Source organism: Spirosoma pollinicola, from assembly GCF_002831565.1.
Lineage (GTDB): Bacteria > Bacteroidota > Bacteroidia > Cytophagales > Spirosomataceae > Spirosoma > Spirosoma pollinicola.
Genome location: NZ_CP025096.1, coordinates 6,256,649 through 6,314,319 on the forward strand (window position 1 = coordinate 6,256,649; position 57,671 = coordinate 6,314,319).

Below are 57,671 nucleotides of genomic sequence, written 5' to 3' on the forward strand. Positions count from 1 at the left end.
TTATCAGTCGAAATCGGCCCCCGGCCAGTCCGTCGGTGTTGTCATTTGGGCGATTCATTGCCGATGGCGTCACAAATGTCATTCCAAACGAAGTGACAATCCAGGGCACATTCCGGTGTATGAACGAAGAATGGCGTGAAGAGGGCAAAAAACGAATGGTCAAACTAGCCGAAGGCATTGCCGAAGCGATGGGTGGCTCGTGCGAGTTCACGATTGTGCATGGTTACCCCTTCCTGAAAAACCACCCCGAACTTACCCGGCGCGTGCGGTCGCAGGCGGTCGAGTACATGGGTGCTGAGAATGTGGTCGACCTCGATTTGTGGATGGCAGGGGAGGATTTTGCCTTTTATTCGCAGGTTGTAGATTCCTGTTTTTACCGCCTAGGCACCCGCAACGAAGTGCGGGGCATCGTTTCGGGCGTTCATACGCCAACGTTCGATATTGACGAAGCATCTTTAGAGACCGGTGCGGGGTTGATGAGCTGGCTGGCAGTGCAGGAGTTACGGGTTGTCTAACTAATGACCATGCCACTACCATCGCTTCTCACATCCGTTTATGCCGAAAGTCCAGCGGCTTGGCGACAGTGGCTGGCCAATAATTACGCGGTTGAAACGAGCGTATGGCTGGCTATTTATAAAAAAGCAAGCGGAAGACCCAGCGTTACATATGACGAAGCCGTTGACGAAGCTTTATGTTTTGGCTGGATTGATAGCTCGGCCAGAAAGGGCGATGCCAACCGTTACTTCCAGTTTTTCGCCCGGCGTAATCCTAAAAGCAACTGGAGCGGAGTCAACAAAGCAAAAGTTGAAAAATTGACGCTGGCCGGGAAAATGACCGATGCGGGAATGGCAATGGTTAACCTTGCAAAACAAACCGGTACCTGGACGGCGCTGGATGAAGTTGAACGCCTGACCTGCCCACCGGATCTGGCAGAGAAATTCGATGAAAATCCGACAGCGAAGGGGTACTTTGAGGCTTTTCCTAAATCAGCGAAACGAGGAATCCTGGAATGGCTGCTCAACGCAAAAACGTCTGAAACGCGGGCCAAACGGATTATGGAGATTGTAGCCCTGGCAGCCCGGAACGAACGTGCCAATCAGTATGTGCCAAGGCCGAAATAAGTAAATCAGTCGATAAATCGAGCCTATAAAAACATAGTAAATGGAAGGGGGATTTAGCCCGGCAGGATATCGACGATATACGTTGCCGATCTCTTCGCGTTTGCAACTGTATCGTAACATTCTAAATTACGACATCCGCCAAAAGTGTGTCCTCAAATTGCACAATCCATTCCTTGATTGTTATACATTTGTACTTCCTTATATCGTTCTATTTGAAAGTCTAATTTCGCTCTACGCACATGAACAGAAGAGACGCCCTCATGCGGGTAGCCGCGCTGGCTGGCTCAGCCATAGCGTTACCCGCGCTGGCCGATACACTCGAAGCTTCGGCGGCCCGACGCGCCCTGACGGGCAAACCGCTTTTCTTCACGGCCGATCAGGATGCGACCGTTGCTGAACTGGCCGATACGATTATCCCCACAACGAAAACCCCCGGTGCCAAGGCAGCGAAGGTGAACGAAGTGATTGACATTATTCTGAAAGACTGTTACAAACCCGACGATCAGCAACGCTTTGTAGATGGTCTGACACTGACCAACAAACTGAGTCAGGATGCTTACGGAAAAGCGTTTGTTCAGCTTGACCCAACGCAACGCATTGAGATTGTTAAGAAACTGCAGGCTGATGCCAAGCAGCAACTGGCACAGATGAACTCGGCAAAAGCGGCTTCTAAAGTGGAAAACGCGCAGGCCGACTTGCAAATGCCTTCTGCCAAGAAGCAATACACGCCGTTCTTTATGATCCTGAAAGACCTGACGTTAACGGGTTATTTCACCTCCGAAATCGGCTGTACGCAAGCTCTTGAATATGTGGCGGTTCCGGGTCGTTACGACGGTTGTGTTACCCTCAAACCCGGCCAGAAGGCGTGGGCCATTTAATGTATAATGAGTAGTGTACAATGAATAATTGATATGGGCCTGGTGCTGGTGATAAGCATTGTCCATTACCCATTATTCATTATCCATTCAAAAAATCATGAACCTTAACATAGACGCAAAAAAAGATATGACCTACGACGCTATTGTCGTTGGGTCGGGCATTTCTGGCGGCTGGGCTGCTAAAGAACTTACCCAGAAAGGCCTGAAAGTATTAATGATTGAGCGCGGTCGCGATATCAAACACGTAGAAGGCTACGTAACCGCTACCAATAATCCGTGGGAGTTTCCGCACCGTGGGCGCATTACGACTATGGCTGCCGAAGAGTACTGGGCCAATATGCGTACCGGCTATACCGCCAATGAAGAATGGCGGCACCATTTCGAGAACGACAAAGAAAATCCATACCTCGAAAAGGAAAACCGCAAAGTAGACTGGATTCGGGGCTACCACGTAGGCGGTCGTTCACTCATGTGGGGGCGTCAGAGCTACCGCTGGAACAAAGAAGACTTTATGGCGAATGGCAAAGAAGGCATTGGTGTCGACTGGCCAATCCGGTACGAAGATCTGGCTCCCTGGTACACCTACGTAGAAACCTTCGCCGGTATTTCGGGTAGCAAAGACGGTCTGGACGTTTTGCCGGATGGCAACTTCCTGCCCGCTATGCAGATGAACTGCCTGGAAAAAGAAGCGAAAAAACGCATTGAAAAGGCGTTTCCGGCCCGTCACGTGACGATGGGTCGTACAGCTCACCTCACCGCCCCCAAGCAAATTCACTATGACCTCGGACGGGCCGCCTGCCAGTTCCGGAACCAGTGTATGCGGGGGTGCCCATACGGTGCTTACTTCAGTACGCAGGCGGCAACATTGCCAGCCGCTATGAAAACGGGTAAACTGACACTTCTGCCTGATTCGATTGTGTCGGAAGTGCTGTATGATGAGAAAAAAGGGAAGGCAACCGGCGTCCGTACTATTGATCAGAACACCAAAGAAGTTCGTGAACATTACGCCCGGATTATTTTCCTGAATGCATCGGCTTTTGCGAGTACATCTATCCTGATGAACTCCAAATCGCACCGTTTCCCGAACGGAATGGGCAACGAGTCAGATCAGCTTGGTCGGAACATCATGGACCACCATCTGGCGGTTGGTGCGGCCGGTGAATATGACGGCATGGAAGATCAGTATTACTATGGTCGTCGTGCTAATGGTGTTTACGTACCTCGTTACCGGAACTGGGCTGGCGACAAACGCGATTACGTGCGTGGCTTTGGCTACCAGGGTGGTGCTGGCCGGGGCGGCTGGAACCGGGGTAATGGTACGGATGGCTTTGGGGCAGACTTCAAAGACAGCCTGACTACCCCTGGCCCCTGGACAATGAGCCTTGGTGGTTTTGGCGAAATGATTGCCGATCCAAATAACCGGATGACGCTCTCGCCCGATCAAAAAGATAAGTGGGGCCTGCCTTTGATCGTATTCGATGCAGCCTACGGCGAGAACGAAAAGAAAATGCGGATCGATATGATGAACGATGCTGCCGAGATGCTCGAAGCCGCAGGTCTGAAAAACGTGACCGCCTACAACGACGAGTCGAAACACCCCGGTATTGGTATTCACGAAATGGGAACTGCCCGCATGGGTCGCGATCCAAAAACGTCGGTGCTGAACGCGCATAACCAAATACACTCGGTTAAGAACGTATTCAATACGGATGGTGCCTGTATGACATCGGCATCGTGTGTAAACCCTTCGCTTACGTACATGGCACTGACCGCCCGTGCGGCTGATTTTGCTGTGAAAGAAATGAAAAAGGGGACTTTATAAGCACAACAGATATAGTGTAAACGGGGTAATGAGTGGTAAATCTGCTTGTTACCCCGTTTATTTTTGAAAAAAATAAACGAAAAAATAAACACTTGTTCCTTTAGTTGAGTTATACCATAGACTAAACAGTAAACTAGTCGAAAGACTGAACTCAACGATGAAAAAAATAATGATAATGGGTTGGATGCTAGTAGCTGGCATGGCCCTGAACGCAGCAGCACAAACGACTAATTCGGGTACCACCAATTCTGGTACAACGGGTACCACAACCGGTACGACAGGTACAGGCACGATGGGTACAACGGGTACAGGCACGATGGGTACAACCGGAACGAATGCCAATGGTACGAACACGGGTACTAACTCAGGTACATACCAAACGCAGCCAACAACCAATTCGAGTCAGCCAACAACAAACGGCACAACAGGAATGGGTTCAACGGTAAATACGGGTACTGGTACAACCTTACCGCCTACTACGGGTACCACAACAGGTACAGGCACGAACGGTAGCACAACTACATACGGTACGGGCACAGGAACGATGAACTCGGGTACGACCAATTCTGGTACTATGAACTCGGGAACAGTACCGCCAACAACAACAACAACAGATCGGACCAATTCAGGTACGACTGGCAATGGTAGCCGACGCACAAGAAGCAGTTCGTCAACTACGACAACAACGCCTACGACTACCCCAACAACAACGACCATTCCTCCTAGAAATTAGGTGCGTGAGCGTTGAATAAGTTTTGAGGGCCATACCTTTGTAAAGGTATGGCCCTCATTTTTTTATGTCTCAACCAACTCCCTTAATCACCCTTGATTCGTTGACCGTCCGGAGAGGTGGTAAGCCGGTACTAAGCAATCTTTCTTTCCAACTGAAGTCGGGCGAGTGTTGGTGTATAACCGGGCCAACGGGTAGTGGAAAAACTACATTTTTACAGGCTCTGGCAGGTCAGTTTCCGGCCCCGCCGGGCACATTGACTCGTCGGGTATTCACAGAATTTGTTTCGTTCAAAGAAGAGTCCAGTCGATTCTCTTATAGTGGATACTTCTATCAACAGCGTTACCAGGCCACCATGAGTGACCATGCTGATGGAAATGATCCCGGTTATACGGCACTACCGTCATTGCGCGATTTTTTGCAGGTATCCAACTCGCCCGAGTCAACAGCCTTGCTTGAGCGACTGGGCTTGACATCGTTATTGGATCGTTCATTTATTAAGCTCTCTAACGGGCAAACCCGCAAGGCTCGTATTGGCAAAGCACTTTTGCGCCATCCTGCCGTTTTGCTTTTAGATAACCCATTTGTGGGTTTAGATGTCAACTTCCGGTCAGATCTAACAGCCTGGCTTGGCGAATTGACCAATCACGGCCTCTCGCTCGTCTTTGTCGCCGATGCGGACGATATACCGGTATTTGCTACGCACATAGCCGAAATCGGGCAGGGGAGGCTATTATGGGCAGGCCCCAAAGAAGACTATAGAGCAAATTATCAGCTCGAAACAGACTTTGGCGTGCCGCCCGTTCTGCAAACAATACCGCAGCAGACTGATTTTGCCGAAGCATTTCGACTACAGGATATTACCGTTCGCTACGGCGATACGGTTATTCTGAACGATCTTAACTGGGTTGTTCGGACTAACGAACGCTGGGCCTTATTCGGTCCTAATGGGGCTGGTAAGTCGGTGTTGCTCAGTTTGCTATATGGCGACCATCCTCAGGCATATGCGAATCAGGTAAGCGTGTTTGGCAACCGGCGAGGTAAATCGGGCGAAACTATCTGGGATGTAAAACGTCGGATCGGGTTTGTCTCGCCTGAGTTGCATCTGTACTTTCCGCAGCATCTATCGGCCCGGCAGGTAGCACTTACCGGCCTAACCGACACGTTAACACCACCCAATCGAGTATCGCCCGAAACGGAAACGGATTTGGCCAATTTATTCGCCTATTTTGATTTGACCCATGCAGAAAGCCGCCCCTTCGGGACTTTATCGGCGGGCGAACAACGATTGGTGCTTCTTGTACGGGCTTTTCTGAAAAATGCACCTGTATTGTTACTTGACGAACCCTTTCAAGCCATAGATAGTCGGCACATTGAGCGAGCAAGACGATTGATTGACAGCTTCTTAAATAAAACCGTTTTGTTCGTAACACATAACAGAAAAGAACTTCCTGAGAGTATTGACGAATTGTTTGCACTAGCCAGTACAAATACGGTCGAAGGCTAGACCAGTTTTTATATAAGCCCGATTTTGAATAAAAAATTTTAATGTTGGCATGGTTTGTGATAACTCAGGAACAAATTTTTGATTGTGATATAGAAGAGACGTTTATTAAATAAACACAGGTCGTTATGTTACATATAATCTAATTATCAACGTTGGAATAAGTCTATTTTCTTAAAAATCAGGCTTGGCATGATATTCGTCTTAACATGGAATAATTGATATTTCTACATGAAAAGACAGTTACTATATAAATTTATTGGTAATTTAAAGTGTGTATTATTTGGCATATTAGTAACTTTACGATTTGCCAATTTAACATATGCACAAGCCGATACCTGCCAAAATCCGGCCCCGCCTGTGATCACAGGTTCGGCGAAGTTTATATGCCGCAATGAATCTGTCAAGCTTACAGCCTCAGGTTGTTCCGGTACGGTTGTCTGGTCAAATGGCGAGTCGGGGACATCTATAGTTGTAAAGCCACAACAAACAGCAAAATACATGGCTATTTGCCGCGCCCGGCCCGGTTGTATAAGCTGTTTTGCCGACGTTTGGAAAATAACGGTCAATACACCCAACGCGCCCGTTGTTGCCAGTTTGACTAAAATTAGCTGTGCAGATGATGCTGTTACTTTAATCGCAACGAACTGTAGTGATATTGTCCACTGGTCTGACCAAACCACGGGGACTAGCTGGACGGGTAAACTACAGCAGACAACTACATTCCAGGCTACCTGCGAACAAAATAACTGCTTGAGCAACCCGTCTGTGCCGATTTCGGTCCAGATTGCGACTCCAGCCAAACCCGTGCTTTCGGTCAGCAAAAGTGATATCTGCGCCGGTCAATCCATCCAGCTTATTGCATCTGGTTGTTTGGGGACTGTTCGCTGGACGGATGGCAACGAAGAGCTGGTAAGAACGGTAACGCCTTACAAAACGATGACCTATCGTGCAGTCTGCCAGATCGGTTCCTGCCGAAGCGACAGCTCCGAGTCAGTATCGGTACAGGTTCGAACGGCCGGGCAAAAAGTAAATCTGGCAACGACACTCAGCAATGGGTGCCCGTTTCAAACCGCTGACTTGTCGAAAGCGATTACCGGAAAAAACCCTGTCCTGAGCGACGTTTACCAATTTAGAATGGGACCATCGCTTGAGGCTGCTATTGTTCAGTCGCCGGGAGCGGTACAGGCGGGTACCTATTATGTCTTCGGCCGAAATACCGATGGCTGTTATACAGACCCCGTAGCCGTTACGGTGCAGATTATACCCTGTCAAAACCCTATTCCTGTTTGCCTGAGTAACCCGGCAACTGTTGCCGTTCGACTCGACTCGATTGATTGGGCAAAAGGTATGGTTCGATTGACAGCACAGCTAGGTGGTTCGGCCAGTTCAGCTAGTTGGCAAAGTGATGGTGGCGGCCTGTTTACCGATACTGGTCTATCGGCTCGTTATCTGTTGTCAGAAACGGACCGGCAACTTGGTAAAATAATGTTCACTGCCACAACGCCCGATCCTGATGGCAGTGGCCCCTGCGTGAGCATGTCTATAAAGCAGGCAGTCATGGCTCCATCCCGTGAGCTAATCGGGCTGAGCAAAAAAGTAAGCGAACCTGTTTGGCTTATGGAAGGTGGTGCTAGTCTGGTTGAATTGACCTACCAGTTGACAGTTGCCAATCTGGGTACAAATTCACTGAAAAATGTGCAAATCACCGATGATCTGGATGCTGTTTTTTCAGCTTCGGGGGCGCTGATTCGTTCGGTAAACGCTCGGGCCGACAGTGGGTTCGTGGTCAATCCATCCTATACAGGCCGTGGGGCCGACACAACGTTGCTAAGCAGCGGAAACATGATGGCTGGTAAGCAGGGCCATGTCTGGCTGACGGTTCGGTTAGATGTGAGCCGCGCAAATACTCTGACGTTCAGCAATAAAGCAACCGCGTCGGGGGTTGATGTGAATGGAGGACTTTGTCGGGATCGTTCCACTAATGGGACCGAATCTGACCCTGATTTAAATGGTAACCCCGGCGATAATGAGGAACCAACGCTGGTAACACTTCACTCGTTAGAGTCCGAAGAGGCCAAAACGGTGTTTATTCCAGAAGGCTTCTCGCCCAATGGGGATGGTATCAACGATAAATTCGTAATTCAGCGGTTACCAGTTGACCTAACTGCACAAATTGAAGTCTACAATAGGTGGGGACATCTTGTTTACCGCAACCCTAATTATAAAAATGACTGGGATGGCACCATCAATCAGGGAGTTAGTGTAAACGTTGCGAAAGAAGGGTTACCTGATGGGACTTATTACTATCAGATTCGACTCAGCGATGGACGCGAATATGTGCGGTTTCTGACGCTGGCCCGATGACGTTTAACAATGATTTTAGGGCAAATTCATTTGCCGGATGAGTGTGAGTAAAGAGGCCGTGAGGCATGGCATGAAGTTACTAATGAACAGGAACTGGATTGTATGGATTTTGGGAGGATTGCTGTGGCTGAGCTCGTTAGGGGTTTGGGCGCAAACAGACTCTTTGTTGCAGCAGGCAAACCGGTTGCTCAACTATAAGGCCTACGGCCGTGCTATAGAAGCGTATACGGAGCTTTTAAACGATTACGAACCTAAACTGACCAGCAAACAGAAAGCCACGGTACAAAGTCGTTTGGCATTTGCATATCAACAAGTGGGCGATAACCAGAAAGCGGAGCGTTATTACCGTGAAGTTGTGGATAGTAACACCGACGAAAATCTGCAACAAATTTTACAATTTGCCCAGACACTGGCTAGTAATGGTAAGTTCAAGGAAGCTCAGAAACAGTATGAGCGCTATCTTCTATTGAAAGAAAAGCAACCCGAACGGGCTGTTGCTACCGGGCCTTCGCTAGGTGTGAGAAAAGACGCTGTGCGCTATCGGTTAGAATATCTGGCCTTAAACTCACAGGGCGAAGAGTTTAGCCCGGCCTTTTACCAGGATGGTCTGGTATATGTAGCGGGTAAAAAAGGGGGGTCAGCTATTGAGACGACAGGTAGCGGAGGTGGTTCGGGCTATCTCGACTTGTTTTACGTACCAAACCGGAATAACCTGAAGATCGGCAGTATTATTAATGCTGATGGAAGCACGAGTAAAGCACCTTCCACCCATGCAAAATCGCCATATACAGTTGGTCAGGACAGTTACTCCCGACCAACAGCCAACGATTCGCGCACCGTGCCAAATTTTTATGAAGGGATTAACATCTCGGAAGGTCTGGGGTATGTCGAACAGCCTATAGATCCGTCGAAACGATTCAGCAAAACCCTCAATACGAAATATCACGAAGGGCCGGCAACGTTTTCGCGTGACGGTTTGCGCATAATTTTTACCCGCAACAATTACAATAACGGCCGTGCCAGCAAGAGTTCGGCGGGGGTCAATAAACTTAAGCTGTACACGGCTGTGCAGCAGAATGGTTCCTGGATGAACATCGAAGAATTGCCCTTCAACAGTGATGAGTATTCGGTTGGCCATCCCACCCTTAGCCGTGATGAACAGTTTCTGTATTTTGCTTCTGATATGCCGGGAGGTTTTGGTGGAACAGATCTGTATGTTAGCCAGTATCAGAATGGTCGATGGAGCAGGCCGGTCAATTTGGGGGGAGTAATTAACACAAAAGGCAACGAGCTTTTCCCATTTGTCGACGATGCCGGAAATCTGTACTTCTCGTCGGACGGTCGTAAAGGCCTTGGTGCGTTGGATATATTTTTTTCGACTCTATCGAATAACGTGACCGTAAAAACCGTCGAGCATCTTGATGCGCCCATTAACTCCGACCAGGATGATTTCGGCTTTATTGCCGATGGTAACCGGCGGGGCGGCTATTTCAGCAGTAACCGGCGAAGTGGCAATGACGACATTTACCGCTTTGTTCGGGAGAGTTCATTGTTCGGGTGCCGCGACCTGACCATACGTCTATATAATACAAACACCGAGCAACCTTTAGATAGCGTAACGGTATTGATTAAGTCAAAAGGCGAAGGGCATCCCGACCGTACACTTGTGAGTGATGCGAACGGCTTTATGCGAATTTGTCTGGAAGGCGATAATGCGTTTACATTTCAGGCCAGCCGGGATGGTTATATTAATAGCACAGTAGGTTTTACAACGGCCGCCCTTACCGATGATCAGCCAAGCCGACTTGAAATTGGCTTAATAATGCCAACCGTTGTGATAGATACAATCAGGGCTGAAAGCACAATTTCCAGAGGTCCGCTAACCCAGTCACGGGTGCAGGGCGTCATTATGGGCGGGCGAGAACGCAAGCCAATAGAAGGCGTAACCGTGCGACTTCGCAATGAGTGTGACCGTACAATACGCGAATATGTAACCCGTGCAGATGGGAGATATACATTTAATGTAGTTGAGGGGTGCGACTATACGCTGGTCGCTTCCAAGCCTGCATTTGGTACAAATACCAACCGGATCAAGCGGCTGCCTAAAAAGACAAAACCCAAAGAAGTATCCGCCGACCTTCGCATGCTTAGTGTAGGGGATGTAGTTACTATTGACAACATTTACTATGACCTTGACCGCTCCAGCCTTCGAGCCGACGCTGCTCGCGAACTGGATAAAGTGGTAGCTACGATGCGCAAATATCCGTCATTGATTATTGAAATCCGGTCGCACACCGACAGCCGGGGTGATGCCGAACGCAATAAGACCCTGTCGTTACAACGCGCCAACGCCGTTGCTACCTATTTAGTCTCGAAAGGCATTAACCGCCGACGTATGTCGACATTAGGTATGGGCGAGTCGCAATTGGTAAACAACTGCACTGATGGCGTTATCTGCACCGATGCTGAACATCAACGCAACCGCCGAACGGAATTTAGAGTGGTGGAGATAAAGTAAAGGAATAATGACCGGGCCGACGCTTCGGTGATGAATGATATTTTTGTCGGGCGCGTTTAGTAGTAAAACGCCCACCTGGTGCAACACCAGTTAGCTATCATTCATCATTTATCACCGAAGCGTCGGCCCGGTTATCATTCTTGTTAACGTTTCCTGCCAGTAAAATAAACCTTGGGCTGCGTATTACCAATAAGCGTCCTGATGGGTTTCATAATCTTCAATCGTGTTTTTACCCGGTTGCGTGGGGTGATATTCTGGAAGTAATACCCGCTGCCGAGTTTACGTTTACCAGTAGTGGACTGTCTATTCCCGGTAATCCTGCCCAAAACCTTTGTGTAAAAGCCTATGATTTACTGAAAGCCGATTTCGATTTGCCGCCAGTAAAAATGCATCTACACAAAATTGTGCCTATTGGAGCGGGTTTAGGTGGCGGCTCTGCCGATGCTGCGTTCACGCTGAAGTTGCTGAACGACCAGTTTTCAATAGGGTTGACGAATGCCCGTTTAGAAGAGTATGCCCGTTTGCTGGGTAGCGATTGTGCATTTTTTATCCAGAACCGGCCATTATACTGTACCGAAAAAGGTGATGTCTTTTCAGAAATAGCCGTTGATCTCCGTGGTTATCACATTCTATTGGTCTACCCCAATCTCGCTATTTCAACGGCCGAAGCCTACGGCGGGATACGACCTCGACAACCAACCATTCCCTTATGCGATCAGTTAGTAGCACCCATCGACAAATGGCGTACAACAATTCACAATGATTTTGAAGACAGCCTGTTTCCAAAATACCCTATTCTGAATCAGCTTAAAGAGCAACTCTACGATAGTGGAGCGGTTTATGCCAGCATGAGCGGCTCTGGATCAACGGTCTATGGTATTTTTAATGCCCCGGTTATTATTCCAAACCAATTTTCAGCACACCGCGTTTGGGAAGGGAAACTATAACTCTGTTGCCGTACCAAACCCGTAAACAGACTACCATAAACAGATTAAATGAGCAATATGCTAACGAAACGGCGCGAGCCGTTCCGCTTTATGGTGTGGCTGGGAATAGCCAGTAGTATTATGATATTCACAATGCTGCTGGTAGCCTATGTGGTTCGTCAAACCGGACCGGGCTGGACCACAGCGAAGCTGCCCAATGTCTTCCTGATCAGCACGGGCGTTATTCTATTAAGCAGCTTTACACTTAGAAATGCCATCCAGGCATTTCGACATGAGCGTTTTAATAGTTACCGAACCAATATGGCGACCACCTTTGGGTTGGGTATTCTGTTTGTTACACTTCAGGCCTGGGGATGGCGCCAGATGATTCGGGCTGGCATCGAATTGGAAGGTAATCCCGCCGGCGGATTCATTTATATTATATCGGGGGTTCATCTGCTTCACATCCTGGTTGGTCTTGTTCTCCTGGCAATTCTCCTGGCCGAAGCCATGCGCCGTCGGCTCTATGTCGACTCGTTTGTCTATAGCGTGAATCCACCCAACTCACTAAAAATTAAGCTTATTACCTTGTATTGGCACTTTGTCGATATACTCTGGCTGGGCCTGTTTGCGTTTTTAGCGATTCATCATGGTCTCGATTTAAATCTAACGCTGTAATCCTGTCTAAAAAAGACCTCGTCGATAAACGGTGGTTATCTGATTTCGCGTCTTTCTACCGTTATTTGTTTACTGTAAAGTCTGTATTATTTATACTTCATGAAAAAAATCGCTCTCTGGGCAGGATTATGGGCATTGTGCCTGACATCCTTTGCCCAAACTGCTCCTTCGTCAACATCGGCGCCGGGGTCAAAATATGACCCGCTGGCTCTTTTTCACCCCTTGTTTAACATGCAGCCCGGTAACGACTATCGTACCGGCAGTGGTGCTCCCGGCCCACGATACTGGCAGAATCGCTCTGATTATCAGATTAACGTAGCGCTTGACGATCAGCAAAATACGATTACCGGCGAAGTGACCATTACGTATAAAAACAATTCGCCCGAAACGCTTTCCTATCTGTGGCTTCAATTGGATCAAAACGCCTTTAGTGATACCTCACGAGCGTCTAAAACGACGCCTGTGTCGGGTGGGCGTTTCGGAAATCTGGGTTTTGCGGGAGGATTGACCATTACGAGTGTAACCGTTGAACATGACAAAGGAAAGTTTTCGGCTATGCCTTACACCATTACCGATACCCGGATGCAGATTCGTCTGGCAGAACCCGTAAAAGCCAGTGGCGATGTGGTGAAGGTAAAAGTTGCTTACTCGTTCAAAATTCCGGAATATGGCTCCGACCGGATGGGCCAGTTGAAACGGAAAGATGGAATCATTTACGAAATAGCCCAATGGTATCCGCGTATGTGTGTTTATGACGATATCGAAGGCTGGAACGTACTGCCCTATTTAGGTGCAGGCGAGTTTTACCTCGATTATGGCGATTATGAATACACCATTACCGCCCCCTGGGATCATATCGTTGTAGGGTCGGGCGAGTTACTGAACCCAACCGACGTGCTGACTGCCGAGCAGATGAAACGGCTGGAGCAGGCTCGCAAAAGCGATCAGACCGTTATTATTCGGGGTAAGGATGAAGTGACCAACCCAAACAGCCGTCCGAAAAAATCGGGTACGCTTATCTGGAAATTCCGTTGCCTGAATACGCGTGATGTGGCCTGGGCATCGTCGCGTGCGTTTGTCTGGGATGCGGCTAAAATGAATCTGCCAAGTGGCAAACCTGCCCTTGCACAGTCTGTTTACCCAGCCGAAAGTGCCACAAATGATTCGTGGGGCCGTTCGACAGAGTATGTGAAGGGCTGCCTTGAATTCTATTCAAAATACCTCTATGAGTTCAGTTATCCGGTAGCGACCAATGTGGCCGGCATCGTGGGTGGTATGGAGTATCCCGGCATTGTGTTCTGCGACCACAAAGACAAGAAAGATGCACTTTGGGGTGTAACAGACCATGAGTTTGGCCACAACTGGTTCCCAATGATCGTGGGAAATAACGAGCGTAAGTTTCCGTGGATGGACGAAGGGTTCAATACCTTTATAAACACGCTTTCAACGGCTAACTTCAATAAAGGTGAGTACAACCGGGAACGGGGAACGATGCATGACATTGCGCCTGCCTTGTTCTACCCCACCGAACCAATCATGACTATTCCTGATGTACAGCAGCCTCGTGCATTAGGCATCTTAGCTTATTACAAACCGGGCATGGGCTTGAAGTTACTCCGTGAGGTCGTTCTTGGTGCGGATCGTTTTGACTTTGCTTTCAAAAATTACGTTAGCCGCTGGGCATTCAAACACCCAACCCCCTACGATTTCTTCCGGAGTATTGAAGACGGTGCCGGTGAAGATTTGGGCTGGTTCTGGCGTGGGTACTTCTACGAAACCTGGAAATTAGATCAGGGTGTGCGTGATGTGAAATATGTGGATGGTGCCGCCGATAGAGGCTCATTGATCTCTATCGAAAATCTGGAGAAATTAGCCATGCCGGTAACCATTGAAGTAACCGAAAGCAACGGCAAAAAAGGCCGTGTAAACCTGCCCATCGAAGTATGGCAGCGTGGTGGCACCTGGACATTCAGATACAATTCGACTTCGGCACTAAAAACTGTGGTTCTTGACCCCGATGAAAAACTGCCGGACGTCAACAGCAAGAACAACACTTGGCGCGCTGAAGCGCAATAGGATTTAGTGTAATAAGTGTATTAAGTGAAATAAGTCAGTAAGTGGCTGGCGCGAAAGCAGTACTCGCGCCAGCCACTTACTGACTTATTTCACTTAATACACTTATTACACTAAACTTCCACCAGCATTGCTCCGTACGAGTAGCCTCCGCCGAAGACGGTGATAACAATATGCTGGCCTTTTTGGAACGTATCCCACTGCTCCGAAAGGGCAATGGCACAACCGGCGCAGCCTGTATTGCCGTAGTGTTGGATGTTTGAAATCAATTTCTCTTCCGGCAGATTAAGCGTCTTCATGACGTTGCGTGAGATGCGCAAGTTCGCCTGGTGAGGCAAAATATAATCGACATCAGCTAAAGTCAGCCCGCATTTTTCAAGTACCTGTAAACTGGCCTTGGGCATATACTGGCAGGCGTTAATGAAAACATCCCGGCCATGTGGCATAGTAACGCCCCCGTCGGCAGGCCGCATCATCACCCCGGTAGTTGCTTTGGGCGTATGGGCCGCTCCGCCGGTTATCAGGGCTTTTATGTCGAAATCGTCTTCACTCTGCCGTTCTTTGGTAATCAATAAGGCAGCCGCCCCATCACCCCATAAATGCCCTGAAATCGTATCTGTTTCGTTGTAATAAAGCGTATTGTGCTCCGATACAATGACGAGTGCACGACTGGCTTTATTCAGCGCGAAATAACCTTCTACCAGCTCTATGGCGTTCAACAGTGATGAACAGGCCGTCGAGATAGAAATAACCGGAATATCGGCAATGCCAAGATAATGCTGGGCTTCATGCGCAATAGAAACGATGGTATCGTAAGGCGTGTAAGTACCTCCCACAATCAGATCAACAGTAGTCAAATCAGCCTTATCCAGTAGCCGTTGGACAACCTCAACCGTCATCGTATTCGTATTCTCACCGGGAGCGGCTTTTCGTCGCTCCACGATCCCTGTGCGCTCGATAATCCATTCGCTGGATAGACCGTTGAGCTGCGTAAAATGTTCATTGCCGACTATCTGCGAGGGCAGATAATGGCTTACTGCATGTATGTACATCAGGCAAAATAAGTAGGGATAATCCGGGTATAACCCGAATTAATACCTAAAGTTAAATCCTTCCGGGAAAACGTGGTATTGGGCATTAGAACAATACCAAAATGTATTGAATTTATTACAATTATTGTATCCTTTCCAGCTAATTTAGTTGCTATGCAGGATGAGTTCGTAAAAATTCAACAGTTTGTGCGCTTCACTGGTCCAGTTATAAGAATGCTCAACGGCTTTCTGGCCACGTTGGCCCATTGCCTGCGCTTCATTAGGGTGTTCGATTAAATACGATAACGCGTTTGCCACCTGTACCGGGTCATAAGGTGATACGCAAAAGCCGCACTCATGTTCATCAATGATGTCACGATAAAGAGGAAAATCGGACGTGATGACGGGAAGGCCAAGGGCCATATATTCAAACAATTTTGTTGTGTAGGATTCAGGATAATCACCGACGGGTTTTAGTAGGGCCAACCCAGCCGTTGCCCCGGCAGCATATGACAGGGCAATTCGTTGGTCTGTATAGTCGTAGAAGCGGAGATTGTCACGTACTTGGGCAAAATGAACGAGCTTTTCCAAATTATCATTCGTAAAGGTACGCTTACCAAACAGATGCACAATAAATTGGGGATAGGTTATTTTTAAGTTAGCCAAACTGGCAACCAGCGTATCGACGGCTCGTTCGAAGCTGAGCAAACCAATATAAAAGAAAGCTGGCTCCTCCTTATTAGGGGAATAGGAGGTTTGAAAGGGGGCCAGAAAGGCGAGTAAAGGATAATTATAAATCACCACATGGGCCTTGGCAAGTTGCGTATACGTGCTTAAATAGCCGTGCTCAGTGAAGACAAAATAGAAATGCCGCCGGGCAGCCTGATCAAACCATCGAAATGACTTTTCTAGTATATAGCCTTTGTTGACTGTTTTTAAGTGAATTTTCTTGTGCAGATTTTCCTGTACCTCATAAATCACGCTGGCTCCGAAAAACCGGAATACATAAGCAAACGGAATAAATTCCGGTACATAAACATGAACGAGCCGGGGACGCAACCATAGGCACCGAATCAGAACAAGGGGGCAGGTAATAAGCACACGCCAGATAACCCGACGAAAATAAGGTAGCCAGATGAAGTGAATGTCAGGCGCAATAGCTGCGTTGGCATGGGGCAGAGCACAGAAAACATCGTACGGTTCGGCAAGCGTTTGGCATTGTTTGAACACTATACGCGGGTCCTGGGCTGGGTGGGCCGTGCTAACATGCAAAACGCGGATTTTTTTCATTTAATGACCCCCAAACTACGCAACTCAGCGTCAATCTTTTGATTCCAGCGTTCCTGAGCAACCTGATTGATACTATGGTTCGTCTCTTCGTCGTATTGAGTTTGTAATTTGTTCATTTCCCGGTAAGACTCAAGAAACTGGTATTGGGTAATGCTGTTGTAGTCTTCCAGTGTCAGGCTGTCGGGGTGGATTTTTCGCTTGAATCGCTCCACAATGATTTTTGTAATGTCGAAATGTCGCTGTTCGTGATTTAATGCGTAAGCGTTTTTGGCATCGGGCCGTCCCCACGAAGAAGGCTTCAGCATGTAGGCTTTCGCGTTTAGGTTCAGAATAATGACGCCATCTTTTACCGTGCTCTTGCCTTCATACGAAAAACTGGTAAACACTTCGGCGGCATAATGACTGCCTTTGCGTGGCTCCGACTGAAAATCGGCCCAAGTCAGTTTGCGGGCGGGGTTGTAATGAACCGTATCGTCGTCGGTAATTCGCGTGTCGTCGATGAAGTTGATTTTCAAGCTTCTGGCCAATTTCTCGTTTCGGCCGCTCTCTCGCTTCATATACTCATTCAGACTGCGTATCGAAGCCACTACTGCCTGCCGAATGGTAGGCTCAACAACATCCAGATGGCCTAATGGACGGGTATAGGTGGCGCTTCCCTGATAGTCGGTCAGGCGGGTGCTTGTTGTGGCACCGGCATCGTTTTTGTCCAACAACTCAAACGTAACCGCAAACGTAAACTGCCCCGATACGCGGTTACCAGAAGCCGTTTCGGTTATGCGGCATTGCCGAACGCGCATCGCAATGGGCCGTAATGCTTTGTTCTGCTTTAACCCCTGATCAATAAACTGCTGGAAGCTGGCAGCTACGCCTTTTTCCAGATCGACAGGTTGTGGCGACTGGTTAAGAACTAACGCTAGTCGGGCAACCGGCCCCCGGTCAGGACGCTGGTCAGTAACGGCGGCAATGTAAAATTCTTTCGGGCTAAACGGGAATGACTCAGAACGGAGCCGTATGGGGTCGGTGGCTGACGGGAAGGCGAAAGTTCCGACTAAAAACAGAGCAAAAAAAAGGTTATTCATCCTGTCTTAATAACGACTTGTGAGCGTAAATAGTACAGCCATAACCATACCAAAACGCCCTCCGAATAGACAATCCGGAGGGCGTTTTATCAAAAAACAATAGTATCAGTCAATCAGCATTGCCTTACCACTTTCAACGTCATTTTCAACAGTTTTGAATTTGACATCGCGTTTAACAGAGCCATCTACATACTGAACGTTGACGCGGGCGTTACGATCTAATTTAGCGACGCGTACGGGTGCCTGACGCGGTGGCATTGGCGGAGCACCGGCGCCCATGGCGTTGTTTTCGGCCATACGACGGGCATACTCTTCGGGGCCGGTAGCCAGGTGATCGTCGTCAAAGTCTTCCATGTTTGTATGGAGCTGTGGCTGAGGCTGTGGACGCTGTTGCGCCGGGGCCTGACGAATTTCCTGCTGAATATCTTCCTGTTCCTGCGCCGGAATGTCGGCTTTGGTCAGGAAGCTGATCGTATCGAAGTTGACCTTATTTAGGAAACGCTTGAATAACTCAACCGACTCAAACTTATAGACCAGTAAGGGGTCTTTTTGCTCAAAAACAGCGTTTTGTACCGACTGTTTCAGATCGTCCATTTCGCGAAGGTGTTCTTTCCATTCCTGGTCAATCACCGACAGCGTTACGGCTTTTTCCATTTCGGTCACGATGTCGCGAGCGCCTGATTCAACAGCTTTACGCAAATCAGAAACAACCGTCAACTCATGAAGACCATCCGAGAACGGAACAACGATATTTTTAATCTGGTGTCCCTGATCTGTCAGAACCTGTGTCAGTACAGGCAGCGCTTTCTCAGCGATGGCATGGTTCTTGGCCTGGTAATTCGCTTCGGCTTCATCATATAACCGACGAATCTGATCCGGCTTTTTCAAGCGGTTAAACTCTTCAGGCGTAAGAGCGGGCGAAAGGCCAAGCGTCGTTAACAACTGGAGCTTGATCTCTTCGTAATTACCTTCGGCATTGTTAACCGTTTCTTCTACTACGTCGTAGGTAGTGTTGGCAATATCGAGCGGCAACCGGTCTCCGAACAGCGCGTTCCGACGGCGTTTGTAAATGGCTTCGCGCTGGTAGTTCATGACATCGTCATATTCCAGCAGGCGTTTCCGAATGCCAAAGTTGTTTTCCTCTACTTTCTTCTGAGCGCGTTCAATCGACTTTGTGATCATCGAGTGCTGAATCACTTCGCCTTCTTCCAGACCCATTCGGTCCATCACTTTGGCAATCCGTTCCGACCCGAACAGGCGCATCAGGCTATCTTCCAGCGAAACGAAAAACTGCGACGTACCCGGATCACCCTGACGACCCGCCCGACCACGTAACTGCCGGTCGACCCGGCGCGATTCATGACGCTCGGTACCAATGATGGCCAATCCGCCTGCTGCCTTCGATTCGGGTGTTAGTTTAATATCGGTACCACGACCAGCCATGTTGGTAGCAATTGTAACGGTACCGGAGAAACCTGCAGAAGCCACAATTTCGGCCTCGCGCTGGTGGTATTTAGCATTTAAGACCTGGTGCTGAATCTTGCGCAACGTTAACAGGCGACTTAGTAACTCGGAGTTTTCGACCGAAGTTGTACCGACCAATACAGGGCGACCTTTTTCGACGAGGCTTGTAATCTCATCGACAACGGCATTATATTTTTCGCGAACCGACCGATACACTTTATCTTCTTCATCTGCCCGGCTAATGGCCCGGTTCGTTGGAATAACGACGACGTCCATTTTATAAATCTGCCAGAATTCTGACGCTTCCGTTTCGGCCGTACCGGTCATACCCGCACGCTTGTGGTACATCCGAAAATAGTTCTGAAGCGTAACGGTGGCGTATGTTTGCGTAGCATCTTCAACTTTCACGTTTTCCTTTGCCTCAACCGCCTGGTGCAGACCATCCGACCACCGGCGACCTTCCATGATCCGGCCCGTTTGTTCATCAACGATCTTCACCTTGCCGTCCATAATAACGTACTCGGTGTCTTTCTCAAATAAACAGTACGCTTTCAATAACTGATTGACGGTGTTAATACGCTGCGTTTTAACCGCATAGTCACGAACAACAGATTCCTTGTGCAGAATTTTTTCCTGCTCCGAGAAGTCGCTGTCTTTATCAATGGCGTTCAGATCGATTGACAGGTCGGGCAGAATGAAGAAGTGAGGATCTTCGCCTGAGCCGGTGATGTAGTCAATTCCTTTCTCGGTCAGGTCGATACCGTTATGCCGTTCATCGATGGTGAAATACAGGGGCGCATCGGCTTCCGGCATCAACTTCTGGTTTTCGGCCAGATAGATCGACTCCGTTTTTTGCAAGAGTGCCTTGTTTCCTGTTTCGGTCAAAAACTTGATCAGAGGCTTGTGCTTCGGCAAGCCACGATAGGCGCGGAATAAGGACAAACCGCCTTCTTTTTCATCGCCAGCCGCAATTTTCTTTTTTGCATCGTTCAGGTAGTCGTAAACTAATTTACGCTGCGCTTCAACCAGACGAGATACGCGAGGCTTCAGTTCAATATAATCCTGTTCATCGCCACGGGGCACCGGTCCACTAATAATGAGCGGTGTTCGGGCATCATCGATCAGAACGGAGTCAACTTCATCCACCATCGCATAATGGTGTTTGCGCTGAACTAACTCACCCGTTTCGCGAGCCATATTGTCGCGCAGATAATCGAAGCCGAATTCGTTGTTAGTTCCGTAAGTGATATCGGCTAGGTAGGCATTTTTGCGTTGTTCCGAGTTCGGCTGGTGTTTGTCGATGCAGTCTACCCGCATGGCGTGGAACTCAAACAAAGGAGCCATCCATTCGGAGTCACGCTTAGCCAGGTAATCGTTGACCGTCACGATGTGCACTCCCCGACCGGCTAAAGCGTTCAGGAAAGCGGGGAAGGTCGCCACAAGGGTTTTACCTTCACCGGTGGCCATTTCGGCAATTTTGCCCTGGTGGAGTACAACGCCCCCAATAATCTGAACGTTGTAGTGCACCATGTCCCACTTGATAGGCGAACCGGCAGCATCCCAGGTGTTTGCCCAATGGGCCTGATCGCCGTCAATAACCACGTTTTTCTTCCGGGACGCAATCTCCCGGTCGAAATCAGTAGTCGTTACGGTCAACTGTTCATTTTCGGTAAACCGACGGGCTGTTTCTTTGACAACGGCGAATGCGCGAGGCAGAATGTCGAGTAAAACGCGCTCCAGTTCAGTATTTCGATCTGCTTCGAGCTTATCAATTTGGTTGAAAACCCGCTCTTTCTCATTAACATCTACATCAGGATTGCTGACATGGTCGTTAAATTCGGTGAGTTGCGTATCAATATCCGCCAACTCCTGAGCAATATGGGCTTTCAATTCGGCCGAAACCCGACGTAGTTCGTCGTTGGAGAGGTCTTTTAGTAGCGCAAATTCGGCATTCACCTTTTCAACGTAGGGTAACAATTCCTTGATATCCCGTTGCGATTTGGTTCCGAAAAATTTAGCTATTAGATTAATCATATTGTCGTTAATAAGTAGTCGTCAATGGTCTGTCGCAGTGGTCAATAGTGGTTAAGGTTTGCCTGTCTACACGAATCTATTGACTGACCAATCGACTTTTTTTATGCAAATTTAGTGCATTACCACCGGACTACAATCTAAGAGCTTTAGCGTGTAGACACTCAATGATTAAATGGGACCGGTGTTTTCAAAGGAATGCATTACTTTTGCAGTTCAAATTTTGGCCCAATCGCCATTGTTTATGTTTATTAAGGACAAATTGTCACGTTTTAGTTATCACATTCGCCCTTACCAAGTTATTTTCCTGTTGTTTTTGCTGACAGGCTCATATCAGGCTATTGCTCAACGACCTCGTTCTCGGGTTGACCAGTTGAGTGATGAAGATGTACAAAACTTCTATCGGAAGGCTCAGGCAAGTGGGTTAAGTGAGGTTCAAATCGAGCAGGCTGCCATGTCGCAGGGATATACGCTTGATGATATCGCCAAGATGCGTAAACGTATCGCCCAGATTCGTACATTAACCTCATTGCCGCAGAATAACCTTCCGCCCGAAAGCTTTAAAGGCAGATCACTCCCATCTGACCTGTCGATGCGCGCCGATTCAGTTGCGCCCGACTCGATGCGCAGAGATACAAGCCGTAAGCTTAAGGTTTTCGGCGCATCATTGTTCGAAAATGCCAAATTGTCATTTGAGCCAAACCTGCGTATTGCTACACCCCGTAATTATGTGGTTGGGCCGGACGACGAAATAAGTGTTGATGTCTCTGGTGCGTCGACAGGTGCCTTTCAATTAAAAGTAAGTCCGGATGGAACTGTAAAAGTGCCTGACTTAGCACCGATCTTCGTTAGCGGCCTAACCATTGAGCAAGCGGAGCAACGGATTATTGCCCGATTACGGCAGGGGGGCTATCAGGGGTTAGGCAAGCCGGGAAGCGGAACCAGTGCTAACGTAAGCTTGACTAATATTCGCAGTATCCGGGTCATTCTGGTTGGCGAAGTTGTCAGACCGGGAACCTACACAATTACATCATTGGGAACCGTGTTGAACGCGCTCTATCTGGCAGGCGGTCCTAATCCTGAAACAGGTTCATTTCGGAAAATTCAGATTATCCGGGGGAATCGCGTAGTTCGAACACTCGACTTATACGATTTTATTTTACGCGCCGACCAACGTAATAATATCCGTTTACAGGATCAGGACGTTATTCGTGTTGCCGATTATGAGACGCACGTTGAACTAACCGGACAAGTGCGCCGACCAGCTATTTTTGAAGTATTGCCCGGCGAGACATTAAAGACTTTGCTGAGCTTTGCCGGTGGCTTTGCTGATGATGCGTATCGGGCGTCTATTACGCTTCGGCGAAATACGGCCCGCGAACGCCGGATCGTTACAATTACCGAAGAGCAAATTGCTGGTTTCGTGCCACAGCGAGGGGATAAATACAATGTTGGAAAGATTCTGGAGCGTTATGAAAACCGAATCCAGATTGCAGGTGCCGTTATGCGCCCCGGTGATTACTCCCTTGAACCAGGATTGGAAACTGTTAAGCAATTAATTAGTCGTGCCGAAGGACTCCGAAAAGATGCCTTCACCAATCGGGCAACAATTGTTCGGGAGCGCGCCGATATGGATAGGGAAAATCTATCCTTTGACCTAGGTAAACTTCTTCGGGGTGAAATAACCGATATTCCCCTGCAAAGCCAGGACAGCCTGACCGTATTATCTATTCGGGATCTCCGCGAAGACTTTTACGTTACTATTGAAGGGGCTGTTAATCGACCCGATACCGTCAAATTTGCTGCCAACATGAGCGTTGCCGATCTCATTGCTCAAGCTGGGGGCTTCGAAGAAGGGGCTAAGCCAAACCTCATCGAGGTAGCCCGACGAATTCGACAGGATTCTGTAGGAATTCGTACAACAATGCTTGAAATTCATCGATTTGCTGTTGATCGGAACTTGCAAATCTCACCAATGGAAATTGGCTCGGGTACTTCGCCGGAATTTCGGCTTCAGCCGTTTGATATTGTATATGTCAGGACATCCGTCAATTATGAGCCACAGCGTCAGGTTATGGTATATGGCGAAATTATGCAACCCGGCAATTATGCCATTGCAAACCGACAGGAGCGTATTGGCGATGTAATAAAGCGAGCAGGTGGCCTTAAACCTGAAGCCTATTTGGCAGGTGCCCAATTCCGGCGAAATGGACAATTGATCGGCAATGACCTTCGCAACCTTATTGCTGATCCAGGAGTCGAAGAAAACTTATTGCTTCAGAGTGGCGATACGTTATATATTCCCCGGCGCTCCGAAATCATTACGATACAGGGAGCTGTTTTGAACCCGGCATCAATAAGTTACAAATCGAGCTATTCCTTTGATGACTATATTAGTGAAGCGGGTGGTTTTACGGATAATGCCCGGAAAAGCAAAGCGTATGTTAACTATCCAAACGGGCGCAAGGATCGGACACGTAGCTTCCTATTCTTTTCCTCAAGACCCCATGTCGAGCCAGGGTCAATAATTACTGTGCCCTTTAAGCCGATTGATTCGAATCGGTTGAGTGCTGCCGAACGGATTGGCATTTTATCCTTGCTGACAACTGTGTCTATCGCGCTTATCAATATTATTCTTCGTTAAAGAGCACTTTCTAGTTCAATATGTCAGTTACGGAAGCAGCAGGTAGGAAAGAGATAGAGAATGACGAAATTGAAATTCGGCTGAGCGACATTGTTCAGTTTTTAAAGGAAAGCCGTCGCCGAATACTAATAGCTGCTATAGCTGGGCTTGTTGTCGGGGCTTTATATGCCTTTGCAAAGCCAAATATGTATACTGCACAAGTAACAGTTATGCCCGAAATCCAATCTAAAGCTGCTGGCTTGGGTGGCCTGGGCTCACTGGCCGGACTGGCAGGTATTGATATTAGTGGTGCCGCTGGTGGAGGTGTAGATGCTATTCGTCCGGATATATATCCAGATGTTCTGAAAAGCATACCATTTGTACTCCATCTTTTAAATCAGCCCGTGTATTCCGAAAAGTTGAAGGCAACTATGACATTTAAGGAATACAGGGAACGCATAGGCAAAGAAGGGTTTATGAGCTGGATAACAGGTGGATCGTCGGATAGTAAAAAGGATCCTGAAAATGGGAAACTTGATCCAAAGAACTTTAGTCAGGCCATTCAGCTGACAAAAGAGCAGGAAGAGTTAGTTAAAGTAATCCAGGCGAATGTTACCGCCACTTATGATAAAAAAACGGGTATCCTCACACTTACGGCTACTGAACAAGATCCAGTTGTAGCGGCTACAGTGGTCCGACTGTCGCTCGAATATTTAACCAACTATATCACAACTTATAGGACGGAGAAAGCTCACAAACAGGTTGATTTTTTGACGCAACGAGTAAGCGAAGCAAAGGGTCGATACCAGTCAGCCGAATATGCCGTATCTGCGTATCGTGATCGTAACAGAAATTTATTTTTGCAAACGGCCAAAATAGATGAACAACGGTTACAGGCTGATTATTTGCTTGAACAATCTGTTTTTAATGAGTTATCCAAGCAATTAGAGCAGGCCAAAATTAAAGTACAGGAAGAAACGCCGGTCTTTAAAATATTAGAACCAGCAACTGTTCCTTTGAGAAAAAGTGGTCCTAAACGAACCTTTATTATGATAGGATTTGCTGTTGCAGGTGCATTTATCTCACTGCTAATCCTTGTTTTTCGACGCTTTTTACGTAGTTACTCTACACATGCTGCATGAAAATAGCCTTGATTTGTGGAGTTTCTGGTCAGGATGGAGCCTATCTGGCCAAGTTATTACTCGATAAAGGATACCAAGTGTATGGTGGGTCGCGCGATGCCCAGATGGCTTCGTTTAACAACTTAAGTAGACTTGGTATCCGGCAGGATGTAAAGCTGGTATCAATTAGCATCAACGATTTTCGGAGCGTACTACAGACGATTCTGAAAGTCAAGCCAGACGAAATTTATAATTTGGCTGGACAAAGTTCGGTTGGTTTGTCATTTGAGCAACCCGTTGAAACGCTTGAAAGTATAAGTATTGGTACACTGAACCTGTTGGAAGCCATTCGTTTTAGCAACCTGCCAATTAAATTTTATAATGCAGGTTCCAGCGAATGTTTTGGTGATACAGGCAAACTGGCCGCCGACGAATTAACGCCTTTCAGACCTCGTAGTCCGTATGGAGTCGCTAAAGCAGCTGCCTTCTGGCAGGTAGCCAATTACCGAGAGGCTTACCAAATCCAGGCAAGTACTGGTATTTTATTTAACCACGAGTCGCCCTTACGGCCCGAACGGTTCGTTACGCAGAAAATCGTTATGGCTGCCAGCCGAATTGCGGCTGGCAGCAAAGAAACTTTGATATTGGGAAATATCGACATCGCGCGTGATTGGGGATGGGCACCCGATTATGTAGAAGCAATGTGGCTGATGCTGCAGAAAGAAAAGGCAGATGACTATGTGATTGCTACGGGTGAGACGAACAAACTGAGAGACTTTATTCGTGTTGTGTTTGAAACCCTTGATCTGAACTGGCAGGAGCACGTTCGCACAGACCCGGCTTTCTTTCGGCCAACCGATATTGCCGAAGGTCATGCAAACCCTACGAAAGCTAATCATCAACTAGGATGGAACGCCCGGTACACCATGGATGATATCGGGCGATTAATGGTTGAAGCTCGAAGAGTTAAATAGTTGTAAGCTTGATAATAAATGACAAGAACTATAATAAAGTTAATAATAGGGGTCTATTAATCAATCAGTTGTCTTATAGGTCGGTCTCAAAACCTCTCTATATCTAAATTTTATTAATTATCAGGTAGTGTACAATGCGGAAAATCTTAGCAAATATTGGCTGGATATTTTTTGACAAAATCTTCCGCATGGCGATTGGGATGTTAGTTAGTTTATGGATCGCTCGTTATCTGGGGCCAGCAGAATTTGGGGTATTAAATTATGCAACCCTTTTTCCAACGATACTAGCTGCTTTTGCTGGCTTTGGCCTGACAAATACATTGATGGTCGAGTTTGTGTCAAACAATGGTAATCCTTTGGAGCAACGAAGATTACTTCAAACGGGATTGTTTATAAAGCTTTTGGCTGGCTGTTTAATGTATGGCCTAAGTTGTTGTCTTAACTACATTCTCAATCGGGATAATCCACAACTATTTTTTTTAATTAATGTAACTGGACTAATTCTCATCCTGCAAAGTTCGGATATAATTGATACCTATTTCCAATCTCAAACAAAAGCAAAATTATCTGTTGTTGTAAAATTGATCTCCTTTGGGCTAGCCTCTATTATTCGTGTTTATGCCTTGCTAACCAAGCAAGGTATACTGTTTTTGGCACTCATTAACATAGCCGAAATGGTTATTGTATATGGATTAATTGTTGGCATTTACCAAAACCGGATAGCTAAAATTGCTTCCAATTTTCGACAGGCAATTAGCTATGAACTGATAGGGCAGTTGCTACGCATATCTTGGCCTATTATGATTACAGAATTTTTTGTATTTGTTTATATGAAGGTGGATCAATTTATGATTGAATCTTTATCTACAGACAAAGAATTGGGCCTGTATGGTGCCGCGTTGCGATTATCTGAGACATGGTATTTTATTGCAATCGCTATCAACACATCTTTTTATCCAAAAATTGCTGAATCCTGGTCAGTCAATAAAGAAAAATTCTACAAACAATATCAGGAATTGATCAATGTACTAACATACATAAGTATTGCTCTGGCCATATTTGTAAGTCTTTTTTCACATCAGCTAATCGATTTACTTTATGGAGCGGATTATGAACATGCTGCTATTATTTTAAGTGTGCATATTTGGGCCGGTGTATTTGTTTTTACCGGTGTAGGAACAAATAATTTGATGATTATTAAGAATCTACAAAAATTTGTTTTAATCAAAACAATCGCTGGAGCTTTTATAAATGTTTACTTGAATTATCTGCTAATTCCAGAGTTTGGCGCACTGGGTGCTTCTATAGCTACACTTATCGCTTATGGGTTACAGGCGTATGTGCTGAATTTGTTTTTTAAGCCAGCCAGAACTGTATTTAATTTGCAATCAAAATCATTCATCAACTTCCTTACATTACAACGGCCTATGACAGTCAAAATTAGTTGACCAAGTGCGCTACCTGTTTATTAAAATGAAGACACTAAACTGCTTGTTCAAACAATTTTCAATTAGTTATGCCATTCGTTTTGGCTTACTGGAATATGTTCGTAGGTTTTTTAATAAAAACGCATACCTGGCTTATTCTCAAACTGGCGAAGATATTATTATAAAAAATATTCTTGAGTCAATCACAAATGGGTTTTACGTTGAAGTTGGTAGTAACGAGCCAATTCAGCATTCTAATACCTTCGGTTTATACCAACAGGGCTGGAAAGGGATAACTGTTGATGCTAACCTTAAAATGGTTAACATGCACAAAACGATTCGCCCAAATGATATTGCTATTTGTGCCGCTGTTTCGGATGAGGAAAAAGAAGTAACTTTTTATGAATTCGATATGGATGAAATCAGTACGATCGACACTGACTTCTACGATCGACATAAAGATACACAGCGTGTTAATCGTCAAACTACGCTAAAAACGAGAACTCTAAATTCAATAATTGAAGAGAACTTACCCCCTTCCACATCAATCGACCTATTGTCGATTGATGTGGAAGGGCATGATTATAATGTGTTGAATTCGATTGATTTAAAGAAATTCAGGCCAAAACTCATTGTTATTGAAATGCATTCTTTTGATCTGGTGAACCCTTTACTCAATCCGATATACAGTAAAATGGCACAAAGTAACTATCGCCTGGTGGGGTATGCCACCTGGAATGGGTATTTTATGGCTAATGAATTTGGTGTAAATGCATAATGAGACTAATCTAAACAGCGATCGGGGATTCAATACACCTGTTTTGCTTATATTATTCAACCGGCCAAAGCATGCTCGGCAAGTGTTGGAGCATATTAGGGTAGTTAAGCCTGCACAGCTTTTTGTCGCTATTGATGGACCACGTACAGGGGTTGATAAAGACATAGAGGGCGTTCAGCAGTGCCTGGATTTATTGGATGAAATAGATTGGCCCTGCAAAGTAGTCAAACTCATACGGGAGCATAATTTGGGTTGTAAAGTTGCTGTAAGCCAAGCTATAGATTGGTTCTTTAACCAGGTAGAGCAGGGTATTATTCTGGAAGATGACTGCCTTCCAGATAGTACTTTTTTTGATTTCTGCCATACGCTTCTAAAGAAGTATGCCAGTGAAGATAAGGTTATGCATATTGGCGGCTGCAATCTGTATAAAGGATTGACATGGGGAACAGACTCCTATTTTTTTACTAGCATTCCTCATATCTGGGGATGGGCAACTTGGCGAAGAGCCTGGAAGCAGTACGATGTGAGTATGAAGGAGTATGCTGCTTTTGAGCAGTCAGGTAAACTAAACAGCATTACGTCAAATGTGGGATCTCGCAGATTCTGGAAACGATCATTCGATGATGTATATGCGGGACGTGTTGATACTTGGGATTACCAATGGGTATTTACAATCTGGCGTTGTGAAGGAGTCTGTATAACACCGAATCAAAACCTGGTTTCTAACATTGGTTTTGATCAGACGGCAACTCATACTACGACAGATTCCGAAATGGCCAATATTCCCACAATTCCGATGGATGTCAAATCGATGAGATTTCCAGATAAGCCTGAACTGAATCACGAAGCTACAGAATTTGCAATGGGTCGCTTTTTTCAGTTTCCTACATGGTGGGCAAGAAAGTTTACCAGACTGCAGCAGTTAGTAGGAGTCAAAAGCCTGTAAATCACATTCATAATTAGATAGTTGTATATTAAAATGCTACAACTTGTTTGAACTAAGTTGAAAGATAACTCAGTAAAATTGACAATATCTGCCTGATAAAATATGACACTCTTAAAGAAAATTAAGAATATTATTCAAGAGATTAAACGATCTAAACAGGATAATTTTGAAGTCCGTTTCCTGATGGGCAGTATGCTTGCAAAAAACAGCAGTCAGGCGAAGTCAATAAAAGAGGCAGAATTTAAGGTATTTTCGCAATTTGGTGATGATGGAATTATACAGTTTCTATTAAATAGAATACCCATCAAGGTCGATAAATTTGTTGAGTTTGGTGTTGAAAGTTACGAAGAATCAAATACGCGCTTTCTATTGATGCATGACAACTGGCAGGGACTTGTTATCGATGGTTCACCAGACAATATTGCTTACATTAAAAACGATCCTATATATTGGCGATATAATTTAACGGCTATAAGTTCATTCATTACGGCTGAAAATATAAATCAGTTACTACAGGAAAATGGGTTTAGCGGTAAAATAGGCATCCTTAGTATAGATATAGATGGTAATGACTATTGGGTATGGCAAGCAATTAACGTTTGCGATCCCGACATAGTTGTTATTGAATACAATAGTTTGTTCGGCTCAGAACGGTCTATAACTATTCCATATAAACCTGACTATTATAGAATGGACGCCCATTACTCGGGATTGTATTTCGGAGCATCACTCCAGGCACTTTGCGACTTGGGGAAGCTGAAAGGGTACGCTCTCGTTGGTTGCAACAAAGCTGGTAATAATGCATATTTTGTTAAAAATAATTTGGTAAGTGAACTGCAGGTACTTTCGCCAGAAGAAGGGTTCGTACATGCTCGCTTTAGAGAAGGAAGAGATAAAGAAGGAAATTTGACATTTGCTAACGAACCGGAAAGAAGGAAAGAAATCCTTGGTCAACCGGTTGTAAATGTCAAAACAGGATTAACTGAAACATTCTAGAACGTGAAAATCTTCTTTGACCATCAAGCATTCAGTCTTCAAAATTATGGTGGTATATCGCGCTATTTCTGTGAACTGATTAATGGAATAAATAGCTCAGACATAAATAATGCACACCTGTCATTACTATGGTCTAATAATGCACACGTGAAAGAATATGGCTTGTCAGGACTTACCTACCCTCTTCCTGGAAAACACAGATTACTTAGCACTTCTAATAAACTATTCAACATTGTTGATGCAAGATTAAACAATTACGATATTTATCACGCAACATACTTTGATGATTTTCTGGGTAATTTAAATACCAAGAAACCTCTCGTGACAACGTTTTATGATATGACTTATGAGCGCTTAGCTCATAAATTTTCTGACCTGTCACAGGATAAATCAATAAGTGAAAATAAAAGAAAGATAGCAAAAAGCTCTGCACATTTAATAGCTATATCAGAAAGTACAAAAAACGATATGGTAGAATTGCTGGGTGTAGCACCTGAAAAGATTAGCGTAATCTATTTGGGAAGTTCATTTGTTAATGAGGCAAATACTTCCGAAAAAGAAAGTTTCAAATCTGATAAACCCTATTTATTATACGTAGGTAATCGTAATGGATATAAGAATTTTGAAACATTTATAAGAGCATCTTCAGGTATACTGATTAAATACGATGTAAAATTAATTTGCGCAGGCGGTGGAGTTTTTAGTTTGGAAGAACAGGATTTATTTAAATCCTTGTTTGTGTCTGACTTGGTGGAATATTCTCCAGTAAATGATAAAATATTGCCAAAATTGTACAAAAGTGCTATATCCTTTGTATTCCCATCTTTATATGAGGGATTTGGCATACCTGTCTTGGAGGCATTTTCATGCGATTGTCCGTGTGTTGTAAGTAACACAAGCTCATTGCCGGAGGTAGCCGGAGAGGCTGCATTTTATATAGATCCACTCAGTGAAGACTCAATAGCTCATGGTATAGAGAGGGTAATAACTGAACCTAGTTTACGGGCAGAGTTGGTGAAAAAAGGCAAAGATCGATTAAAGCAATTTTCCTGGGACAACACAGTCCGGCAAACTGTTGAGCTGTATCAGAAACTGGTTTAGAATTGACGGAGAATTAATAGAATCTAAATATTGAATTTAATACGAACCTTATCAACAACCGCTAATGTACGAGCCTTCCACAGCGGAAGAATATTATTTTTAGCTTTTGCTCTATACGTTTCATCTATAGCTTTTTTCAATTGACTGGCACTGACTCCACCAGTTCGCATACGAACGGTTGCTACAGGCACAAAATCAGCTTTCAAATTCTCCTTTGCACGTAGGAGCAGCTCGTAATCTCCAGATATTTTGTACGTGCTGTCAAAGTAACCATATGTCTCAAACAGGCTTCTGGCATGAAAACATCCTACATGGCCTGTCGTCATATTGATTTTGAACTCTTGCCATTTCCACATGCTGCCTATAGTACGTATAGGCGCCAGTTCTTCAGTAACCAGTTCAATATATGAGGAAAGAAAATCAAGTCGATGGCTATTCTGATGCAACAGGATATGATTTATATAGGATTCGAACGCGTATTCATATAGAACATCATCTGCCCCTACAAAAGTGAACCAGCTGCCGGTTGCTACAGCTATACCTTTATTCCAGGCATCGTAAATGCCCTGATCAGGTTCGCTTACCCAGTAATTTACTTTGGTTCCATAAGATTCAATAATCGACGTAGACTTGTCTTTGGATAAGCCATCTATAATGATTAACTCAAAATTCCCGTAACTTTGTGACAATATGCTCGAAATACACTGTTCAAGGTATTTTTCGGCATTATATACAGCAACAATTACACTAATTCGTGGCCCTATTCCACTTTGCATGTCGTGGCGCTGAAGCTGATTATAAACGATAGACATAATCACTGAGAAGAGAAAAAAAACACAAATGTATAATAGGAAATTCGATGCAATTGGCAAAAGAAACAAGTAAACCGCTTATATCCATCATTGTACCGGTATTTAATGCTGTTATTTGTCTCGAAGCAGCTCTTGAAAGTATCGTAAATCAAAACTACAGTAATTATGAACTCATTATTATAGATGGTGGCAGTACCGATGGATCATTGACTGTAATTGAAAAATTTAAGGATAAAATTAAACTATGCATCAGCGAGGTAGATAGCGGTATTTATGATGCTATGAATAAAGGAATTGATAGAGCTGAAGGGGAGTGGTTGTATTTTCTAGGTTCTGACGATGAATTAAGTCCTGACATTTTGGAAAAGATAGTCCCATTTCTAAACGATAAATACAAGATAGTTTTTGGCGACGTAGTTTTTGACAATGGTTATCGAATGCAATCTTTTTTAGGTTATAGAACTCTACTGCAGAATACACTACATCATCAAGGAGCATTTTACAGCAGAGAAAATTTCACCTCTTTTAGATACGACAACTCCTTGAAGATATTGGCCGATTATGAATTAAACCTTATTAATTATGTAAAAAAACTTCCTGTATTACACATCCCTGCTATAATTGCTCGTTGTAATTCTGGAGGTACCAGCAGTCAATTATCCCAGTCACTTTTCGAGACGAACATGGTTAGGAAACGCCATGTTGATGGCAAGCTAAAAAATTTATTACTAACCTTATCATTAAACTTATACTATACACAAAAAATGATAAGACGAGTTTTGTATGGCCACAAAGTATAACTCATATTAAGTAGTATTTTATATTAGCGAGCACGAGACCCATTTATAATGAGTGCATCAAAGCGAATTGATTTAACTGACATTGCAGGCGTTGTCGTTTTATATAACCCGGATGATCAGTTTTTTGAAAATATTAAAACTTATTTACATCAGGTTGATAAGTTATACGTTGTTGATAACTCTGACAAGCCAGCAATAAATGTAAGCCAGTACATTGGTCAGATATCTAAAATACACTATATCAACAATGAGGATAACAAAGGCGTAGCATATGCTTTAAACGTGGCTGCTCAAGCTGCTATAAAAGATGGATATTCTCATTTACTTACAATGGATGATGATAGTAAAGCTCCTGTTGATATGGTAGAGAGTATGATTAGTTTTCATAATAAATACCCATATTCTAACAAACTTGGAATTATTTCTGTATCACATAGTAAACCATTGAAACATGTAGAGTATAAAAAAGTTCTTTTTACAATGACATCTGGTAACATAGTTAATTTACATGCTTATCAGAAGGTAGGTGCTTACAATGAAAAGCTATTCATAGATCATGTTGACCATGAATTTGGAATAAGGCTTAACCTATTGGACTATGAGATAATTGAAATTGCTGACGTTAAACTTAATCATAGACTGGGTACAAGTAAAAGTATTTACTTGCTTGGCTATAAATATAATTTTGTTTCGCACAGTCCACTGAGGTTGTATTATTTTACTAGAAATGGACTTTACATAATCAATAGTTATGTATTTTCTGCTCCTTTTTTTTGTATGAAAATCTTGAAGTTGGTAATAATTGAATCACTAAAGTCCTTTTTACTAGATGATGATAAAAAAAATAGATTCATCTATCTAATTAAGGCTATAAGGGATGCACTATCTAAGAATTTGGGAAAGATAAATGTGTGAATCTTTACCTTTCTTATATCTGATTTATGATAAATATAAAATTTTTAGGGAATCCCTTCTATTGTTACTCTTTGGGTTTCAGCTTTGTATTGTTTGTTTATACATGGAGCTGGTCTTACTTATATCCTAAACTTGATTTAAATATTTTAATATTTATTGTACTAAGCATTCTAATATCCGTAGCTTTAGGTAGAGTTTTTCAGAAAAGATTTAAATACTCAGATATAAAGGTAAGCTCGTATAATTTATTGTTTACATCATTGATTGTGCTAGGATATATTTGCGAGTTTATTTATAATGGCGGTATTCCACTTATTATGATTTTTAGTGGAGAAGCACACTCACATTATGACTTTGGTATTCCCACATTTCATGTGTTTCTTCAAACAGTATCACCTTTTTACACTGTGTACTTATATCATCAGTATGTTAGTAATAAAAATAAGTTGCTTTTATTTTATTTAATAATATTATTTGTTGTAAGTATCTTAGTTGTAAATAGAGGTTCAACATTAATGACACTTATGTCTTGCTTTGTTATTTATAGTCAAAAGAAAGCTTACATTACTTACAGAGCATTTGCCAAACTTACCATATTATTATTCTTTGTGTTTTATATGTTTGGGTTCATTGGTTTTGCTAGATCATTCAAAGACCACGAAGATTACCTTTTTGAGATAGCAGAGGCAAAGGAAGAATTTAGAGATAGCTTCATTCCTGGCGAATATTTTTGGTTTTACTTGTACGCATCTTCCCCATTGGCCAACTTTCAAAATGCAGTTAATGACGCAGTCTATATCAGGTACAATCTATTTACATTTATTGGCAGTGAATTAATACCTGATTTTATAACCAAGAGGATTATTGATCCTAAAGATGATCCAGACAAAAATGAGAGTGGAAAATATCTTATTGCAAGTTTTTTGACAGTTGGTAGTATGTACTATGATCCATTTAGGCGAATGGGATGGGTCGGTGTCATTTTGATATTTTCGACGCTAATGGGTATTATGACCTTATTCTCTTTTTTGATTAAACAGAACAAGCCCTACTTTTCTACGACAGTATCGATACTGTGTACTATAGGTTTATTCAGTACATTTGATAATATGATAAGATTTACAGGTTTAAGCTTTCAGTTAATTTATCCTCTTATTTTCGGATATTTTGGTCGATATTATTTTAGGATAAAAAAAGTGAAATTAGTTCTCCCTAAAATCACTTTAAAATATTGATATCACAAAAATGAGTGTAAGCGTATGCATTGCCACGTACAATGGAGCTGAATTTATTGGGCGTCAGCTTAAATCAATATTGTTACAGTTGGGAGAAGAGGATGAAGTCATTATATCAGATGATAATTCTACTGATAATACGTGGCAAATAATTGAAGGAATAGGAGATTCCAGAGTTAGGATTATCCTGAACAAGGGACGAAAAGGCCCGATCAGTAATTTTGAAAATGCGCTTAAATTTGCAACTAGAGATATTATATTTCTATCAGATCAAGATGATGAGTGGCTATCTAATAAAGTGGGTGATTCTGTTAACATTCTAAAGGAATTTGATTTAGTTTTATCCGATTGCAGAATTGTTAATAAAGATGGTTACGTTGTTCATGAATCTTTTTTTCATATTAGGAATAGTCAGCCGGGGTTCTGGCATAATGTGTACAGAAATTCCTATAACGGGTGCTGCATGGCTTTCAGACGTGAGGTTTTAGACTACGTACTGCCCTTACCTCATTCAATTCATATGCATGACTGGTGGATCGGTTTGTTGGTAGAGGTAAAAGGTAAAGTTTGTTTTTACCCTAAGCCTTTAATAAATTATACACGTCATGGAGGAAATTTATCGCCCACAAGTGAGACTGGTTATGGCCTTTCTGATAGAATTTTAAATCGCATTACATTATTAATTAATATTTCAATTCGCTTATTAAGTTAATGTAATCATAATATTGATTTGTAAATGATTTCTGTCGTTATTCCAACATACAATGCTATTTCTTACTTGCCAAAGTTATTGCAGAAGCTAGGTCAGCAAACATTAGCACATGAATTAATTATAATTGATTCTGGGTCCACTGACGGTACAAAGGAGTTGTTAAATGGTACTAAGGCAACTTTAGTCAATATAGATCAAGCATCATTTAATCATGGATCTACACGAAATCTCGGCTTGAATATTGCTCAAAGAGATATCGTATTGTTTATGACACAAGATGCATTACCTGTCACTTCTAATACATTTGAATTATTAGTAAACATGTTGTGTAGCAGTGATAATATAGCAATGGCTTATGGAAGACAATTACCCTATGCTGAAACAAAAATTTTTGGTAGATTTGCTAGGATGACTAATTATCCTGGAACAAGTTTGATAAAAGATAAATCTTTGATCTCAAAATTGGGCATTAAAACTTGTTCATGCTCTAACTCTTTTGCCGCTTATAAAAAAGATGCTTTAAAATCTGTTGGTGAATTCCCTGACGATACTATACTTGGTGAAGATGTTTCTGTAGCAGCTCGCATGATTCTTAGAGGGCTTTCCATTGCTTATTGTGCAGAAGCTGAAGTATTCCATTCACATGATTATTCGATAACGGAAGAATTTAAGCGATATTTTGATATTGGCGTGTTTCATAACGAACAAAAGGAAGTTTTAAAAGAGTTTTCACAAGCAGAATCTGAAGGAATTAAGTATGTTCGACAAGAAATACAATTTTTAAGAGAGAATGGCCACTCTACACTAATAATGGAACAAGTCATTCGTACTTTAGCCAAATATATTGGTTATCGGCTTGGTCGCTTAGAAGCATATATACCTGTCAATTTAAAGAGTAGAATAAGTATGCATAAATCGTTCTGGTTACGGTAATTTATTTATTGTATGCCTATACTCTTTACTGAACACTATATTAATTAAATAAGCTATGTATAAGGGATTGATTATTAACTTAATTTTATTCAATTTTTCTTTAATTTATTTACCAGTTAGTGGTTTAAATACAAAAGATAATTTTTTTGTATATAATTCTTCTTATCTGAGTTTTTCGGATATTTATTTTAAATTCAATTCAAATGGCCCACCTTTAAAGAAAGCAAATGTATTGCGAATGTCTTTAGAGCAGTTTGGCGCCAAAGGCGATGGCTTGAGTGATGATACGGAGGCCATCAGCAGAGCGTTAAATTCCAATGTGTTAGAAATCTATAACCAAAAGCAGAAGGCACACTATAAAATATCTGATCGAATTGTTATAGACAAGATTAAGCGAAAGAGATTAGTGATAAAAAATGCTAAATTTCTTAATGCGGATATTTCAAAACCATCATTCTATTTTCAAAACTGTTCGAATGTAGAAATTACTGGCGGTGACTTCGGATATGCTACTATGCCAGTTAAAAATGGTGATGGTAGCCAACATGTTATTCAATTCGATGGATGCCAGAACGTGGTGGTAAGGAAAATTCATATAGTTAATTCGCCAGAAATGGGGATTGCCATTACCAATAGTAACAAAGTTACTATACGTGATTCGTTTATTGAGCATACTTTCCGAGATGGGACATACTCACATTACTCAGCAAATGTCAAGTATTTGTATAACAGATATAGATATATTAAGGATGACGCGATGTCATTTCACGATTATGGCATCCCCCAACAGAAGAAACAGTTGTCTAAGTTCGGATATTCTCAGGCAAGCAATTTTGTTGCCCAAGGTAACGTAGTTGAAAATGCTTATCAAGGTCTAGGTTCTATAGGTGCATTTAATGTTTCTATTTTAAATAATAATTTTAAAAACTCTGTAATTGCTGGTATTTCAGTATTTAATGCACAAGACATGTATCCTGGTGGGACGGCTTTAGTTAATAAAGTTAGAATTGAGGGTAATATTATTACAAATTCATGTAATACTTTAAATATTAACGGCCTCGATTTGTCCAATTTTGGGCAAGCTTCTACTGGCAGAGCAGCTATTTGTTTACTTTCTTTAGGTGCAAAAAATCAGCTCAATCAAGGGGAGACTAAGCGTTTGTCAAATATCACTGTATCAGGAAATACTGTAAACCGTTCAGGTGCGAACGGCTTTTTTGCCAACTTGGTAGATAAGTTATACTTAACAAATAACAAGTTTATTAATTGCTCTGGGTCCATTCCAGCACAAAGCCTTAATGGAGATGTAGTTGAGATTTGGAATTGCACAGGGCTTTGGGCAAATTTTAACTCCGTTATCGATTCCCGCTCTAAAATATTACATCAACATGGGTATTCTTTTAACAATGTAGCTGGACAAACAGGAAATTGGAACGTAAAGGGTACTGTTGGTGAAGAGAAATCTTTGGACAAATTGTCAATCTTGAAAATTATTCCCATGAAAAATAGTGCGAAACAGTAAATTTATTGGATATTTGGATGTTAGTGATGAATATTTAGTTATCAATTAAAGCGTTATATTAACTAGTTGTGGCATTATTTTTGCTTCTTCCACGATTGTAACGTTATTATATATTCATTACGGTTAAGATTTAGAAAAAAACTTAAGATAAACCATCATTCTTTTATATGTCATGAAACACATTCTACAACTTATCTTGTGTCTTGCTTTACCTTTCCAGTTACTGGCACAAACAAACTATGTGGCTTCTACACCATCTTCAGCAACTCCCGGTTCCGACAATACCTTGGTTGGGGTGGGTGCCGGCAATCTTAATATGAGTGGTGCCAGTAATCTGTTTATTGGTCGAGGCACTGGTATATTGAATATGGCTGGTACTCAAAATGCTTTTCTTGGTGCCTCTGCAGGTAGCAAGAATAGTTCTGGGCAGAATAATTCATTTTTAGGATACAGTGCAGGTTTTGGTAACACAACTGGTAATAATAATACATTTCTTGGGTCGAATGCTGGTTATACAAACGGCAGTGGCTATAACAATGCTTTTGCTGGATACAATGCGGGATATTTCAATACGCAGGGAAATTATAACGCATTCTTTGGTAGCGGAGCTGGTTACGCCAATACACTAGGTAGTAATAATACATTCTTGGGCTCAGACGCTGGAAGTGCCAATACAACTGGAGCTGGTAATACCTATTTAGGTTCTTTGGCTGGTGCTTCAGGAAGTAGTGCTGTCCAAAACACATTTATAGGTGCAAATACGGGTGTTAGTAATACTGCTCCCGGAAATACTTTTATTGGTGCTGATGCTGGAAAGAATAATCAATCTGGAGGATACAACGTGTTTATTGGCTTGTCCACTGGTTTAAATAACACAACAGGTTTAGGTAATTTATTTTTAGGACAGCAAGCAGGAGTAAGTAACAGAACAGGAAATTATAACCTTTTTATGGGGAATAGCTCTGGCAGTTCTCTAATTTCAGGAATAGGTAATACAGCTATTGGAGATGGTTCAAGTTTACGTACAACTAATGGAGACCGTAACACTAGCATTGGTCAATATGCTGGAATAGACAATTTTACCGGTTCGTATAATCTATTTATTGGATATGGTGCAAACGTAGTTGGTGGGTCTAGTAATTTGACAAATGCTGGAGCTATCGGAGCTAACGCACAGGTAGCTATTTCTAATGCTATCGTTTTAGGCAATAGTGCCAATATCGGTATTGGTACATCGGCCCCCGCTGCTAAACTAGAGCTTGTATCAAGTACGACTGGTACATCGGGCTTGCGTTTGACGAACTTGACAAGTGCTGCCAGTACAACTGCTACATCGAGTAAATTCCTGACAGTGAACGCAAGTGGTGATGTTATTCTGGCGACAGTTGCTGCGGGTAGTGGTCGCGTCGCTGCTTCCGAAGCGGATGCCTTATGGTCAAGTGATGGAAATAACCTTCAAAATACAAACGTGGGCGGAGTTGTAATAGGACCCGGTGTTAGTAAAACGCCAGCCGGATATCGTCTATACGTGGCTGATGGAGTATTAACAGAGAAAGTAAAAGTTGCTGTGAAAAGTACGGATGATTGGTCTGACCGTGTGTTTGAACAAGGCTACAAGCTCCGTGGTCTGCGTCAGGTAGAAAAATATATCAATCAGGAAAAGCACCTGCCAGGCGTTCCGTCAGCCGAAGAAGTCGTTAAAGAAGGTGTCGACGTTGGCAAGATGCAGGCCAAACTGCTTGAAAAGGTGGAAGAACTAACTCTGTACGTTATCGAATTGAAAAAAGAGAATGACATATTAAAACAGAAAAGCACTCGGCTGGAGCAACGGATGAACAAACTACAGGCTAAAACACGCAAGTAATATGAGACTCCTACTAACTCTAACGGGATGTTGTCTATCCTTACTGACATTTGCGCAGACGACTCCGCAATCATTGCGAATTCAATTGAACTACGAAAAATCAGGTCAGTACCTGGAACAAGCTGTAGAAACGATAGAAGCTGTAAACACAGTAGGTACAACTAGTACTGTTGCTTATCAGGCTGGTCGTTCGATTACAATGCTGCCCGGTTTTAACGCTAAAAGTGGTAGCTTATTCACTGCTGATATTAAACCAGTTGTTAGTAAAACATCCGAAGTTTCGCTGCAGTTGAAAGCCTATCCTAATCCTTTTCAACAGTCTACTACGATTGATTATTATCTACCCGCAGATGGTAGTGTAACTTTGTTGATCACAGATGCACAGGGGAAAGTTATTAGTCAACTTATCCAGAATGAAAGTCAATCGGCCGGAAAGCATCAAATAGAGTGGCAACCAACAGCCGCAAATGCCGGTGTTTATATTCCTATTATTGAATCTAATAAACAGAAAGCCGTTGGCCGCTTAGTTAAAAATTAAATTTTATTGGTAACAAAAAATGTACCAAAAAGAGACCCGTTCCTGACAAACGGGTCTCTTTTTTATTTAAGCTTCATTAGTTTTGCACGACCATAGTCTCAAAAAGTAAGGTAACTTATACTAAAGAGAAGTACAGGACCTTATATAAGTACCCTCTTTCACCCACATTCTAATCGACAGTCAATGCATCCTTGCGCAAAGTCAAGCTTGTTGTACGTATTCTCCTTTTTGATCATTGTTTCATTTACTATACAGGCACAACCTATTCGTAAGCCTACTCAATACACTGCTGAAATAGGAACCTACCTGTCTTCGTCGACTGAAACGCCATTCTGGTTACGGACAAATCAGTATGGCATTGTCTCGAATCAATCGCCTTCAGCAACTTTCCGCGCTGGTTTGTATAGCGATTATGATACGGCTCGACACAGTACCGGGCGATGGCGTAACTCAAAATATGATCTGGGATATGGACTTAATGTTGTTGCCAATGCCAATCAGAACCACCTGCCTTATGAGCGGCAGGTGTTGCTTCCCGAAGCATACGTAAAAGTAAGAAGAGGTATTTTCGAAGTTTACATCGGAAGACGACGGGAGAAGTTCGGTTTGGCCGATTCAACATTATCGACGGGTTCATATGCCTGGTCGGGCAATGCAATGCCAATTCCCAAATTTCAAATTTCAATTCCCAGTTTCACGCCAATAGGTTTTACAAAAGGCTGGTTAGCTGTTCAGGGAACATTTGCACACGGCTATATGGATGCGAACGGGTATATAAAAAACTCCATGCTGCATCAAAAATCACTCTACTTTCGTTTTGGCCGAACGCAGGATGTTGTGCGGGTATATGGCGGGTTAAACCATCAGGCCGTATGGGGGGGGAAGATTGCCGATCCTGCCAATATACCGCCTTCTATTCAGGCTAATGGTAAGTTACCATCAGGCCTGATGAATTATTTTTATGTTGTATCGACTCTATATCCTAAACAGACAGATACCAGCCAATATAATTATTTTGATTTGACTAACCGGGTTGGGAATCATCTTGGATCGGTAGACGTGGCAATCGAGATTGACCTGGTACGAAACACGTTGTATTTCTATCGCCAGAGTATCTATGAAGACGGGTCGCTATTCTACCTGATTAATATTGCTGATGGCCTGAACGGCATGCGAATTCGGAGAAATGCGCCTAACGCTATCGTGCGTGACATTTTATTTGAATTTTTAAATACGACCAGCCAGGGTGGACCCGAATTTATAATTGATGATCCAGGCAAGCGGGGGAAAGATGATTATTTTAATCATCAGCAATTCCGTGACGGATGGGCGTATCGGCAGCACACAATCGGTACACCCTTTATTCCGCCCGCTCTGGGTCCTAATGATCAATATCCTAGTGGCACATTCACGGCAAACAATCGGGTTTATGTCTTTCATACAGGACTGGCAGGAAGTTTACCTATGCGGTGGCGGGTGTTGGCAAACCCTATAACCTATCAGGTGAAACTATCGTACAGCCGAAATTTTGGTACCTATAACCAACCTTTTGAATCTGTTCGAAATCAATTTTCGGCTTATGCTTCAGTTGCTGCGCCTGTTAATGTTTTAGGGGGTATTCAACTTACAGGGAGTCTGGCTGTGGATGCCGGGAAACTTTACCCAAACAGTGTTGGTACATTTATCAGTATACGAAAGTCGTGGCAAACAAATGAGGTGAAGTAAAGCAACCGATCAGTAAAATAAGTAAATAGGATTTTTACGAGATGGTATTTCTAGTTAATTTGCCACTTGATTTGGTAAACCGTACGATAATATTCATGTAGACTCATCAACTCTATGCTCTACTTTAGCGTACTATGAGTTGACAGTCGTATGGTCAATCATTGATCGGTAAATTTTAGAGGAATGAGGCATCGCTATTCCATATTGTTTTTTCCGCTTCATGTAATCGTTGATTTCCTGAGCTTGAACACCGCTTTTGTTGGAGCTTATTTTATAAAATTTCAACAACTTGAAGCCGTTTTTCAACCACCTTATACATCTCTGTGGGTGCTGTTCAACGTAGTTTGGCTGGCAGAGATCCTGGTGCTTAAGCCCTATATATATCCTCGTCAGTTATTTAAAGCTTACCATTTAATAAAAAAATTATTAATTCTGATGGCTATTCATATAGCTATCATTTCCGTTTATTGGGTAGCTGTTAAAGGATATTATTATTCTCGAGAGCATCTATTTATAACGTATATCCTATTTACAGGGTTGGCCGCAGCCTTTCGGATTGGAAGTGTACTGTTTTTGCAGGAATACAGGGCTCGAGGGTATAATAACAGGCGCTACGTGATTGTTGGATACGGTAAGCTGGCTGCGTCAATTCAGAGTTTCTACGATACACATCCAGAAATGGGCTTTCGATTCCACGGTTATTTTGATCAACCCTCCGCTGACAATAAAGGGATACTTAGAGGAGGATACGATGATCTGTATGCCTGCATAGAATCGGATGGTATAGACTGTGTTTATTGTTGCATGCCCTATATTGATAATGGCCGCATGAAAACTATTGTTGAAAACGCAGAAAATGTTGATTATCAAGTGAAATTATTAGTTGATTTTAGAGGATTTCTAGCTCGGGGAGCTTCTGTTGAATACCATGATTTTTTGCCTGTATTAAGTCTGTCGTCACAAATGTTAGCTGACTTTCAGGTTAATACACTAAAGCGATCGTTCGATATCCTGTTTTCTATGGCGGCTCTGGGATTAGGACTACCTTTATTTCTCATTCTTGCCGCTATAACACGGTTTACATCGAAAGGGCCAATTTTTTATGCGCAGGAGCGGATTGGACAGGAGGGCAAGCCTTTTAAGATATACAAGTTCCGGAGTATGTATGTAAACTCTGAGAAGTCAGGACCCGTGTTGTCTGGCGGTCTGCTCGACGCAAGGATTACGCCTTGGGGGCGGTTTATGCGGAGTACCCGGCTTGACGAAGTTCCGCAATTCTACAATGTTTTAATTGGCGATATGTCGGTTGTAGGTCCTCGGCCAGAACGTCAGTACTTTATTGATCAAATTGTTGAGATCGCACCGGAGTATCGTTCTTTGTTAAAAGTAAAGCCTGGTATTACCTCAATCGGTCAGATTAAATACGGGTATGCCGCCAATATTGATGAAATGGTTCAGCGCTTACGATATGATCTTCTTTACCCAAAACGGCGGTCATTCTTATTCGATATGTGGATCATTGCCCAAACGCTGCGGGTGATGGCCCAGGGCCGCGGCAAGTAATTGCTGGTATATACTCAACGGAATAATCGGCCTCTTTCTATGCTATTTAGGATACTGACGATTTGTTATGGATTAATTATTCTTAACGGTAGTTCATTGGTTTATGGACAACGTGTTAACCAATACCAGCTTGAAGTAGGGGCGTTGGGAGCCTCAGATCAAACCCCTTTTTGGTTAAGAGCTAACCAATATGGCATTGTTCCTCTTACTAATCCGGCAGTACGGTTAAATGCTGCACTTCATTCGGATTATAAACCAACTGACAGTACAGGCCGTCGATCAAAAATAGACTGGGGGTACGGTCTCAATGTTGTTGGAAACATAGGAAAAACTAATCAGTTTCTCGTTCCCGAGGCATATTTGAAAGGACGAATAGGTGCGTTTGAACTCTATGCCGGACGTCGAAAAGAGATTATTGGTCTTGTTGATACGCTTTTGACAAGCGGTTCTTATATATGGTCCGGTAATACTCTGCCATTTCCCAAAATCCAATTGGCGTTGCCTGCTTTTACACCCATCCCATTTACGGCAGGAGTATTGTCTGTTATGGGTACATTCTCGCACGGGTGGTTTGAAAATGCCGACCGTTTAGTAAAGGGCTCATATCTTCATCAATCGTCATTTTATGGGCGATTTGGGAAGCCATCATGGCGAGTACGCTTATATGGTGGTTTCAACCACCAGGTCATGTGGGCTGGATACTCTGATTATTTAGACAACTCAGTATCTGCAAATGGGAAATTACCCTCAAATATCAAATATTTTCCTGCTGTTGTACTCGGTACACGTAATCCGTTTCCTGCTGATCAGAGTATTCAGACAATCACTCATTTTGAAGAGAATCGAATTGGTAATCACTTAGGATCAATTGATTTTGCACTTGAGATCAAGCTGAACCACTGGAATTTGTTTGGATACCGGCAATTCCTGTATGATGATGGTTCGCTGTTTTATGGGACGAATCTGGTAGATGGACTAAACGGATTACGGATACGGAATAGCGATCAACCCACAGGGGCTGCTTTTTTTCTGAAACAACTAACATTTGAGTATTTATTTACAGGAAGCCAGGGCGGAGATTTGTTTATTCTTGACGATCCACAACGTCGAGGTCGTGATGATTACTTTAATAATAGTCAATATGTTGATGGATGGACATACTTTGGCCGAACAATAGGAACGCCATTTCTGACACCCCAGCAAGAAGTAAGTTCGGCATTGCCACCCCGCTATGGGATAGCTAACAACCGGGTCAGCCTTTTTCACCTTGGCATTAGTGCGCTGATCGCTAACAAAGTGGATATAATCGCCAAGCTGTCTTACAGCAAAAATGCCGGAACATATCCTATTCCCTATCTGACTGTTCCAACCCAATTTTCAGGTTTACTAACCGCATCAATTCCTGTTGGAATATTGGGAGGAACCGTGTTGAACGGATCATTCGCCGTTGATTCAGGTAAACTACTGCCCAATAGCGTAGGGGGGTATATAAGTTTGCGTAAAACGGGCGTTCTTGGTACTCATCGGCGAGCATTAGTTTCCCCTCGCCGGGGGTTTTGACAAAATTTTATAGGCGCTTAGGCAGCCCGCTGACGAACTTTCATGCGTTTTTAACTGCTGCAAGGGCGGTGTATGGTAAGCAAGCGTTACTTTTGTCAAAACTTTGTTTAATAATATAGTTACTACAACGAATAAGTGGGGTTGAATGGGGAGAATGAATAAATTCTGGAGTTGGGTTAGCGTTTTAGTACTGGTAGGAATAGGCGTATCCTGTGGGCAGGACCAGAAAAACCTGAATCAGTCGGCGCGGGCATTGCGTAGCTGCGCTGATGAACAGAAATTAACGGCCACAGAACAAACAACCGTCCGGCAGCAGATCAACGCGGATGAGAAAACCCGAAAGATCGAAGAAATATTCCGGCAGAAAGTTCGGGGTGGCCTGAATGGTAATGTGCTGGTGGCTCAAAAAGGCATGGTTTTATACAAGAAATGCTTTGGTTTGGGCCATTTTGAACGTAGCCAGCGTGACTCACTATTTGAGGATTCAAAGTTCCAGCTAGCGTCTTTATCCAAGACCTTCACAGCCGTTGGCACGTTAAAGCTGATTGAAGCGGGCAAAATCAAGTTCGAGGATACAATTCAACGATTTTACCCTGACTTCCCGTATCACGGCATCACCATTCGGGAGTTACTGAGCCACCGCAGCGGCTTGCCAAATTATCAGTACGCCTTCGATGACAGCATGAAGGTAAATTTCTACAAAAAAGAAAAACCCTACCCGTCAAACGCCACCATTATGCACTGGTTTGCGACAGTCAAACCAACTCCCAAGCCGTATAACATTCCGGGCCGGGGATTCAGCTATAGCAACACTAATTACATGGTGTTGGCCTCGATCATTGAGAAGGCGACCGGCCAGAGCTACGAAGCGTTCATTCAGAAAAATATTTTTGAGCCGCTGGGTATGCACCAGACTTTTGTGGCGACAACAAAAAATGATTCTATTAACCACCATCGAACGGCAGGATACCAATGGAATAGACGTATTCCCAAAGATTATTACGATGATGTTGTTGGTGATAAAGGTATTTATTCAACTACAGGCGATTTGTTTCGATGGTACCGCGCTCTGAACGGAGACTGTTTACTGCCGAAGAAGATGCTCGCTGAAGCATTTGTGCCGCGTAGTTTTGAAAAGAAAGGAGCTAAAAATTATGGTTACGGTTTCCGAATGATGCTAAACGATACCAATCAACCCGAATATATTTACCATTCGGGCTGGTGGAAGGGATACAATACCATGTTCTGGTTCAGTCCTAAAGATGAATACGTTATTATAATCCTCGGGAACCGCTACAACACAACCGTTTACCAGGTTAAAGAGCTCATTGAGATACTGCATGGTGGAGCGAATAGCAAAGTAGCGTCCGAAGAAAGCGAAGTGGAAATATGAGTAGAGCCGACCGGAAGGTCGGCTTTTTCTGTTTTTGACCTATTAACGTTGCTCGTAGAGCTATCAATCCTTCATGCGCTTCTTATTGCTTAGTATGCTATTTGCCACTGTATTGCCTCAACTTGCTTTCTCGCAGGAGGTCATTAAGCTCTGGCCCGATGGGGCTATTCCCAATGCTATCCCGGGAGCGCAGATTACGGAAAAATCCGAAACGGATGCGAACGGTATTTTACGGATCAGTAACGTTTCTATTCCTACCATTACGGCCTATTTACCTGCCAAAGACAAGGCTACCGGAGCGGCTGTTATGATCTGCCCCGGTGGCGGCTATGGAATTCTGGCTGCCAGTCACGAAGGTTCCGATGTAGCCCGTTGGTTCAACGAAATGGGCGTAGCGGCATTCGTGCTTAAATACCGGTTGCCTAACCCAGCTATTATGACGAATCAGCAGGAGGTGCCGCTTATGGATGCCATGCAGGGTATGACGATTATCCGGCAAAATGCGGCTCGGTATGGCATTGCGCCAAACAAGATTGGCGTTATGGGCTTCTCGGCGGGTGGTCACCTAGCTTCTACACTTGCCACACATTACAATAAAGATCCTAAGGCCAGTGAACAGGTCAAGCCAAATTTTGCTATCCTGCTCTATCCCGTCGTTACGTTCGGTGAGAAAGCGCATGCGGGTTCACGGACTAATTTGTTGGGGAAATTGGCTTCATCGCCAGACATGATCGCTTATTATTCTAACGAATTGCAGGTGACTGCCCAAACACCCCCCACGTTTCTGGTACATGCCGAAGATGATAAAGCTGTTCCGGTTGAAAACAGCATCAACTTTTATTTGGCTTGCCTGAAGAATAATATTCCTGCCGAAATGCACTTGTACCCAACAGGTGGGCATGGTTTCGGTATGCGAACTGCTAAGTTCGGTTCTCTTAATACCTGGCCTGAAGCCTGCAAAGCCTGGCTGATGAATCTGAACGGAGGGAAATAAAAACAAATTAACCACAGAGGCACAGAGGTTTAACGGGGTACTTTCTTGCCCATGAAACCGCTATGCCTCTATGGTTAAATTTAATTTCGCTGATGTGAAGCTCTCTAGATCAATACCTTAAAAAAGCCAGATTCTTACTTGTCACTCAGGATCATAGGCACATTGCCACGGGCACCCATGATGACGATTTTGGCATTTGGCGATGCTGCCAGTTCGCGTTGGGCTTTGATTTGCTCGTACTGCAACTGTTTGTCGCTCAAGCCCGTAGAGATGATTTTTTGATAATCGGCGATACCCTGGGCTTCTACCCGCTTCCGCTCGGCTTCCTGTTTTTCTTTTTGCAGAACAAACTGCATCTTCTGAGCGTCCTGTTCGGCATTGATCTTCGACTCAATAGACTTCTTAACGGATACAGGCAGGTCAATATTCCGAATCAGCAACTGCTCCAGCATAAGCCCTCTTTTCTGAAAATCGGCTTCTATGGTCTTGTAAATACGCGCCTGAAATTCGTCACGCCGGGTTGAGTATAAGGCAACTGCGTCGTAATAAACAGCATTATCACGAATACGAGTACGAGTAATCGGGCGAACAACTTTGTCGGTGTAATCTGTACCGATTTGGCTGTAAATTTTTGGCGCATCGGCGGCTACAACTCGATACAAAACGGTCAGGTCAATAACTACTTCCAACCCATCGGCTGTAAGCACGCGAATGGCATCATCGCCCTCTTTCTGACCTTCATCATGTGAAGCCGACATGGTGTAGTTCTGGGTCTGCAAATTAAACTCTGTGACTGTTGCCAGTGGGTTCACGAAGTTCAGTCCAGAATTCAGCGTACGGTCGCTGACATTACCAAACAATGAGATTACACCCACCTGCCCGGCGTCGATTTGCCGTATGCTTGAGGTTAGGAAACCAAGTACAATTAAAATTACGCCCACTACTTTGGCGGGACGCGAAAAACGTGAAAACGTTAGGGCAGGGGTATTGATGGCAAATCCGGCGACAAGCACCAAAAGGCCAAGAACAATAAAAAACATAATTCAGGTGGGTGTTAGCTGATAACCTGCGTGAAAACGCGAGGGCATAGCTGGTGAAAATGATACATAAAAAATGAAGGTGATACCGAAAGCCCTGGCTAGTGGTGTTGGGGCGGAGTCATAGCGAGATGGGTCAAAAGACAAACCAAAAGTAGATGATTATCAACTCATAAAGAAATGGTATTGGAAGAGCGGGTACGGGGTTTGTCAGTCGGTTGCCGGGTAGGATGATGGAAAAGTAAGGACATAAAAAAAGGCATCCGGTAAACTACCAGATGCCTTTCTCGAACACACTATTAACCCTTCAGTGAACTAGCGTGAAGTTTTCTTCTTTTCTTTTGTAACAGGAGCAGCAGCGGGAGCAGCAGCCGTTGCGGCAGCAGCAGTAACTACTTCACCTTTCAGATACAATACAGCCTGGCCAGCCTCAGCATTGCTGGTAACTGTTACCGATTTGTTGAACGGACCGGCAGCAGCAGCGTTATACGTTGCCGAGATGGAACCGGTCTTTCCTGGCATGATTGGCTCACGCGAGAAACTTGGTTTTGTGCAACCGCAGGAAGCCTGCGCGTCATTAATGACAATTGGGTCTGTACCCGTATTTTTGAACTCAAATACATGGGTTACAGGTTTGCCCTGCTCAACTTTGCCGAAGTCGTGGGTTTCCTGCGTAAATTTCAGAACTCCCTTCTGGGCATAACTAACGGCAACCATCAGGAATAAAGCTACAAAAAGCGAAAAAGACTTTTTCATCGGACTAAACAGAATTATGGTTTGGTTTTTAAAATACTAAGCCTTGCGAACTTAAACTACAGCAAACAGTTTGCCAAATCATTATAGTTTTCATTCGGTCAACAAATAAACTCAAAAAATCGTTTTTTTGAAAGCTGACTCGTTTTATCTTACTTTTACTTTCGCTTGGTAATCGATAGTTCCGGTGCCAGCTACTTCATCAATAAATTGATTGTAGGACTGTTTCAATCTGTAGCTCTGTTGTGATAGCAAACGAACAACTCCGCTCGACTGATATTTTAAGTCGTGAAAAAATCTTATCGGATTACCGTCTGGCTTGCGAAAGTCGACAGGTAAGCCTGTTGGGTCGGCGTGACGTGATGGGTGGTAGAGCTAAGTTCGGCATATTCGGTGATGGCAAAGAACTTGCGCAATTAGCCGCTGCCAGTGCTTTTGATCGGGGTGATTTCCGTTCGGGCTATTACCGCGACCAAACGTTTGTGGCAGCTTTAGGTGAGCTTCGGTGGTCGGAGTTCTTCGCCCAACTCTATGCCCATACCGATCTGGAGGCCGAACCTAATACCGCCGGTCGATCCATGAACGGCCATTTCGCCACTCGCTGGCTCGATGAAAAAGGCCTGTGGCGTAATCAGACTGAACTTTATAACTCTGTTTGTGATATTGCACCCACGGCGGGGCAGATTCCGCGGGCGCTTGGACTTGCTTACGCATCCAAACTATTTCGGAATAACCCCGGCCTGAGTGAATTAACTAATTTTTCGCGTCACGGCAACGAGATCGTTTTTGCTACCATTGGCGACGCGTCAACTTCGCAGGGAATGTTCTGGGAGGCTATGAATGCCGCTGGTGTATTGCAGGTGCCTCTACTGATGTCTGTTTGGGACGATGGCTATGGTATCTCTGTGCCGGTCGAGTACCAGACCGTTAAGGGGAGCATATCGAAGGCATTGGCTGGTTTTCAACGCGACGGCGATGACAAAGGGATGGAAATCTTTACCGTAAAAGGTTGGGACTATGCCGCTTTGCTGGAAACCTATCAGCAAGCCGCTCACATTTGCCGTACGCAACACGTACCCGTACTGGTGCATGTGCAGGAACTTACCCAACCACAGGGACATTCATCATCGGGTTCGCACGAACGCTATAAATCAAAACAACGCCTGACGTGGGAAGCAGAACACGACTGTAATCTGGTGTTCCGTCAGTGGATTTTAGAGAATGGGTATGCCAGCAGCGATGAACTGGAAGGCATTGAAAGTGAAGCGAAACAAGCCGCTAAACAAGCTCGCGTTATTGCCTGGAATGCGTTTCAGGCATCTATGAAAGGCGATTTTGATGAGGTGCTTGACTTGCTTCAGCAAACCGCTCGCCATAATGCCAAAGCGGCCGAGTTGATGGCCATTCGGGAAGAACTTCGCAAGACATTCTCACCGGTGCGTCGGGATGCCGTATCGGCCGTTCGAAAAGCGTTGCGGTTACTGCGGACAGATTCCGGAGCAGGCCGCCAACGCCTGAAAGCCTGGCTCGAACGATCGGAAGTCGAAAACGACGACCGCTTCAGCTCCTACTTATATAGCCAATCGCCTGATTCGCCTATGTTGGTTGAGGGTGTACCCGCCCAGTATAGCGACGATAGTCCGGTACTTGACGGCTATTTATTACTCCAGCATTATTTCGAAAGCCTGTTCACCCGTGATTCGCGTGTGGTAGCTTTGGGTGAAGACGTAGGGCAGATTGGGGATGTAAACCAGGGCTTTGCCGGTTTGCAGGAGAAATTCGGCGAAATACGCATTACGGATACCGGCATTCGCGAAACGACGATTATTGGTCAGGGTATTGGTATGGCTATGCGCGGCCTTCGCCCTATTGTCGAGATTCAGTATTTCGATTACGTCTACTATACATTAGCCACGCTGACCGACGATCTGGCGACCTTGCAGTATCGCACGAAAGGAGGCCAGAAGGCTCCCCTTATTGTGCGCACCCGTGGGCATCGGCTGGAAGGTATCTGGCATTCGGGTTCGCCAATGGGCACTATGCTCAGTAGTTTGCGTGGGCTTCATATTCTGGTACCGCGTAACATGACACAGGCGACCGGTTTCTACAATACGCTGATTAAGGGCGATGATCCCGCTTTATTAATCGAATCGCTGAACGGGTATCGGTTAAAAGAGACATTACCGGCAAATCTGGATGAGTTTTGCGTACCGCTGGGTGTGCCCGAAATCCTGCGTGCAGGTTCCGATGTGACCGTAATAACCTACGGATCTATGTGTCGGATTGTGCTCGATGCGGCTAATCAACTAGCAGCAATGGGTATTAATATCGAAGTGATTGACGTGCAGACCCTGTTGCCCTTCGATGTACACCAGATGATTGTCGAATCCATCAAAAAGACCAATCGGGTATTGTTCGCCGATGAAGATGTACCCGGTGGTGCATCGGCCTATATGATGCAGCAGGTTGTTGAAGGTCAGAATGCCTATCGATATCTGGATTCAGCCCCGGCAACCTTGTCGGCCAAAGCGCACAGACCGTCTTATGGCTCCGATGGGGACTATTTCTCAAAGCCAAATGTTGACGACGTAATTGAGACCGTCTATGCCATCATGAGCGAAGCCGAACCAGAGCGGTTTCCTGCAATTTAATTTTGAATGAGGGAATGCTAGAATGAGTGAATTTCCTGTCGGTGAACAATTGCCATTTCCTATTCTATCAGTCACTCATTCTATTAGTCAAAAATGTCATACTTCAAGGACATACAATCGGGTATCCGAACAACGATTAAGGGACTGAGCCTTACGTTGCGGCACCTTAGAAATGCTACTAAGCGCCGGTCGCCGGAAGGAATAGAAAATGCTACCTATTTTGATTTACAAAATGGGTTAGTTACGCTTCAATATCCACACGAGCAGTTACCCATCCCCGATAATGGTCGCTACCAGCTTCGCAATGAGATTGAGGATTGTATAGTTTGTGATAAGTGCGCCAAAATTTGCCCGGTCGACTGCATTACCATCGACGCCATTAAGGCTACTGAAGAGGTAGGACGAGCCTCGGATGGGTCGCCCATTCGATTGTATGCGGCCAAATTTGATATTGACATGGCCAAATGCTGCTATTGCGGCCTTTGTACGGTGGTTTGCCCAACCGAGTGCCTGACAATGGACAAGAAATTTGATTACAGCGAATTCGATTTGGGTAAGCTTACCTATCATTTTTCGGAGTTGACGCCGGAACAGGCCGACGAAAAACGAGCCTTGTACGAGCAATACGTTCGGGAGAAAGAAGAAGCCAAAGCAGCTCAGGTAACTGCCAAAGCCGCAGCGACACCCCAGATTCCTGATACAGCTTCTGTAGCGCCAACACGTCCGGTGTTCCGCCCAACGGCCAAACCGAGTGTTCCGGCTCCTCCACCAGCCGAACCGGCTAACTCCGAAGGGTCATCCATCGAACACCCGTTGACGGATGCCACACCGGATGAAATGCAGCATATTGCGCAGGGTGGTCTGGAAACGACAAAACGACCGGTATTTAAACCGACGCAAAAACCGGTAATCAAGGTAACGGATGTGCCCGCCGACGAAACGCCTACTGTTTCTCCTGAGCCAACGGAAACGTTGGATGTTCCGGAAAAAGTGGCGAAGCCAGCCGCGTTCCGCCCAACGATGAAACCACCAGTTTCGAAGCCAGTTGAACCTGCACACAGTGTGCCGGTGAATGACGAAGAGCCAAAGCCAAAGCCTGCTTTCAGGCCCACCATGAAACCGCCCAGAGCTGCGGAAATAGAACCGAAAGTTGAACCCGAAACGTCTGAAAATACGGATCAGCCAAAGCCCAAAGCTGCTGCCTTCCGACCAACGATGAAGCCAGACAAGCCGGTAGAGTCTGAGCCGAAAGAGCAGCCAGAAGCCCCGAAACCCAAACCAGCCGCTTTTCGACCGACAATGAAACCGGCTACTGCAGCCCCGAAACCTGTGGAAGAAAGTATTTCGACAGAAGCGAAAGAGGCTATTTCCGGTTTAGAGATTGAGCCGCCGAAAGAACTCATCGTTGAACTGACAAAGCCTAAAGCACCAGCTTTTCGGCCAACGATGAAGCCTAAACCGAAACCAGACGACGAGGCATCTGCCTAATTAACGCTACCCCCAAAAACAGTGGTTCAAGTTGCCTTTTATGCCTTTTCGGCGCTAACGCTTGTTGGTGCGCTGGCCGTGTTGCTTACCCGTAATGTGCTCTACGCGGCTTTCTTTCTCTTGCTGACCTTGTTTGGTGTAGCAGGCCTATTCGTATTGGCAAGTGCCGATTTTCTGGCCATTGCGCAGATTATGATATACGTAGGTGGCGTATTGGTGTTAGTAATTTTTGGTATTATGCTTACTCATAAACCTGATTTGCCAATAGATATCAATAGCCAGCAACCGAACCGAATTGCATCTCAGAATAGAGTAGGGGTAGGGGCGGGATGGGTCATCGCGTTGCTTGTTGCAGGAAGCTTATTTATTGCCTTATACACCTTGTTGGCACGCGCCAACTTTATTTTACTTAGTCGACCGGTTGGCTGGCAAAGCACCATGAATACGATTGGCAAACAACTCATGACGGAGTATGTGGTACCGTTTGAAATTGCCGGAATTCTGCTGCTGGCGGCCCTTGTGGGTGCTACCTATTTAGCGGCTCCACCCATTAAATCGTCCCGAAATGCAACCAGTTGACAGTCATTTATTTTTAGTAGTGGGCGCAGCCCTCTTTAGCATTGGGCTGGCTGTGGTGCTGCTCAAACGCCATGCTATTGTCGTATTGATGGGTATTGAATTGATGCTCAATGCGGTAAATATCAACTTGGTAGCCTTTAGTCAATACGACCCGGATCGTTTACAGGGTCAGATGCTAAGTTTATTCGTAATGGTTGTTGCCGCTGCCGAATCGGCGATTGCGCTGGCCATTGTCCTGCAGGTTTACCGTCATTTCCGCACGGCGCAATTAGATGAGTTGAACGAACTCAACTATTGATCAATTCCTTCGAGACTATCATCAATGGTATCCTGAATGATGGCTATGGCATTACAGATAATTTTATAACACCAGACGAAGTGACCGCGCTAGCCTACCAGCTTCACCAGCGATGGGAAGCCGGTAAGTTCAAGGCAGCTGGCACAGGAAATCAGCAAGTATCGGTCGAAAATGCCGTCCGGGGCGACGAAATCCTATGGCTGGATGAGGCCACCACTACGCCCATAGAAGTTGCGTTTCTGCTACGGATCAATGAATTTGTAGCGTATGTCAACCAGACCTGCTACCTCGGCCTGTGCGATGTTGAGTTTCACTACGCACTGTATCCAACAGGCACATTCTACAAACGCCACCTCGATCAATTTCGCAGCGATTCACGCCGGAAGCTCTCCGTAATCTGCTACCTCAACACCGACTGGCACGAAGCCGATGGTGGCCAGCTTGCCATTTACCTGCCCGGTATTATCAACGACCTCGAACGGCGAATTACCATCTCGCCAATAGGCGGTCGGCTGGTATGTTTCGAAAGCGGATTGCTGCCCCATGAAGTGCTGCCCGCCACACACGAACGACTCAGTGTGACGGGTTGGTTGAAAACGGCCTAGCTATAGATGGCTTTCGCTATCGCTTCAGCATTTTGATCAGGAAATCAGGCACGAATCGGCCTAACCGCCGAACGGATAATGGAATTGTAAACCGTTTGGCATATCCCTCATTATCATAGGCAAGGCTTTGGTTGAAATAGGTATTAGGCACTGGTTGACCCGTTTCGATATTGGTAATTTTACGGACGTAGAGTTTATCAATGGCTGAGTCAGAACGCAAAGGGGTGTAATAGACGCAGTTTTCGAAGAAATAGTGAGTCACCTGACTATGACGCGATGAACCGGGCGTTACTATTTTTTCGCCCCCATGCAACAGGTTTGCCGACCAGATAATCGCTTTACCTTTAGGCATATTCAGCGTCTCTTTCGTCAGGCCATGTGCTTCAATAATTTCACTGAGCCGTTCTTCGTATTGTTTGTAGGTGCCGCCATAGATCTCTTCCACCGTTTGGGCTTCTGATCCTTTCAATCCCATGTCAATCAGATCATAGAACGGTAACTTATGACTGCCGGGATAGTAGTGGAGCGGGCCATTGTCATCGCGCACATCCTCAAGCGCAACCCATACCCCACACATGAATCGTTGTGGAATAGAATTGAAATGGATAGAGTCGGAGTGGGTGCGCTGCTGCGTTCCAACCGGGAAATTGAGCGTTTGAAAGGGGATTGGTTCACGCCGATAAAGCAGGCGCAGCATCTCCATTATTCTGGGCGCCGTGGCGATCTCACGCACTGCCGGAACGGTCTGCCAGGCGTCTTGTTTACGAAGTTCATCACCATATAGCGGTTGAACGCCTGCCAGAGCAGCATCAAGGGTCGACTCGTCAATCTCCGGGTCGAAAATCAGGTAACCATTCTCGGCATATTGCCGCATCTGTTCGGCCAGTACCGGATCAAGGTTTGCCTGTTGAAGTTCCTTCTTGAAAAACGGTGATTCGACCCAGGGAAGATTAATTGACTGAACAGCAGTGGACATAGCTATAGGAATTAGGAGTGAATTAAACAAATCTACTAAAAAGCACGTAGGAATGACTATTGGCTCATTTGCTTAGCCAACGGATAATCGGGATATTTGCGACCAATTCTGACTGACGACGAATGCTCGCCGATGCCCCCCAATTGCTTACTGTACTGATGGCTTCTGTGCTGGGGCTCCCTTTTGCCGGGTTCCTGATACTGACAGGGGCTACTCGCCGAACAGCCGGTTCTATAGCCATTTTACTAACTGGTGTAGGTTTAGCCTTATCGGTATTTCTGGCTATAGCCTTTCCCGAACAGCCGATAGTGGTGCAGGCCGTCTGGGCAACGCTGTCGGGCGCATCGTTTGGTTTTAGTTTACGACTCGATGCCCTTGCCGCGTTGATGCTCGTGCTGGTGCATTTTGTGGCGCTGCTCGTGCAGATATATTCTCTTTCTTACCTGCACGACGAGGCTAAACTGCGTCGTTATTTTTCCTATCTGCAACTATTTGTCGGGGCTATGCTTGGCATTGTTCTGGCCGGTAATCTGCTGGTAATGTATGCCTTTTGGGAGTTAGTGGGTTTGGCATCCTACCTGCTTATTGGTTTTTATGCCGAACGCCCTGCTTCATCCAGAGCGGCTCAAAAAGCGTTTCTGATGAACCGGGTTGGCGATATTGGCTTTCTCATCGGTATTTTTCTAACCTATTATCATTACGATACGCTTGACTTCGAGGCCCTTGCGGTTATTGGTGGTCAGGCAGTATTGCCAACGGCATTGGGTTTATGCCTGTTTATGGGCTGCGTTGGCAAATCGGCGCAGTTCCCCCTGTTAAGCTGGCTCCCTGATGCAATGGAAGGGCCTACGCCCGTTTCGGCGTTGCTTCATGCCGCAACAATGGTGGCTGCCGGTATTTTTCTGCTGGCTCGAATTCATCCGCTTCTCTCGCCCGACGCCTTGGTGGTGGTTACGGTGATTGGCACCATCACGACTGTGTGGGGTGGTTATTCGGCACTTTTTCAAACCGATATTAAAAAAGTGCTTGCCTTTTCAACCGTTTCACAACTTGGCTTGATGGTGGCGGCTATGGGGACGGATAATGTGAGCGGGGCAATGTTTCATTTACTGACCCACGCCTTTTTTAAAGCTGGTTTATTTTTGAGTGCAGGCGCGGTTATCCATGCCGTTCATACCCAGAATATGCATCAGATGGGAGGCTTGCGAAAAGTGTTGCCAACAACGTTTGTTGCCTATAT

At 44.6% G+C, this 57,671-nt stretch carries 46 protein-coding genes (2 of these 46 running past the window's edge); 38 read left to right on the forward strand and 8 right to left on the reverse strand.

Annotation, left to right across the window (positions count from 1 at the left end; genetic code table 11):
• The 11 genes from CWM47_RS26260 to CWM47_RS26315 form a co-directional block, all read left to right on the forward strand.
• A protein-coding gene (locus tag CWM47_RS26260; RefSeq protein ID WP_100991444.1) for a M20 metallopeptidase family protein crosses the window boundary here: on the forward strand, positions 1-515 show its 3' portion. It extends 673 nt beyond the left edge of the window; only the last 515 of its 1,188 coding nucleotides appear in the window; its start codon lies off the left edge, out of view; it ends in the stop codon at positions 513-515.
• Positions 516-524: 9 nt separating this feature from the next.
• Positions 525-1,121, forward strand: coding sequence for a YdeI/OmpD-associated family protein (locus tag CWM47_RS26265; RefSeq protein ID WP_100994057.1), 597 nt, complete (start codon positions 525-527; stop codon positions 1,119-1,121).
• A 260-nt stretch (positions 1,122-1,381) separates the two neighbouring features.
• Positions 1,382-1,999 (forward strand): gluconate 2-dehydrogenase subunit 3 family protein, encoded by a 618-nt coding sequence (locus CWM47_RS26270; RefSeq protein ID WP_100991446.1) that lies wholly within the window; start codon positions 1,382-1,384, stop codon positions 1,997-1,999.
• 97 nt (positions 2,000-2,096) lie between these two features.
• Complete coding sequence (locus CWM47_RS26275) at positions 2,097-3,821, forward strand: GMC oxidoreductase (RefSeq protein WP_100991448.1); 1,725 nt, start codon at positions 2,097-2,099, stop codon at positions 3,819-3,821.
• A gap of 157 nt (positions 3,822-3,978) precedes the next feature.
• Positions 3,979-4,554 (forward strand): hypothetical protein, encoded by a 576-nt coding sequence (locus tag CWM47_RS38335; protein WP_157816065.1) that lies wholly within the window; start codon positions 3,979-3,981, stop codon positions 4,552-4,554.
• A 64-nt stretch (positions 4,555-4,618) separates the two neighbouring features.
• Positions 4,619-6,058, forward strand: coding sequence for an ATP-binding cassette domain-containing protein (locus CWM47_RS26290; RefSeq protein ID WP_100991452.1), 1,440 nt, complete (start codon positions 4,619-4,621; stop codon positions 6,056-6,058).
• A gap of 498 nt (positions 6,059-6,556) precedes the next feature.
• Positions 6,557-8,422, forward strand: a complete 1,866-nt coding sequence (locus tag CWM47_RS26295) for a gliding motility-associated C-terminal domain-containing protein (RefSeq protein ID WP_240625480.1) — start codon at positions 6,557-6,559, stop codon at positions 8,420-8,422.
• Positions 8,423-8,504: 82 nt separating this feature from the next.
• Positions 8,505-10,940 (forward strand): OmpA family protein, encoded by a 2,436-nt coding sequence (locus CWM47_RS26300; protein ID WP_100994058.1) that lies wholly within the window; start codon positions 8,505-8,507, stop codon positions 10,938-10,940.
• Positions 10,941-11,080: 140 nt separating this feature from the next.
• On the forward strand, positions 11,081-11,887 hold the full coding sequence (ispE, locus tag CWM47_RS26305; RefSeq protein WP_100991455.1) for a 4-(cytidine 5'-diphospho)-2-C-methyl-D-erythritol kinase: 807 nt from the start codon (positions 11,081-11,083) through the stop codon (positions 11,885-11,887).
• Positions 11,888-11,935: 48 nt separating this feature from the next.
• The gene (locus tag CWM47_RS26310; RefSeq protein WP_100991456.1) at positions 11,936-12,544 is read left to right on the forward strand and encodes a cytochrome c oxidase subunit 3; all 609 of its coding nucleotides are present in this window, start codon (positions 11,936-11,938) and stop codon (positions 12,542-12,544) included.
• A 99-nt stretch (positions 12,545-12,643) separates the two neighbouring features.
• A complete protein-coding gene (locus CWM47_RS26315) occupies positions 12,644-14,620 on the forward strand; it encodes a M1 family metallopeptidase (RefSeq protein WP_170069452.1) in 1,977 nt (658 codons plus the stop codon).
• 110 nt (positions 14,621-14,730) lie between these two features.
• Here the strand turns inward: CWM47_RS26315 and CWM47_RS26320 are convergent, their stop codons facing one another.
• The 4 genes from CWM47_RS26320 to secA all read right to left on the reverse strand — a co-directional run bounded on the left by CWM47_RS26320 (position 14,731) and on the right by secA (position 21,515).
• On the reverse strand, positions 14,731-15,669 hold the full coding sequence (locus tag CWM47_RS26320) for a 3-oxoacyl-ACP synthase III family protein (RefSeq protein WP_100991458.1): 939 nt from the start codon (positions 15,667-15,669) through the stop codon (positions 14,731-14,733).
• Between the two features lie 144 nt (positions 15,670-15,813).
• Entirely contained in the window at positions 15,814-16,938 is a 1,125-nt protein-coding gene (locus tag CWM47_RS26325; RefSeq protein WP_100991460.1) for a glycosyltransferase, read from the reverse strand.
• A complete protein-coding gene (locus CWM47_RS26330; RefSeq protein ID WP_100991462.1) occupies positions 16,935-18,017 on the reverse strand; it encodes a hypothetical protein in 1,083 nt (360 codons plus the stop codon). The genes CWM47_RS26325 and CWM47_RS26330 overlap by 4 nt, the downstream gene beginning before the upstream one ends.
• Before the next feature lie 105 nt (positions 18,018-18,122).
• Positions 18,123-21,515: a preprotein translocase subunit SecA gene (gene secA, locus CWM47_RS26335; protein ID WP_100991464.1), complete on the reverse strand. Its 3,393-nt coding sequence runs from the start codon at positions 21,513-21,515 to the stop codon at positions 18,123-18,125.
• Positions 21,516-21,756: 241 nt separating this feature from the next.
• On the opposite strand from secA, the gene CWM47_RS26340 reads away from it, so the two are divergent.
• The 8 genes from CWM47_RS26340 to CWM47_RS26375 all read left to right on the forward strand — a co-directional run bounded on the left by CWM47_RS26340 (position 21,757) and on the right by CWM47_RS26375 (position 31,478).
• A complete protein-coding gene (locus tag CWM47_RS26340; protein ID WP_100994060.1) occupies positions 21,757-24,156 on the forward strand; it encodes an SLBB domain-containing protein in 2,400 nt (799 codons plus the stop codon).
• Between the two features lie 20 nt (positions 24,157-24,176).
• Positions 24,177-25,277, forward strand: coding sequence for a GNVR domain-containing protein (locus CWM47_RS26345; RefSeq protein ID WP_100991466.1), 1,101 nt, complete (start codon positions 24,177-24,179; stop codon positions 25,275-25,277).
• Entirely contained in the window at positions 25,274-26,230 is a 957-nt protein-coding gene (locus CWM47_RS26350) for a GDP-mannose 4,6-dehydratase (protein ID WP_100991468.1), read from the forward strand. Before CWM47_RS26345 ends, CWM47_RS26350 begins: the two co-directional genes overlap by 4 nt.
• 134 nt (positions 26,231-26,364) lie before the next feature.
• A complete protein-coding gene (locus tag CWM47_RS26355; RefSeq protein WP_100991470.1) occupies positions 26,365-27,678 on the forward strand; it encodes a flippase in 1,314 nt (437 codons plus the stop codon).
• A 25-nt stretch (positions 27,679-27,703) separates the two neighbouring features.
• Positions 27,704-28,435, forward strand: coding sequence for an FkbM family methyltransferase (locus tag CWM47_RS26360; protein WP_100991472.1), 732 nt, complete (start codon positions 27,704-27,706; stop codon positions 28,433-28,435).
• Positions 28,428-29,381, forward strand: a complete 954-nt coding sequence (locus CWM47_RS26365) for a nucleotide-diphospho-sugar transferase (RefSeq protein ID WP_100991474.1) — start codon at positions 28,428-28,430, stop codon at positions 29,379-29,381. The genes CWM47_RS26360 and CWM47_RS26365 overlap by 8 nt, the downstream gene beginning before the upstream one ends.
• A 102-nt stretch (positions 29,382-29,483) precedes the next feature.
• The gene (locus CWM47_RS26370) at positions 29,484-30,377 is read left to right on the forward strand and encodes a hypothetical protein (RefSeq protein ID WP_100991476.1); all 894 of its coding nucleotides are present in this window, start codon (positions 29,484-29,486) and stop codon (positions 30,375-30,377) included.
• Positions 30,378-30,380: 3 nt separating this feature from the next.
• Positions 30,381-31,478, forward strand: a complete 1,098-nt coding sequence (locus tag CWM47_RS26375) for a glycosyltransferase family 4 protein (protein ID WP_100991478.1) — start codon at positions 30,381-30,383, stop codon at positions 31,476-31,478.
• 23 nt (positions 31,479-31,501) lie between these two features.
• Here CWM47_RS26375 and CWM47_RS26380 read toward each other — a convergent pair whose 3' ends face one another.
• Positions 31,502-32,290 carry a glycosyltransferase family 2 protein gene (locus CWM47_RS26380; protein WP_240625481.1) on the reverse strand — a complete coding sequence of 263 codons (789 nt, stop codon included), beginning with the start codon at positions 32,288-32,290 and terminating at the stop codon, positions 31,502-31,504.
• Positions 32,291-32,337: 47 nt separating this feature from the next.
• On the opposite strand from CWM47_RS26380, the gene CWM47_RS26385 reads away from it, so the two are divergent.
• The 13 genes from CWM47_RS26385 to CWM47_RS26445 all read left to right on the forward strand — a co-directional run bounded on the left by CWM47_RS26385 (position 32,338) and on the right by CWM47_RS26445 (position 48,044).
• On the forward strand, positions 32,338-33,090 hold the full coding sequence (locus CWM47_RS26385; RefSeq protein WP_100991480.1) for a glycosyltransferase family 2 protein: 753 nt from the start codon (positions 32,338-32,340) through the stop codon (positions 33,088-33,090).
• Positions 33,091-33,138: 48 nt separating this feature from the next.
• Positions 33,139-34,005, forward strand: a complete 867-nt coding sequence (locus tag CWM47_RS26390; RefSeq protein ID WP_100991482.1) for a glycosyltransferase family 2 protein — start codon at positions 33,139-33,141, stop codon at positions 34,003-34,005.
• A 26-nt stretch (positions 34,006-34,031) separates the two neighbouring features.
• Positions 34,032-35,240 carry a hypothetical protein gene (locus CWM47_RS26395; protein ID WP_100991484.1) on the forward strand — a complete coding sequence of 403 codons (1,209 nt, stop codon included), beginning with the start codon at positions 34,032-34,034 and terminating at the stop codon, positions 35,238-35,240.
• 10 nt (positions 35,241-35,250) lie between these two features.
• Positions 35,251-35,952, forward strand: coding sequence for a glycosyltransferase family 2 protein (locus CWM47_RS26400; protein ID WP_100991486.1), 702 nt, complete (start codon positions 35,251-35,253; stop codon positions 35,950-35,952).
• A 24-nt stretch (positions 35,953-35,976) separates the two neighbouring features.
• On the forward strand, positions 35,977-36,885 hold the full coding sequence (locus CWM47_RS26405) for a glycosyltransferase family 2 protein (RefSeq protein ID WP_100991488.1): 909 nt from the start codon (positions 35,977-35,979) through the stop codon (positions 36,883-36,885).
• 55 nt (positions 36,886-36,940) lie between these two features.
• Positions 36,941-38,407, forward strand: a complete 1,467-nt coding sequence (locus tag CWM47_RS26410) for a right-handed parallel beta-helix repeat-containing protein (protein ID WP_100991490.1) — start codon at positions 36,941-36,943, stop codon at positions 38,405-38,407.
• A 316-nt stretch (positions 38,408-38,723) separates the two neighbouring features.
• The gene (locus CWM47_RS26415; protein ID WP_100994062.1) at positions 38,724-40,271 is read left to right on the forward strand and encodes a beta strand repeat-containing protein; all 1,548 of its coding nucleotides are present in this window, start codon (positions 38,724-38,726) and stop codon (positions 40,269-40,271) included.
• An 85-nt stretch (positions 40,272-40,356) separates the two neighbouring features.
• A complete protein-coding gene (locus CWM47_RS26420; protein WP_240625483.1) occupies positions 40,357-40,809 on the forward strand; it encodes a T9SS type A sorting domain-containing protein in 453 nt (150 codons plus the stop codon).
• 183 nt (positions 40,810-40,992) lie between these two features.
• The gene (locus CWM47_RS26425; protein WP_100991494.1) at positions 40,993-42,534 is read left to right on the forward strand and encodes a capsule assembly Wzi family protein; all 1,542 of its coding nucleotides are present in this window, start codon (positions 40,993-40,995) and stop codon (positions 42,532-42,534) included.
• Positions 42,535-42,717: 183 nt separating this feature from the next.
• The gene (locus tag CWM47_RS26430; RefSeq protein ID WP_100991496.1) at positions 42,718-44,097 is read left to right on the forward strand and encodes a sugar transferase; all 1,380 of its coding nucleotides are present in this window, start codon (positions 42,718-42,720) and stop codon (positions 44,095-44,097) included.
• Positions 44,098-44,136: 39 nt separating this feature from the next.
• Entirely contained in the window at positions 44,137-45,657 is a 1,521-nt protein-coding gene (locus CWM47_RS26435) for a capsule assembly Wzi family protein (RefSeq protein ID WP_100991498.1), read from the forward strand.
• Positions 45,658-45,802: 145 nt separating this feature from the next.
• A complete protein-coding gene (locus tag CWM47_RS26440; RefSeq protein ID WP_100991500.1) occupies positions 45,803-47,050 on the forward strand; it encodes a serine hydrolase domain-containing protein in 1,248 nt (415 codons plus the stop codon).
• Between the two features lie 73 nt (positions 47,051-47,123).
• Entirely contained in the window at positions 47,124-48,044 is a 921-nt protein-coding gene (locus CWM47_RS26445) for an alpha/beta hydrolase (protein WP_170069453.1), read from the forward strand.
• Positions 48,045-48,178: 134 nt separating this feature from the next.
• On the opposite strand, the gene CWM47_RS26450 is transcribed toward CWM47_RS26445, so the two are convergent.
• Both CWM47_RS26450 and CWM47_RS26455 read right to left on the reverse strand, forming a co-directional pair.
• The gene (locus CWM47_RS26450) at positions 48,179-49,084 is read right to left on the reverse strand and encodes a prohibitin family protein (RefSeq protein ID WP_100991502.1); all 906 of its coding nucleotides are present in this window, start codon (positions 49,082-49,084) and stop codon (positions 48,179-48,181) included.
• A gap of 312 nt (positions 49,085-49,396) precedes the next feature.
• Entirely contained in the window at positions 49,397-49,837 is a 441-nt protein-coding gene (locus tag CWM47_RS26455) for a DUF1573 domain-containing protein (protein ID WP_100991504.1), read from the reverse strand.
• A gap of 242 nt (positions 49,838-50,079) precedes the next feature.
• Between CWM47_RS26455 and CWM47_RS26460 the strand changes: the two genes are divergently transcribed.
• The 5 genes from CWM47_RS26460 to CWM47_RS26480 all read left to right on the forward strand — a co-directional run bounded on the left by CWM47_RS26460 (position 50,080) and on the right by CWM47_RS26480 (position 55,455).
• Positions 50,080-52,485, forward strand: a complete 2,406-nt coding sequence (locus CWM47_RS26460; protein ID WP_100991506.1) for an alpha-ketoacid dehydrogenase subunit alpha/beta — start codon at positions 50,080-50,082, stop codon at positions 52,483-52,485.
• A gap of 93 nt (positions 52,486-52,578) precedes the next feature.
• Positions 52,579-53,973, forward strand: coding sequence for a 4Fe-4S dicluster domain-containing protein (locus tag CWM47_RS26465; RefSeq protein WP_100991508.1), 1,395 nt, complete (start codon positions 52,579-52,581; stop codon positions 53,971-53,973).
• Between the two features lie 21 nt (positions 53,974-53,994).
• Positions 53,995-54,552, forward strand: coding sequence for an NADH-quinone oxidoreductase subunit J family protein (locus CWM47_RS26470; RefSeq protein WP_100991510.1), 558 nt, complete (start codon positions 53,995-53,997; stop codon positions 54,550-54,552).
• Positions 54,539-54,850, forward strand: coding sequence for an NADH-quinone oxidoreductase subunit NuoK (gene nuoK, locus CWM47_RS26475; protein ID WP_100991512.1), 312 nt, complete (start codon positions 54,539-54,541; stop codon positions 54,848-54,850). The genes CWM47_RS26470 and nuoK overlap by 14 nt, the downstream gene beginning before the upstream one ends.
• Positions 54,847-55,455, forward strand: a complete 609-nt coding sequence (locus CWM47_RS26480) for a 2OG-Fe(II) oxygenase (protein ID WP_100991514.1) — start codon at positions 54,847-54,849, stop codon at positions 55,453-55,455. Before nuoK ends, CWM47_RS26480 begins: the two co-directional genes overlap by 4 nt.
• Positions 55,456-55,471: 16 nt before the next feature.
• On the opposite strand, the gene CWM47_RS26485 is transcribed toward CWM47_RS26480, so the two are convergent.
• Positions 55,472-56,431, reverse strand: coding sequence for a phytanoyl-CoA dioxygenase family protein (locus CWM47_RS26485; protein ID WP_100991516.1), 960 nt, complete (start codon positions 56,429-56,431; stop codon positions 55,472-55,474).
• A 122-nt stretch (positions 56,432-56,553) separates the two neighbouring features.
• On the opposite strand from CWM47_RS26485, the gene CWM47_RS26490 reads away from it, so the two are divergent.
• Positions 56,554-57,671, forward strand: the 5' portion of a protein-coding gene (locus tag CWM47_RS26490) for an NADH-quinone oxidoreductase subunit 5 family protein (protein ID WP_100991518.1). The gene runs 790 nt beyond the window's last position; the window shows 1,118 of its 1,908 coding nt (coding positions 1-1,118); it begins with the start codon at positions 56,554-56,556; its stop codon lies off the right edge, out of view.

Coding starts and splice junctions, on each gene's coding strand:
- CWM47_RS26350 (WP_100991468.1), top strand. CDS start 25,274: ATGAAAATAGCCTTGATTTGTGGAGTTTCTGGTCAGGATGGAGCCTAT.
- CWM47_RS26410 (WP_100991490.1), top strand. CDS start 36,941: ATGTATAAGGGATTGATTATTAACTTAATTTTATTCAATTTTTCTTTA.
- CWM47_RS26320 (WP_100991458.1), bottom strand. CDS start 15,669: ATGTACATACATGCAGTAAGCCATTATCTGCCCTCGCAGATAGTCGGC.
- CWM47_RS26290 (WP_100991452.1), top strand. CDS start 4,619: ATGTCTCAACCAACTCCCTTAATCACCCTTGATTCGTTGACCGTCCGG.
- CWM47_RS26395 (WP_100991484.1), top strand. CDS start 34,032: ATGATAAATATAAAATTTTTAGGGAATCCCTTCTATTGTTACTCTTTG.
- CWM47_RS26450 (WP_100991502.1), bottom strand. CDS start 49,084: ATGTTTTTTATTGTTCTTGGCCTTTTGGTGCTTGTCGCCGGATTTGCC.
- CWM47_RS26265 (WP_100994057.1), top strand. CDS start 525: ATGCCACTACCATCGCTTCTCACATCCGTTTATGCCGAAAGTCCAGCG.
- CWM47_RS26380 (WP_240625481.1), bottom strand. CDS start 32,290: ATGTCTATCGTTTATAATCAGCTTCAGCGCCACGACATGCAAAGTGGA.
- CWM47_RS38335 (WP_157816065.1), top strand. CDS start 3,979: ATGAAAAAAATAATGATAATGGGTTGGATGCTAGTAGCTGGCATGGCC.
- CWM47_RS26295 (WP_240625480.1), top strand. CDS start 6,557: ATGGCTATTTGCCGCGCCCGGCCCGGTTGTATAAGCTGTTTTGCCGAC.
- CWM47_RS26370 (WP_100991476.1), top strand. CDS start 29,484: ATGACACTCTTAAAGAAAATTAAGAATATTATTCAAGAGATTAAACGA.
- CWM47_RS26405 (WP_100991488.1), top strand. CDS start 35,977: ATGATTTCTGTCGTTATTCCAACATACAATGCTATTTCTTACTTGCCA.
- CWM47_RS26345 (WP_100991466.1), top strand. CDS start 24,177: ATGTCAGTTACGGAAGCAGCAGGTAGGAAAGAGATAGAGAATGACGAA.
- CWM47_RS26300 (WP_100994058.1), top strand. CDS start 8,505: ATGAACAGGAACTGGATTGTATGGATTTTGGGAGGATTGCTGTGGCTG.
- CWM47_RS26415 (WP_100994062.1), top strand. CDS start 38,724: ATGAGTGGTGCCAGTAATCTGTTTATTGGTCGAGGCACTGGTATATTG.
- CWM47_RS26455 (WP_100991504.1), bottom strand. CDS start 49,837: ATGAAAAAGTCTTTTTCGCTTTTTGTAGCTTTATTCCTGATGGTTGCC.
- CWM47_RS26400 (WP_100991486.1), top strand. CDS start 35,251: ATGAGTGTAAGCGTATGCATTGCCACGTACAATGGAGCTGAATTTATT.
- CWM47_RS26360 (WP_100991472.1), top strand. CDS start 27,704: ATGAAGACACTAAACTGCTTGTTCAAACAATTTTCAATTAGTTATGCC.
- CWM47_RS26485 (WP_100991516.1), bottom strand. CDS start 56,431: ATGTCCACTGCTGTTCAGTCAATTAATCTTCCCTGGGTCGAATCACCG.
- CWM47_RS26425 (WP_100991494.1), top strand. CDS start 40,993: ATGCATCCTTGCGCAAAGTCAAGCTTGTTGTACGTATTCTCCTTTTTG.
- CWM47_RS26390 (WP_100991482.1), top strand. CDS start 33,139: ATGAGTGCATCAAAGCGAATTGATTTAACTGACATTGCAGGCGTTGTC.
- CWM47_RS26315 (WP_170069452.1), top strand. CDS start 12,644: ATGAAAAAAATCGCTCTCTGGGCAGGATTATGGGCATTGTGCCTGACA.
- CWM47_RS26325 (WP_100991460.1), bottom strand. CDS start 16,938: ATGAAAAAAATCCGCGTTTTGCATGTTAGCACGGCCCACCCAGCCCAG.
- CWM47_RS26340 (WP_100994060.1), top strand. CDS start 21,757: ATGTTTATTAAGGACAAATTGTCACGTTTTAGTTATCACATTCGCCCT.
- CWM47_RS26385 (WP_100991480.1), top strand. CDS start 32,338: ATGCAATTGGCAAAAGAAACAAGTAAACCGCTTATATCCATCATTGTA.
- CWM47_RS26465 (WP_100991508.1), top strand. CDS start 52,579: ATGTCATACTTCAAGGACATACAATCGGGTATCCGAACAACGATTAAG.
- CWM47_RS26365 (WP_100991474.1), top strand. CDS start 28,428: ATGCATAATGAGACTAATCTAAACAGCGATCGGGGATTCAATACACCT.
- CWM47_RS26275 (WP_100991448.1), top strand. CDS start 2,097: ATGAACCTTAACATAGACGCAAAAAAAGATATGACCTACGACGCTATT.
- nuoK (WP_100991512.1), top strand. CDS start 54,539: ATGCAACCAGTTGACAGTCATTTATTTTTAGTAGTGGGCGCAGCCCTC.
- CWM47_RS26310 (WP_100991456.1), top strand. CDS start 11,936: ATGAGCAATATGCTAACGAAACGGCGCGAGCCGTTCCGCTTTATGGTG.
- CWM47_RS26435 (WP_100991498.1), top strand. CDS start 44,137: ATGCTATTTAGGATACTGACGATTTGTTATGGATTAATTATTCTTAAC.
- secA (WP_100991464.1), bottom strand. CDS start 21,515: ATGATTAATCTAATAGCTAAATTTTTCGGAACCAAATCGCAACGGGAT.
- CWM47_RS26330 (WP_100991462.1), bottom strand. CDS start 18,017: ATGAATAACCTTTTTTTTGCTCTGTTTTTAGTCGGAACTTTCGCCTTC.
- CWM47_RS26445 (WP_170069453.1), top strand. CDS start 47,124: ATGCGCTTCTTATTGCTTAGTATGCTATTTGCCACTGTATTGCCTCAA.
- CWM47_RS26440 (WP_100991500.1), top strand. CDS start 45,803: ATGGGGAGAATGAATAAATTCTGGAGTTGGGTTAGCGTTTTAGTACTG.
- CWM47_RS26355 (WP_100991470.1), top strand. CDS start 26,365: ATGCGGAAAATCTTAGCAAATATTGGCTGGATATTTTTTGACAAAATC.
- CWM47_RS26270 (WP_100991446.1), top strand. CDS start 1,382: ATGCGGGTAGCCGCGCTGGCTGGCTCAGCCATAGCGTTACCCGCGCTG.
- CWM47_RS26430 (WP_100991496.1), top strand. CDS start 42,718: ATGAGGCATCGCTATTCCATATTGTTTTTTCCGCTTCATGTAATCGTT.